The organism is Ruegeria sp. SATB045, assembly GCF_059613525.1.
Map to the genome: position 1 here is coordinate 1 of NZ_JBXWSR010000018.1, position 54,324 is coordinate 54,324.

Here is a 54,324-nt window from a genome sequence, read left to right on the forward strand (position 1 = left end):
TCCCTCGCCTCGGGAGAAGTGAATCAGCGGTGAAAGCCCAGTTCAAGCAGAGTTTTTCAACACAATCAGCCCGGAGCGGACATTGATACGTTGAAGCAACTAGCTGTCGCCGATAGAGTTTCATAGAGAGGTTTGCTGCTATGTACACCCTGATTGACACTGTGGTTGTGGGCGGAGGTCAAGCTGGTCTTTCCGTTAGCTGGCACTTAAAGCAGGCTGGTCATGATCACGTTGTTTTGGACCGCGGGCAGATTGGCGACACATGGCGTAACCGTTGGGACTCGTTCTGCCTGGTCTCTCCTAACAAACTCTGCCGACTTCCAGGTTTCCATTACGATGGGGATGATCCCGATGGTTTCATGCTCCGCGATGAGATCGTCAAGTACATCGAAGACTATGCGAGCAGTTTTGGTCCGCCCTATCGAGGGGGCGTCGAGGTGGCTAGAATCGAGGCAAGTGCAGGACCGGGTCGGTTCAAACTAACCACATCAGATGGCGAAATCAGAGCGCAGAACTTGATCGTCACCGTTGGCACGCATCAACACCCGAATATACCAAGTTGGCACTACGATCTGCCCGAAAGAGTTACTGGCATACATACGTGTGACTATCGCAATTCAGCGAGCCTACCGGATGGTGCGGTGTTCATTATTGGAAGTGGTCAGTCAGGGTGTCAGGTCGCCGAGGACCTGCACTTATCCGGGCGCGACGTACATCTCGCAGTGGGCAGTGCTGGCCGCATCCCACGTCGCTATAGGGGGCGCGACATTTTTGAATGGGACTTGGCGACTGGGTACATGAACATGGCGGTAAAAGACCATCCCAAAGGGACAGCTATCCGGTTCAAAGCCCATCCACATCTCTCTGGGCGAGAGGGTGGTCGTATTATTGATCTGCGCCAGATGGCGCTCGACGGGGTCAAGCTACACAGCAAGGTTGAGGGTGTACAAGACGGGTGTCTGATTTTGGCGGGCGGACTTGAAGAGACGCTCAAGACAGTGGACGATGTGTGTCGCGCGGAAATGGAGAGCATCGACACGTTCGTTGCAGAGAATGGGCTCGATGATCCCAAGGAAATTGTTGTCCCGATCAACTGGCAGCCCAAACCTGAACCGCCGTTCTTCGACTTGGCTGCAGCAAATGTTTCAACCGTCATATATGCAACTGGGTTTCACCGCGATTTTGGATGGATCGACTTGCCAGTCTTCGATGAGAGTGGCTATCCGCTATATGAGCGAGGTACTACGGAAATAGCAGGCCTGTACTTCTGTGGACTGCATTGGATGCATACACAAGGGTCTGGCCTGTTTTATGGCGTGGGCGAGGACGCGGAGTACGTAGTTGATCACTTGATTTCAACTTCGGACAAATAAGCTACGAGACAGCCTAGAGCCCAGCTTGGATCTAAGGTTTCCAACTGTAACTAGATCAGTTTACGGACGTGTGTGCCGATACGACTTGTGATTGTGCTTTAAGCCACTTGACGAACATCTTAGCCTCGGGACGCTGAAATTCTGCTTGAGTCTGGATGTAATAGACGCCGAAGAGTGGCTCAGAGAACAACTCAATCATCCGACCAGATGACAGATCGTCCTCGAAAAAAGCTCTGGCAGAATACGTGATACCGTCACCCCGGCGAACCGCAGTCATGATCAGGTTCCCAGGCATGTGATTTATGGTCAATGGCTCGGGAGGTACGACCCCATGATAGGTGAACCAGTCGGCCGCCTCGTTGGTGCCCAGTTCCTGTAACCAGGGCAGCTTCGTTAAAGAGGCCGGGTCACGCAGATCTTGGCCTTCCACCAGTGAAGGTGCTCCGATCACGACCATGTCGGAAACAAGGACAGTATCCTCTTCTTTTCTTGGCATGCGTTTATCGTGATACCGAATGGCGACATCGATACCACCCGGCTTTATCTGAACCAGTTCAGAAGTTGGGTTCAGCATCAAAGTGATCTCTGGATGTTGTTGTTGAAACTCTGCCATTCTCGGCAACAGCCACTCCACTGCGAATGCTGGTGACATGGTCACTTGAACGGGACGGTGCGCTGCATGTTCCGCCAGTCGTTCGACGCCCCTTCCGATAATTTCAAAGCCGATACCCAGTTCACGTGAAAGCATGATGCCTGGCTCGGTCAGCTCAATGCTGCGCCCACGTTTAGCAACGAGAGCTACACCCAAATGCCTTTCCAACGATTTCACCTGCTGGCTGACAGCCGCTTGGGTCACGTTCAAGCGTTCAGCCGCCACGGTGTAACTCCCGGCTTCCGCAACTGCTGAGAAAGCGCGCAAAGCGTTCATCGGGGGAAGGTGCAACCAATCCATACTGTAGATTTTCTAACGTTTGGTTAGACTATTTGAGTCGCATGATATCGGCATTCTTGACATTATTCACAGTGAAATCTGCGCTGTTACTATAAAAAATAGGTGCGGATGCTTTAGTACCGATGTCAACCTAGCCGCATGCCAGGAGATCTTGATACGATGGAAAAACTTCAAGGTGGATGTTACTGTGGTGCTGTTCGATACCAGATCGCGACACCACCTGTCTGGTCGGGACATTGCCATTGTCGTTCATGCCAAATGGCCCTTGGTGGCGCCTTTGCAACTTGGGCTAAGGTAGCCGCCGAAGACTTCGCCGTTATAAAAGGCGAAATCCAACACATGGAGAAAACTCCGGGTATTCGCCGCGGGTTTTGTCGGGACTGCGGAACGACGTTGACATATGCCGCCCTAAATGAAGTTGAGGGCCAAGACTGGAGCGCTGACGCTTGGTTTTCTGCTGTAACGTTGGACGACCCATCGATTGCGCAACCTAAGGCCCACGTTTTCGTTTCACATCAGCAGCCATGGATAAAACTCGACGACGGGCTGCCGACGTATCTTGAGTTCTAACCAACTTTCCGAGCGCACGGGGGAGAAAGCGATGTACACTGCATACTCATATGCCTGCAAGGATTGCGAAGGCATGGAGGCCTGCCCAGGTAAAGTAGTTGCTGCGACCAAGGACGAAGTCTGGAAGCTCATGGAACTGCACGCGGTAGTCGCCCATGGAGAGGACCCCAGTTCGTGGGACGCCGACACTCGGGCATACTTGGAAACACTGATTAAGCCAGCTTGATAAGATCAGTTGAGCTTCGACGCCCAACGAGATATCGGCCTTGAACTTCGGTTTGGATCGCTTGCTGACGAATGGCGACTTTTTTGAGAAGGACCGGCATGGGCTACCAACCAGCTAATCATGCAAGTTGTAGGGATAGGCATCTCTGAGCCATGAGGAGACATGGTTAACCTTCTGGTTGATTGGTGAAAAGCAGCCTTTCTGCTAAAATGCAGCCGTGGAAAATATGGGATGGGAGGAGAAATCATGTCTTGGAATGTTTCAGGGGAACTCGTCGAAACCTGCAATTGCAACATGCTTTGCCCATGCTGGTTCGGACAAGCTGACCTTATGCTCTTGGACCAAGGGTATTGCGCGACATCCCTGTTGATACGCATTAGCGAGGGCTCTCATGAAGGCGTGGACCTTACTAACCAAAATGCGATTGTCTCATTGCATTTCCCCGGGCCGACACTGTTCGATGCGAACGGCACCGGGCGAGTGTACATTGACGAAAACGCCAGCGATGCGCAGGCGGCGGCATTGGAGACTATCTTGCAGGGTGCGTCCGGCGGCGGCATGGAGGTGCCGGCAAGCCTGTTGTCGACCTGGCTTCCGACCAAACGCGCCGGGATCAGCGTGACCGAGGCCGATGGCGAAATAACTGCAAGCGTGGCCGGTGTGGGCGAGATGAAATCCCGCCGTCTGGTCAATGACCTAGGCAACAAGATGAAACTGCAGAACGCCGCGTTCAGCCTCGCCTTCGGGCATGAGGGGCATGAAGGTGATCTGGCCCCCAGTGAAGGAACCACTTGGAACGACGCGGATATGCCCGTGACCTGGACGGGCCGGTCGGGTGTGGTCGGACAAGTCGCTTGGGCCGGCTGAGGCCGGGCCGGATCTTTAGGCCATCATAATGAATGCTGTAGGGGTCGCACGACGAGATCGGGCGCTGGTGCTGGCAGCGCTAGTTGCGCTCACGGCGCTGGCGTGGGCCTATACAATTTACCTCGGGCTTGGTTCGTCCTCGATGACGATGTTTGGCGACATGGCCATGCCGATGATGATGCATTGGTCAGTCGCGGATTTTGTCTTCATGCTTATCATGTGGGCGGTGATGATGTTCGCGATGATGCTGCCTTCGGTTACACCCGCCGTAATGATCTACGAGCGGGTCCGCGCGAAGCGGGAGGAGGCAGGGCGACCCTTCGTGCCAACGGGCAGCTTCGTTGCGGGGTATCTGTTGGTTTGGCTGGGGTTCTCGCTGGCGGCGACTGTATTGAATTGGTGGCTGCACACTGGTGGCGCGCTTTCCTCAATGATGGGGAGGGTTGCGCCGACTGTGGGCGGCGTGATGTTGATACTCGCCGGGTTGTTTCAATGGACGCCGCTCAAGAACGCTTGCCTGGAGCATTGCCGCTCGCCCATGAGTTTTCTGACGGCTCATTGGCAGGAGGGGTCCCTGGGTGCCGCGAAGATGGGGCTTCACCACGGGGCCTACTGTCTTGGCTGCTGCTGGATGCTGATGGTGCTGTTGTTTGTATTGGGCGTTATGAACCTGCCGTGGGTTGCCGTACTTACAATCGTGGTGTTGGCGGAAAAGACGTTGCCATTCGGGCGGTTTCTGAGTCGTGGATTGGGCGTGGTTTTGATTGTCTGGGGCGGGTCGCTGATCATGCTCGCCTGAGGAAACGTTGGTGCATTCACAGGCTGGATAAATGCCGCCACAGAGCGATCTTCAACACGTCGCCGGACAAGCAATTTCTGCGGGAGATTAAGTTCCGCTCCGAACCCAAAACGGAAACAGGGGAATTGGTGTGCTAATCTGTTGCAGGACAATTCAGATTTGCTGGAGTTGGCAATGACTCACATCGATCACCTAAAATCGATATGCGAACTTAATGGGCTTCAAGTCGTCGATGTTGGTGCGGGTGACGGCGTCTATTCGCGAGACTTGTACGCAGCAGGGGCCAAAGTCACCGCAATAGAAATAGATCCGGACAAAGTTGCGAAGGCCAAAGAAGATCTTCCAAGAAATATAGACGTTAGGCTTGGGGCTGCCGAAGATCTGCCCCTCGACTCCGGCTCGCAGGACCTAGCGTGTTTGTTCTTCTCACTTCATCACGTTCCAGTGGAGGCTCAGAACACTGCGTTCACTGAAATTCGCCGCGTTCTTGGAAGCAGTGGGCGGTTGCACATAGTGGAGCCCTATCCTTATGGGACAATGTTTGACGTTGTACGATTGGTGGAAGACGAAACCCTCGTTCGAACGCATTCTCACGAAACACTTAACCACTTGGACGGAGTAGACGGATTTCGGTTGGAAAACAAAAAAGAGTACGTCCTTACTCGTGAATATCCGAGTTTCGAAGCGTTCCTGGAAAAGATTGTTTGGCCGGATCCAGATCGTTCTAGAGCTTATGAAAAGGTTTCTTCCGACGTGGAAGACGCATTCAACCGGTCGGTCGAAACCCTTGATGGGAAGATCGTTTTACACCAGCCCTGCGCCGCATACCACTTTATCGTTTCCTGTTAACGGCTGCCATACCGCGAGATCCAGCTCCGTATGGCAATTGTGCCCACATAGCGATCCTTGGAGATTATTCGATGAAATCATGGACGCGGCCTTGGGTTCGGCAAAGCAATTGGCCAGTAACCTCCGGCAAGCGGCTACAACTAGCCCAATGCAACTAGAACTCGTCCTAATCTTAGTTTTTTAAGAAGTTTCAGTCAGGTTGGCGCGAGTGTCGTTGATATAACGCGACAACAAACTTCCGAATGGCTCACTTGGTCAACCGATCTTCCGAGTATACATTCGGGTCGATGATCGCGACTATGTCGCTGCCGCTATCCTCCAAGCCAAGTCTTTCGCACAACCGTGCTGAGGCAGCGTTGCCAGGAGCGATGCCTGTCTTGAACCCTGTTGCGCCAAGCTTTTCATGAGAGTGTATCATAGCTTTGGCGCCCAAGACTTTTGCAATACCTTCACCCATGCGGTCAGGTTTGGTCGAAAGTTGCCCCCATTGAGCGCGACGATGCAACCGACTGCTGGGCGGATGGCACAGAACCGAACCCGCAGTTGCAACTGGAGCACCTAATCTATCAACGACGACCATAGCAAATCCGGGGCGAGATAATCCGCGCATAACTGGCCCTATTGGCGGCAGAACACCGTGGCTCATCGCGACTTCTGCGAAAGCTTGAAGCCATTCTGGCGGAGAGTCTCGATCAATCACACGTACGGTCAAATCCTCGGGCAGCGCCCGTGTTGCGATTACTTTCCGAGCGATGTCAACGCACTTCAGCCCGCCAAGATAACAAGCGATTGTGTCAGTTTTTAATCCCTGACTTTCAATGACTTCTCGCGTCCTCGTTACCTCCTGACGCGGTATGCTTTCTATCGCCGTGATGCCAAGTATTCGGGCCATTGAAACGGCATCATCCAAAGCCCCGCTGTACTCGTTGGCAATTTGAATACCGCGTCCATGGCTACAAAATCGAGGGTCATCGCCCAACAGCTGGATAAGGTGCTCACCCATGGTCGACATACGCCGCTGTGCATCACTTCCAAATACTTCCATGGGTTATCCTTTGGGCCGCTGCAAAATGGTTCGACGATGATCGTTTGATATAAGTTGCGTCGTCAAGCGCACGTCAGACGCGAGACCGCGACGAAAAGAGAGTTATTGGTCGAGGGTGAATGGCAACTATGTCCGCAAAGCGGTCGCTCAGACAGATCGCAGCGAACGACCGCACCGAGCCCGAAGCAGCCCGTTCAAAGTGTCGCGAGAAGCGCACTACGGACAAAGGGCCAAACAAGTAAATCAACACTCAGCGGAAAGCTTCCACAATCGTAGGGACTAGCACCTGATGGTCGGCGCGCGGGAAGCTGCTGACTTTGCGTCTATCGCGCAAATTGTGGTTTTCACCGCATTAGTTGGACTGCTTGTTCGGGGCCAAGCCAAGATGGTTGGGCGCAGGTCGTCGTCATGGATGCCCAGCCGCGATCCTGCGCTGAGGCCAAAATGCTGGTCATGACTTCAACAACATGGGTCGCCATCTCAAGGCTGCACCGGTGTGGACGGTTTTCCTGAATAGCCTGAGCCATTTCCGCGAGGCCTGCGCAACGATAGTTGGCACGATGCACCCCGGATCCATCCGAACCATTTGCTACAGATAATGGATGATTGTTGTCTGGTACTTGTGTGATTTCGCCCTGCGCCTTTGACATCAACACCTCGCCACCAAAAAAATTTGGGTCCGGAATGAACAAAGAGCCGCTGGTGCCGTATAACTCCATATTGTCGTGGCGATGCGCCCAGACGTCCCAACTTGCCCCAAATGTGATCAAAGCGCCGTTTTCGAACTCCAGGAGCGCGTGAACGTTTGTTGGGATCTCGACCGGAACCATTTCACCCAATCGTGGTCCATTGCCGATCTCGCGTTCAGCAAAGCTTGCCGAAGCCATGGCCGTCACGGCTTTAACCGGGCCAATCAACTGCACAAGATTAGAGATGTAGTAAGGGCCGAGGTCGAGGATTGGGCCGCCGCCTGGTTGAAAAAAGAAGTCCGGGTTCGGGTGCCAGGACTCCATTCCATGCGACATGACATGGCATGTGCCGCCGATGATCTCGCCCACCTCGCCGCTGTCGATTGCCGCACGGGCCGCCTGATGGGCACCGCCCAGGAAAGTGTCCGGCGCTGATCCGATCCGCAGATTTCGTTCTTGCGCCATTTTCCGCAGTGTTTCAGCTTCCTCAAGGGTCAATACAAACGGTTTTTCCGAATAGGCGTGCTTGCCATTTTCGAGGATCGACGTTGTGACACTGAAATGCGCGGCTGGAATCGTGAGATTGAGGATGATGTCGATATCGTCGGCTGCCAGCAGACCTTCGACCGTATCCGCGCGGACGCCGAACTCTTGAGCCCGGTCCTGCGCGGTTTCCATGTTCAGGTCCGCGACTGCCCGGATTTCAATATAGTTGAACAAAGGCGCAAGATTCAGATAGGCGGTCGAGATGTTGCCGCACCCGATTATTCCGACACCATATACCTGCATCGCGTTCTTCCTCAGAATGATTGAACAGTTGCGAGTGACCGTTGAGCCATCCGCTTGTGATCATTGGGATTATCGTGCTCGATCACGTAACGTCGCACGAGAGCAGCATCCATCGCCCGCTTGATCGCAGGCCAGTCCATCGTGCCATAGCCAACATCTGCCCAGCCGTCTTCGTCCGCGTTTTCTCCTACCGGAGCGATGTCCTTCACGTGCACTGCGACCAGCCGTCCTGAGTATTTTTCAATCCATTGGACTGGGTCCTCGCCGCTGAATTTTACCCAAGCGAGATCAAGTTCGATCTGGATATCCTCTGAGGCCGCGGCAATCAGATCTAGAGGTGTCTGACCGTCGACGGGCACCATTTCGAAGTCGTGGTTGTGCCAGGCAAAGCCAAGACCTGCGTTCAAGACAGGTTTGCTAGCAGAAACAAGACGCTCGCCAAATTCCTTCCACCCCTGCGCCGAGGATGGACGATTTTCGGGTGCCACAAACGGGATGACAATTGTTTGAATGCCGATTTTTTTTGCAACGTCGATCACACGATCAGGGTCGGTTTCGACCAAATCCAAGGCAAAATGTGCCGTCGGCATGGTCAGGCCATAGGCGTCGAGTAGGGATTTTGTCTTTTCAACATCATCAAAGTATGGACCGAAACCTTCGACCTCATTGATCCCCAGATCCGCGAGCATGGCAAAGGTTTCCTCCACGTCCCAGTTGCGCGAAGAATAAAGCTGATAGGAGATGGCAGGCATAACTCAATCCTTTGATTGTCTGACTGTTTCAATGATGGCGGACGCTTTTGGCTCACAGCCGCAGTTCGGATTTGGTGTCGAAGAGCGAGGCCTTTGATAGATCGAGCCCGAGCTGCAGTTTTTCGCCCACCGCGATCTTGGCCTGCCCATCCATACGGACGCGGAACGGGCTACCGGCAATTTCGCAGTCGACGAGTGTATCTGATCCTGTAGGCTCGATAAGGCTGACCGAAACATCTGTCTGGAAAGGGGCTTTGCCGACCAGTTCGCCGGTGATGATGTGTTCGGGACGGATCCCCAAAGTCGCAGGACCTGTCGCCGGGCCAGCGGAGAATTCGTACCCCGATAGTGGGATCGAAAGGTTGCCCGTTTCAAAAGCGCCGTCTTTGATGTGGCCTTCCAGAAAGTTCATTGACGGTGATCCAATGAAGTCAGCCACGTATTTGTTTACAGGGCGACCATAGATTTCTTCCGGTGATGCCAGTTGCATGATCTGACCGCCGCGCATAATCGCAATACGATCCGCAAGCGTCATGGCTTCGATTTGGTCGTGGGTTACGTAGATCATCGTATTTCCAAGGTTCTGGTGCAAACGCTTGATCTCGACACGCAGGTCCGCGCGCAATTTGGCATCCAGATTCGACAGCGGCTCATCGAACAAAAAAACGTCGACGTCCCGCACCAATGCGCGCCCTATGGCAACTCTTTGACGCTGGCCTCCCGACAGAGCGGCCGGTTTGCGTTTAAGCAAGGATTCGATTTGCAGGATCTCTGCGGCACGTTTGATGCGGGCTGCTATTTCGGCTTTAGGCAGCTTGGCGTTTTTCAGACCAAATGACAGGTTTCCCTCGACCGTCATTTGAGGATAGAGCGCATAGGATTGAAAAACCATGCCGATACCGCGCTCGGAAGGCTCCGCCCATGTCACGTTCTCGTCGTTGATAAAGAGCTGACCTGCGGTCACGTCAAGCAGGCCGGCGATACAGTTTAACAGCGTGGATTTTCCGCAACCGGACGAGCCGAGAAGCACTAGAAACTCGCCTTTGCCGATTTCCAGATTGAGGTTTTGCAGCACTTTGACCGAACCGAACGCCAGATCAAGATTTTTGATTTCAACTGAGTTGCTCATGAGGGTTTACCCTTTGACGGCGCCGGCCGCGATACCGCGGACGAAGAGTTTGCCGGAGACAAAATAGATGGTCAGCGGAACAAGACCTGTAATTATGGTCGCGGCCATATTGACGTTGTATTCCTTCACGCCTTGCGTGGAATTGACGATGTTATTGAGTTGTACCGTCATCGGGTAAGTATCCGGGCCGGTGTAGACTACGCCAAACAGGAAGTCATTCCAGATGCCTGTGACCTGCAGGATCACGGCGACGGTGAAAATGGGCACAGACATCGGCAGCATGATGCGGAAGTAGATGCGCCAGAACCCAGCACCATCGACGCGAGCGGCTTTGAACAACTCTTCCGGCAACGAGGTAAAGTAGTTGCGGAACAGCAGGGTCAGAATGGGCATGCCAAAGATCGTGTGGACAATGACCAACCCGGTGAGTGATCCATAAAGACCGACTTCTCGCAACATGATGACGATCGGATAGAGCATCACCTGATAGGGAATGAAGGCGCCAAATATCAGGATGGTGAAGAATGCGTTTGCACCTTTGAAACGCCAGTTCGCCAAGGCATACCCGTTCACCGATGCGACGACGATCGAAATTAGGACTGAAGGGATTGTTATTCTGACTGAATTCCAGAAACCGACCTTCAAGCCTTCACAGTTCAAGCCCGTACAGGCTTCGGACCAAGCCTTGACCCAGGGCTCGAATGTGACTTCGAGCGGCGGGGCAAAAATGTTCCCGACGCGTATTTCCGGCATTCCCTTCAGTGACGTGACGACCATGATGTAGAGGGGCAGCGCGTAGTAGAGTGCAGCGACGAGCAAGGTACCATAGAGAAAGATGTTTCTCCGCGAAAGCATCTTGGTGGGTTTGGGCCCCTGCGGCCCCTCGAGCGTCGTAGACATGACATCAACCATGTTTCTTCCCTCCTCCGAACTCGAGGATGGCCCAAGGGATGACGACAAGGGCCACTGTGAGCAGCATCATGGTCGAGGCAGCGAAGCCCTGACCAAGGTTGCTTGCGCCAAACATCATGTCGTAGACGTATTTGGCGGGAACTTCGGTGGCGATACCGGGGCCGCCGCTGGTTTGCGCGACGATCAAGTCATATAGCTTGACGATGCCGGTTACTGTCAGAACCAATGTCGTTATAAACACCGGGCGCATCATGGGAATGACGATGAACAGATAAGTTTTCCATGCGGGAATGCCGTCCACGCGTGCGGCTTTCCAGACATCCTGATCTATCCCGCGCAATCCGGCGAGCATGAGGACCATAACCAGCCCGCTGCCTTGCCAGAGCCCGGCAATCAGGACACCGAATATGGCGATTTCCGGGTTGTAAAGCGGGTCGAATTCGAAGCTTTGCCACCCCATTCCCCTGACGATGGCTTCGATGCCGAATTCAGGGTTCAGTATCCATTGCCAAACCAACCCTGTGACGACAAAACTCAGGGCATAGGGGTAAAGGATGACGGTGCGGATGGTGTTTTCAAAACGTATTTTCTGATCGATCAGCGCCGCGAGGATGAACCCGATCACGAACACCAGAGCGAGCATACAAAAGCCATAAATTGCAAGATTCTCGATCGCAACCAGCCACTTTTTCGTACCCCAGAGGCGGTCGTATTGATCAAGGCCAACCCAATTCAGCCGCGGCAGCAATCCCGAACTGGTGAAGCTGTAAACCACTGTCCAGGCTGTCCCACCAACGAACACAAACAGAGCGGTAACGATCATGGGGATCGAGGCTATTTTTGCGTTCAGGTTGCGGAACAGTTGGTTTGGGCGTTGCGAAGCCATCTGCTCCCCCTCCCTTCAACTGTTGGTGTCGGATTGCGGGCAAGTGAGCCCGCAATCCACTGTCAGTATTTATTCAGCCCGACCGATGATCTTGACGAATTCTTTCTGCGCATCTTCGGGTGTCATCGACGCATCCGCAAAGAACTCTGTGAACAGCGTTTTCAGCTGATCGTTGGTGTCTGGCGTGATCAACTGGTTCACGTCGGGCAGCAGCGCGCCCGCCTTGAGCAAATCGAGGCCTTTCGCCATGCAGTCATTGGCCGCGTCCAGGTTTACGTCACCGCGCACAGGGAGCGACCCCTTCTTGAGGTTGAAGGCCACTTGCGTTTCGGGATCGAGCATCAGTTTAGCCAGCTCGGTTTGCGCGGCGATCTGGGCTTCGTCCGAGAGAACAGGGAAGTAGAATGCATCTCCGCCTGTTGAAAGACGCGGATTCATGCCCAGCCCAGGAAGGCAACTGTAATCCTCGCCAGCGGTAACGTTTGCGACTGCCATTTCACCCTGCGCCCAGTCCCCCATGATCTGGCCACCGGCTTCGCCTTTGATGACCAGCGCAGTCGCGTCGTTCCAATTCTGAACCGTTGAGTTGGCGGCCATTGACCGCGCATCGGCAGCAGCTTTGAAGACGCTGGCGACTTCGGCACCACCAGCAACATCCGTATTCTTGTCACCGTATACGCTGTTATAAACTTCACTTGGCAAGAGGCTTGCGATCAGAACACTGAACGCACCGGCCTGCTGCCAGCCCTGCTGACCCATGGCCATGGGGATCTTGCCCGCGGCTTCGAGCGCGGAGGCCGAGCCTACGAATTCAGTCCAATTTGTCGGGATGGGAACACCTGCATCTTCGTATGCCTTGTGGCTGACCCAGAGCCACTGCCAGGAGTGAATGTTGACAGGCGCGCAGTAGATGCGGCCATCAACAGTGCAGGAAGCCAGTAGAGAAGGCGGGTTTACCAGATCGGTCCAGCCTTCTGCTTCGGCAATGTCGGTGATGTCACGGAGCAGGCCCGCTTCGATCAGCTCTTCAGCCTGCCTGCCATGATTGAACTGAAACGCGCCCATCGGATCTCCGCCAACAATACGGCTTATCATGACCGGCCTTGCGTTGTCGCCGCCCGCGATGGCTGCATCGACCCAGGTGTTGCCTGTTGCGTTGAACGCGTTCGCGATTTCCTTGACCGCCTCGGCCTCACCGCCCGACGTCCACCAATGCATCACTTCCAATTCAGTTGCCGACGCGCTTGTCGCCACAACAAGCGCTGTTGCCGAGAGCAGATATTTTATCCGCTTCATGTCATCCTCCCTTACTATAACGTTATAGTAAAAATCTATATCGTTACAGAAATACCTTGCAAGCATTTTTTTTGACTCGCTATAAATCCATCTGAGTACTGCCGAAGCCGATCGCGATGGAAGTACACATATTGCGCAAGTTGCCAACTATTGGTGAACGGAGAGGGTCGATGAAGAAAACGGTGGCCGAAGTCAGTCAATTAAGTACTGAAGAGTTGGTCTCTCAAGTTCTGCCGGGAGAGCGACCGACGCAGAAAACCATTTCGCGCATCAGTGGCTTAGCGGTGGCCACAGTTTCGCGCGCGTTGGGCGATGCACCGGACATAGGACAAGAGACAAAACAGCTTGTTCGCCACGTTGCGGATGCCATCGGCTACGTTCCGAACCGCGCTGGAGTGCGTCTAAGAACCGGACGTACAAATGTTATTTCACTTGTTGTTCCCGCCGAGGGCGACGTCATCAACAACACATCAAGATTGACCAGTTCGATTGCGCAGGAACTGCGTGGCACAAGGTTTCATCTCAACGTGCTGCCTTGGTTCCCCGACGAAGATTCGCTGCGGCCCATCGAGTATATCGTCAAGACACGCTCTGCTGATGCCGTCATCTTCAACATGACCGAACCCGAAGACCGGCGCGTCGAATACCTGCTTAAGCACAACTTCCCTTTTGCAACGCATGGACGGACAAAATGGTGCGAGCGGCACGCCTACTACGACTATGACAACAGCGCTTTCATGCGTGTGGCGATCAATCGTTTGGCTGCAAGAGGTCGGGAAAACATCCATGCGATCCTGCCACCGCTAAATCAGAACTATTCGCAAGATATGAAGCGCGGGCTGGAAGAAGCCTGCAGCAGGTTAGGCTTGAGTTACCGCATCGCTCAAAACGTTGACAGCGATCAGTCCTCGGACCAGCTCCGGCACTGGATAAAACACAGGCTACAGAACTCGTCGGAAGTTGATGCAATCGTCAGTTCGTCGTCTAAAACAGCGATTGCGGCAATCGTTGCGATTGAACAGATGGGGCGCAAGCTCGGCGAGGATATCGACGTGTATTCAAAAGAAGTAATCCCCGTCCTGAAAATGTTCCGTGAGAATATTGTCGTCGAGTTCGAGGATGTCAGTGACGCTGGCCGGTTTCTAGCCAAAGCCGTTTTGCAGTTGTTGCTGGAACCCGAGAAAAAGCCCATGCAGCACCTCGAAATTCCCGTTGACCGAATGCGACATTGAGTGAAACCCTCTGTTGCCGCGACGCAGAGCTCCAGAGAAGCACCGCAGTCGCCAAGTGACTGCTTTGTCCCGCATTGCGGATAATCATCGGAATGGATCGGGTGTCTGCGTGGACTTCAAAGCGGTCTTTCGTGCTAAGTGCACCAAATGGCCAAGCAGCTGATGTACGCTCCGCGTAACGAGTTTGTAGCCGCGCGGGGGTGGCCATGTCTCACCTGACCTGGCAGTCAAAAATCCAGATACCCCGCGCTTGCTGTGCTTGGGGTATAAACAAAATTGCGTCGCGTCCGGGTGAGGCCGGGGGGTGGGGTGCGACATTCCGACTCGGTTGGGCCTCGGGGATACGACGCTGGAAGCCTCGGCAAGCGGCGTGAATTTAGGGTTAGAATAGGGGCAGACGCGCAATGACGCGAAATAGTTCGATAAAATCAATGGATTTTGGTGGAGCCTAGGGGAGTCGAACCCCTGACCTCTTGCATGCCATGCAAGCGCTCTCCCAACTGAGCTAAGGCCCCATCTAGGGACTGCCGAAGCAGTGGACGGACGTTTATGAGACGGCGGCAGCGAGTGCAAGTCCAAAAATGGATTCTGGCAAAATCTTTCCGCTCATCGTCCGGGAAGGTTCGAGGCGGCGCTGGGCCGCCTCTGAACGGTATTAGTTTTCGTCTTCAGACGACATGTCTTTGATGTCGTCCAGAGAGACGTCATCATTGTTGTCGTCATCATCATCCAGCAGGTCATCGTCCAGATCGACGTCGACATTGTCGTCATCGTCCAGAACAATATCCTCGTTCGACGCATTCTCGCGCGCTTTGGCCGAGGCCGCATCTTCCGCGTCAGCCGCAATCATCCGGCTTTTGCCGGTGTCCAGCTCAACGATCTCGCCGGTATAGGGGCTGACGATCGGGTCCTTGTTCAGGTCGTAAAACCGCTTGCCGGTTGTTGGGCAAACGCGCTTAACGCCCCATTCTTCCTTGGGCATGTGAAATCCCCTTGATATCAGGTGAGTCGTAATAACGATTCAGGTCACGTGCCACATGCAGCGGGCACTGTCAAAGCCTTTGCACAGGAGAACATAACCAATGGGAGAGCACGCACTGCCCGGCACACCCCGTGTGCGGCTGACACTGCGCAAATCAGCGCGTGCCAGGCGGATCAGCCTGCGGATTTCCCAATTGGATGGACGTGTTACACTAACTTACCCCGATGGTGTGCCCGAGTCTGAGGCGTTGAATTTTGCGCATCTCAAGGCAGACTGGATACGCCAACATCTGCAAGATCGTCCGGATCCTGCGGTGGTGCAATTTGGTCAGATGTTACCAATCGAAGGAACCGAACGGCGAATCGTCCCAGCAGAAGGTCGGCGCGTGCTTCTCAGAGGCGACGAAATCGCGGTGCCCGAGGGTGCCGAGGCAAAGCGTTTGGCCCGGTTTCTGAAAGAGCTCGCTCGCGACCGGTTGACCGGTGCCTGCGATGACTACGCGGCAATGTTGGGGCGCAGTTACTCTGGCCTGACTATTCGCGATACGCGGTCGCGCTGGGGGTCATGCAGCTCGGCTGGTGGTTTGATGTTTTCATGGCGGCTGATCCTCGCGCCGTCTGAAATTCTGCACTATGTCGCTGCACATGAAGTGGCCCATCTGGTCGAGATGAACCATTCCCGAGCGTTCTGGGATCAGGTTGAGCGGATATTTGGTGACTACCGTGAACAGCGGCGTTGGTTGCGCGACAACGGGGCGCAGTTGCATCAGTACAGATTTGACGCTCCTGTGAGTTGACCCCAAATCAATTTGTGATCACATGGTCAAATGTTAAACACGCGTTCTTCCGACTCGCAGACAGCTACGCATGACAGGGTGTATCGGACCCTGCGTGCGCGGATCATGCATGGGGAAATCGCTCCGGGTCATGCGTTGACCCTGCGTGGGATCGGTAAAGAATTCGGGGTGTCCATGACGCCCGCACGCGAAGCTGTGCGGCGTCTTGCGGCCGAAGGTGCCTTGTTCCTGTCCTCATCCGGACGGGTGTCGACACCAGAGTTGACCAATGACCGTATCGAGGAACTTGCAGCTCTGCGCGCGCTGCTAGAGGTCGAGCTTGCCAGCCGGGCCCTGCCGCGCGCGCACATGGCCTTGATCGACCGATTGCAGAGCATCAACATGACCGTTGCCGAGATGGTTACCAAGCGCGATGCCGTTGGCTATATCCGCACAAATCTCGAATTCCACCGCACTTTGTACCTAAGGGCGCAGGCTCCAGCGATGCTGGCGATGGCCGAGACTGTGTGGCTGCAACTTGGGCCGACCATGCGGGCGCTTTATGGGCGGCTGCGGCGTACAGAACCCCCGCATTATCACAAACTGATCATCGCCGCGCTCAAGGCCGGGGATGAACCCGGTTTGCGTCTGGCGGTGCGTTCGGACGTGACGCAGGGTCTGCGGATGCTGGTAACTTAAGCGGCGATTTGCCGACATTGCCGCGTGCGTTTGTTTCGATACAGCAGTTCTGGCTTGGACGGGTGGTCTGGGTTACTCTGATCCCAAACCACAACAAGAGCAGATTTCAATCATGATCAATCGTCGGGTATTTTCTGTCGGTCTTGGATCGACCCTCTTGGCCGCCTGTTCAGGTGGCACGCAAACCACAGCTCCTGCATCGCGGATGCGGCCGGTTCCGAATGCCGGGTGGGACGCCTGGGTAGCCGGTTTCAAAACTCGCGCCGCATCGCAGGGGATTTCGCAAACAACCCTAAACCGTGCGTTCCAGGGGGCAGGCTATTTGCCCGGAGTTATCGAACGTGACCGCAATCAGGTCGAGTTCAAGCGTTCGCTCGAGGATTATCTGGCTATCGCAGCCTCGGATGAGCGGATCGAGACAGGCCAGCAGATGATGGTTCGGCACGCCGCAACTCTGTCGCAGATCGAGGCGCAATATGGTGTCGACAAAGAGGTTGTCGTCGCTGTCTGGGGGTTAGAGAGCCGATATGGCGCGCGGCGCGGGGATGTGCCGGTGGTTTCGGCAACGTCTACATTGGCCTATGACGGGCGACGCGGTGCGTTTTTCGAAAAACAGCTGATCGCGGCGCTTCAGATCATTCAGGCGGGGGATACGACGCCGGACAAGATGACCGGCAGTTGGGCCGGTGCAATGGGGCATACTCAATTCATCCCGACCTCTTATCTGGCCTTTGCCGTGGATCATACCGGCGACGGCAGGCGTGACATCTGGTCCGAGGACCCCTCAGATTCGCTCGCGTCGACAGCGGCCTATCTAGCTCGTTCGGGATGGAAGCGTGGGCAGCCCTGGGGGGGTGAGGTCGGCACGGTTTCCGGTACACCCGTCGCGGTGCTGCAGCCGCAGGTGCCGGGGCCGCGCATTGCCGTGTTCCGCAATTTTCAGGTGATCAAGCGGTACAACAACTCGGATAGCTACGCGATTGGAGTCGGACACCTGTCAGACCGGATCGCGGGGGGCGCGCCTTTTCAGGCCTCGTTCGGGCCGGATGCGACCGGGCTGACGCTGGAGGACCGCAAAGAGCTGCAGCGCCGTCTGACCGCTGCGGGTTACGACACGCAAGGCGCGGATGGGGTGATTGGTAACAACACCAAATCCGCCATCAGCGGCTATCAGCGCGCCAATGGCCTTCCGGTGACCGGAGAGCCCTCGGTCGCGCTGTTGCGCAGGTTGGGCGGCTAGGTGCTTTAGGCCGCCAGACCTTTCGAGCCGATATCCAGGAATTTCTGGCGGCGGTCGCGTATTAGGGCTGCAGGGTCTTTGCCGTCGAGCTCTTGCAGCATCGAGGCAATCGCCGCACGCACCGATTCAACAGTGGCCGAGGGATCGCGATGGGCCCCGCCCTTGGGCTCGGTGATGATCCGGTCGCAGACGCCCAGCTTATACAGGTCTTGGGCGGTCAGGCGCAGCGCCTCGGCGGCCTCGCGCATCTTTTCGGCATCTTTCCACAGGATCGAGGCGCAGCCTTCGGGCGAGATCACCGAATAGACCGAATGTTCCAGCATCGCGACGCGGTTCGCGGTGGCAAAGGCCACAGCCCCGCCCGAGCCGCCTTCGCCGATGATCACCGACACCAGCGGCACACCGATCTTCAGACACATCTCGGTCGAGCGCGCGATGGCCTCGGACTGGCCGCGTTCCTCGGCCCCTTTGCCGGGATAGGCACCAGCGGTGTCGATCAGGGTGATCACCGGCAGGCCAAAACGCCCCGCCATTTCCATCAGGCGAACGGCCTTGCGATAGCCTTCTGGGCGGGCCATGCCGAAATTGCGTTCGATCCGCGATTTGGTGTCTGATCCTTTTTCGTGGCCGATCACCATCACGGGCTGATCGTTGAACCGCGCCAACCCGCCGATCACCGCGAGATCGTCGGCAAAATTGCGGTCGCCGGCCAGAGGGGTGAATTCGGTAAACAGCTCTTTGACATAGTCCTGACAATGAGGGCGCATGGGGTGCCGCGCCACCTGGCATTTGCGCCACGGGGTCAGATCGCCATACAACTCATCCAGCAGCTTGGCGGCCTTGGCATCCAGCGCGGCGGCTTCTTCGGCCACGTCCATTTCTTCGTTGGCGCGGGCCAGCGCGCGCAGTTCCTCGGCCTTGCCTTCGATCTCGGCCAGCGGTTTTTCGAAATCCAGATACTGGGTCATGACGCCTCTCAACGCGGAAGTTCCCTGCTATATGACCTGACGTCGCCTGGGATGCAACTCAGCAAGATTTGTGGATCGGCAATATGTTTGTGTGAGGGGGCAAGGAAGAAGGACGAAACCGGATGGCAAACAGCTATGAAACCCGCATCCTGCGTGTGCTTGAATATATCCACGACAACCCCGCAGGGGATCTGTCATTGGATGCACTTGCGGATGTGGCGGCGATGTCGAGATTTCACTGGCACCGTGTGTTTCGGGCAATAACGGGCGAAACCTGTGCGCAGGCAGTGCGTCGGATCCGTTTGCACCGTGCCGCCAGCCGGTTGGTGCAGACCGACGTGCCGGTTGCGCAAGTGGCCAACGACGTGGGCTATCCGAACCTGAACTCCTTCGCGCGGGCGTTCTCTGACGCCTATGGCACCAGCCCTGCCGCCTTTCGCAAGGCCGGTCTGTTCCTGCCAGCACATCCACATTTCAAAACAGGAGACTACCCGATGCACCCCGTTGAAACCCGTACTGAACCTGCCCGCCGGATTGTCGCGTTGAAGCACCGCGGCAACTATGCCGAGATCGGCAGGAGTTTTGAAACTTTCGGCGCGTTGTGCGAATCCCGCAAGCTTTGGCCTCAATTAGGCCCGGTCATTGGTCTTTACCTTGACAGCCCCGACGAGGTGCCCGAGCAGGACCTGCGCAGCTACGCAGGCGCGGAATATCGTGGAGACGCGGCCCCGGACGGGATGGAAGACCTCAGTATCCCCGGCGGTAAGACCGCTGTCTTGCGCTACAAAGGTCCGTATTCCGGTATTCATGCCGCCTATCACAGCCTGTTCGGCAATTGGCTGCCGGACTCAGGCGAAGAGCCTGCGGATCAACCCTGCTATGAGATTTACCTCAACGACCCACGCGATACGCCGCCCGATGAACTGCTGACGGAAATCTGCCTGCCGCTCAAGTAAATCAAGCAGGCCAAAGGACCGGATAGAGCGACGCAACCAGCAGCGTGGCCATGGTCCAATTGAAAACCAACAAACGGCGCGGGTTCGTGAGGACTCGCGCCATTTGCTGCCCAAGTACCGTCCATGTGCTGACCGATGGCAGATTGACGGCGCCAAAGATCAGCGCCACGATCAAAATGGCCTCGGGCGTGCGGCCCGGTGAATAGGCCGTGGTCGCTGTCAGGGCCATGGCCCACGCTTTTGGATTGACCCATTGAAATGCGGCAGCTTGCAGAAACGTCATGGGCGTTCCAGCCTCGGCCGCTTGACCTGAAGGTGCGGCATTGGCGATTTTCCAGGCCAGGAATAGCAGATAGATTACGGATGCGATTTTCAGCACCGTGTAACTGGTTGGGTATTGGTCGAAGACAGCCGCCAGACCCAGTCCAACTAAAACAACCATGAAGGTGAAACCCAGCCCGATGCCAAGCATATGAGGGATTGACCGGCGGAACCCGAAATTTGCGCCCGAGGCCATCAGCATCAGGTTGTTCGGTCCCGGTGTAATTGAAGAGACAAAGGCAAAGGTGATCAGGGCCAGAAGCAAGTCATAGGTCATGGCGCGCAGCATTGCCCAGAAAACGGCAAATGAAATTGCAAAATTGTGCGTGCGTCTTTATTTTTAGCAACAAATGTCGAAGATAGATCAAATAAACCAACATATATTGCGTGAATTGACCCGAGATGGCCGTATCAGCAACCTGGAATTGGCCGACCGTGTGGGTCTGTCCCCCTCGGCTTGTTTGCGCCGGGTGCAGGAGCTGGAGCGCTCAGGCGTAATTTCAGGTTACCGCGCAGTATTGAACCCTGCGGCGTTAGGGGTGGGCTTTGTGGCCTATATCGGTGTGGGGCTGGGCGAGCATACAAAAGCGGCGCAGGAAGGGTTCGAACGCGCACTGCAAAACGCGCCCGAGGTGGTTGAATGCCACAACATCACCGGAACGATCGAGTACCTGTTGCGCGTAGAGTGCCAAGATCTGCCCACCTACAAAACATTCCACACCGACGTTTTGGGAACACTGCCGCATGTCACCTCGATCACGTCATACGTGGTGATGGGTTCTCCCAAAGATATGCGCGGATGACTGCGAAAATGTGATTGTTAACTCTCTTGCCGGGTAATTTCCGACGTCCTAGTGTTGAACAAATGTCCCACCGAAATGGGGAATAACCTCAAAGGGACCGTATCAGGGAGAAGACCATGAACCTCGTTCGAACCGGAGCACTTGCCGCTGCCTTGGCGATTTTCGCCGGGGGTGCGTTGGCTGCACCCTTGAAACTGCAACCGGCAAACCCGCAACCCAATCCCAAACCCGGATTGGATGTGAAATACGCATGGGAAGGGAACCCTCCTCGCAAAATTCAAAACTTGGCCAAAGTTGGTTTTCTTCTGAAGAAAGCCAAGTCAGGTAAACCACTGCGTGGCTTGGATTATCGTGATACGACCGAAGGCGATCCGGTTTTGACATTCAACGAGGCGTTCAACGTCGCAGCCGAAGTCACTGGGTATATCAAGTTCGACTCACCCGGTGTCTATGAGCTTGAGACTTGGTCGAATGACGGTATCGACGCTTGGGTCGGGGGGCAGCAGATCGGCTATGTCAATGGGCGGCAAGGCTGCGAAGCCAATCAGAGAACCGAGGTCGAAGTGCCACAAGCCGGGTGGTATCCGCTGAAGATCACATATTTTCAGAAATATGGCACATCCTGCCTGATGATGAAATCGGGCAAAAAGGGCGAGCGTTTTACATGGACGCCCAACGACGTCTTCGGTCGGTAAAGAAAAAGGCGCCCCGGGGGGCGCCTTGCTTCGTTAACCGTTGGCGGCGATCAGTTCGGCCTGTGCCACGATCACCTCGGCCTGTTTGATCGAGGCGATATCGACCAAACGCCCTTTGAAGACGGTTGCGCCTTCGCCATTGGCCTTGGCCTGTTCCATTGCCGCCAGGATCTCGCGCGCCTCGGACACCGCTTCGTCCGACGGGGTGAAGACCTGATTGGCCAGCGCGATCTGCTTGGGGTGAATCGCCCATTTGCCCACCATACCCAGCGTGGCCGAGCGCTTGGCCTGTGCGATATACCCCTCATCATCCGAGAAATCGCCGAACGGGCCGTCAACCGGCAGCACGCCATGGGTGCGGCAGGCGGCGACGATGGCGGCTTGCGCCCAATGCCACGGATCGGACCAGTGCTTTTCGCCCTCGCGCAGCATGTAATAGTTTTCCTGCGTGCCACCGATGCCGGTGGTTTGCATCCCCATCGAGGCCGCAAAGTCTGCTGCCCCAAGGCTCATGGCCTGCAGACGCGGGGAGGAGGCCGCGATGGCTTCGACATGGGCGATACCAGCGGCGGATTCGATGATGATTTCAAAGCTGATCGGCTTGGTGCGGCCCTTGGCGCGCTCGATCGCCGTGACCAGCGCGTCAACGGCATAGACGTCCTCCGCACAACCCACCTTGGGTATCATGATTTGGTCCAGACGGTCGCCGGCCTGTTCCAGCAGATCAACCAAGTCGCGATACCAGTAGGGCGTGTCGAGGCTGTTGATGCGGACGGACATGTATTTGCCGCCCCAGTCGATTGTGTTCAGCGCCTCGATCACATTGGCACGGGCCACGTCCTTGTCGGTGGGGGCGACGGAATCCTCAAGGTCCAGATTGATCACATCGGCCGCCGAGGCCGCCATTTTCGGGAACAGCTTGGTGTTCGATCCGGGGCCAAACAGCTGACAGCGGTTAGGGCGGGCAGGGGCGGCGGGTTGAAGGCGAAAGCTCATCTGGACCTCGTGCGAGTAAGGAAATTACGATTTTCTTGCCTCATTGGGTATTAAATTGCGCAAGCCTGCGCAAGCGCCTTTGTGCAGATGCGGCATTGCATTCGCAGCATTCACCAAAATACGCTGCGTCCCCGGTGGTTAAAGTTTAATCGGTTTGAGAACATGAAAGATTTTTGCGGAATTTTGGGTAGTTGTGCAAAAATTTCCCAACCGGCCTCATGTTGCCCAAGGAATTCGCGAAACTCTCGCCTGCCGGCTCCACTAGCCTGCGTCGGAATCAAAGGAGTGCACCGCAATGATCGAGACACCGTATCTGTTGTTTTTGGGCGATGCGCCCGACCAGTTGGCCGCAAAAGTCGCCATCGGCATCCGGGACTGGCGTCCCGAGAACGCCGTGGGCCAGTACCGGATGGAGGGTTGCAAGGCCGATCTGGGCATGACCGACCTGACTCTGGCCGAGGCCAAAGCTGCTGGGGCGAAAACGCTGGTCATTGGCGTTGCCAACCGGGGCGGCGTGATCAGTGCGGCGTGGAAGAAAGTGCTGATCGAGGCGCTCGAGATGGGGTTTGATCTGGCCTCTGGCCTACATAACCTGTTGCGCGATGAGGGCGATCTGGTGGCCGCGGCGCAAACCCATGGCTGCACGTTGCACGACGTGCGTGTGCCGACTGTTGGCTATCCGATTGCCAATGGTAAAAAGCGCAGCGGCAAGCGGTGTCTGGCCGTGGGGACCGATTGTTCGGCGGGTAAGATGTATACCGCCATGTCGATGGACGCCGAGATGCGCAAGCGGGGCATGAAATCCACTTTCCGCGCCACGGGGCAGACGGGCATTCTGATCACCGGGCAAGGGGTTCCGCTCGACGCGGTCGTGGCCGATTTCATGGCCGGGGCGGTCGAATACCTGACGCCCGAAAATGACGCCGATCACTGGGATCACATCGAAGGGCAGGGGTCACTGTATCATGTGTCCTATTCCGGTGTGACCATGGCGCTGATCCACGGCGGTCAGCCCGATGCGCTGATCCTGTGTCACGAACCCACACGGACGCATATGCGCGGCCTGCCCGAATATTCTCTGCCGTCGCTGCCGGATCTGCGTGACGCGGCGCTGCCGTTGGCGCGGATCGCCAATCCGGCCTGTCAGGTTGTCGGCGTCTCGATCAACACGCAGAACCTGAGCGAAGACGACGCGCGTGCCTATATCGCCGAGGTTGAGGCCGAGATGGGCTTGCCCGCAACCGACCCGTACCGCTTTGGTGCGGGTATGCTGGTTGACGCGCTGGCGGCGCTGTAACACGGTCGGACCAAGGTTTTTCGTCGAAAAATCTTGGTCACTCTGCAGGGGAAAGATTTTTGATGCGGATAGACGTTTCGCGGGATGTGTTTCGGTTGGCGCAGGTGTTCACCATATCGCGCGGGTCGCGGACCGAAGCCAATGTGCTGACCGTACGGATCTCGGACGGGGTGCATCAGGGCTGGGGCGAATGTGTGCCCTATGCGCGGTATGATGAAACGCTGGAGTCGGTCGAGGCCGAGATCGCGGAATTGCCTGGGGATTTCACCCGTCAGTCACTGATGGAGCTGCTGCCTGCTGGGGCGGCTCGAAACGCTGTGGACTGTGCGCTGTGGGATCTGGAATGCAAGCGTGCGGGCAAACGGGCGTGGGACTTGGCCGGTCTGCCGGTGCCGGGCCCCGAGATCACCGCCTATACTCTGTCGCTGGACACGCCCGAGGCGATGCAGGCGCAAGCTTCAGCCAATGCGCATCGTCCGCTTCTCAAGATCAAGCTGGGCACGCCGGATGACATGCCCCGGCTTGAAGCCGTTCGCGCGGGCGCGCCGAACGCGCGGATCATCGTCGACGCGAATGAGGGTTGGTCGGCCGCTGTTTATGCCGACCTTGCCCCGCATCTGGTGCGTTTGGGTGTGGCTCTGGTCGAGCAACCCTTGCCTGCCGGTGAAGATGACGCGCTGATCGGAATGGAGCGTCCGGTGCCCGTGTGCGCCGACGAGTCCTGTCATGATCGCAGCAGCTTGCCCTGCCTCAAGGGCAAATATGATGTGGTCAACATAAAGCTCGACAAAACCGGCGGTCTGACCGAGGCTCTAGCGCTGCGGCAGCAGGCGCTGGCCGAGGGCTATAAGGTCATGGTCGGTTGCATGGTTGGCAGCTCGCTTGCGATGGCCCCTGCGACCTTGTTGGCGCAGGGTGCGATGGTAACGGACCTTGACGGCCCGCTTCTTCTGGCCGAAGACCGCACCAACCCGCTTATTTTTGATGACGCCGGAGTGCATCCGCCAAAAGCGGCGCTCTGGGGCTGAGGAGAGTGACATGACCCGCACCGTTTACGTGAACGGAGAGTACCTGCCCGAGACCGAGGCCAAGGTCTCGATCTTTGACCGTGGTTTCCTGATGGCCGACGCCGTTTATGAGGTGACCAGCGTGCTGGACGGCAAGCTGATCGATTTCGAAGGCCACGCCGTGCGCCTGAAACGCTCTCTGGGCGAGCTGCAGATGGCCGAGCCATGCAGTAAGGATGAACTCCTGGCTATTCACCGCGAACTGGTCGAGCTGAACGGGATCGAAGAAGGTCTGATCTACCTGCAGGTCTCGCGTGGCAGCGACGGGGACCGGGATTTCGTGTTCCCTGCGGCCGATACCAAGCCGACGCTGGTTCTGTTCTCCCAGAACAAGCCGGGATTGGCCGACAGCCCGGCCGCGCAGAAGGGCGCTAAGATCATCTCGATTGATGACATTCGCTGGGGCCGCCGTGATATCAAGACAGTGCAGTTGCTGTACCCGTCGATGGGCAAGATGATGGCCAAGGCCGCCGGATGCGATGATGCGTGGATGATTGAGGATGGCTATGTCACCGAAGGCACCAGTAACAACGCCTATTTCGTAAAGGACGGCAAGATCGTGACCCGCCCGCTGTCCAACGACATCTTGCATGGGATCACCCGCAAGGCCGTGTTGCGTATGGCTGCCGAGGCGCAGATGGAAGTCGAAGAACGCCTGTTTACGATCGATGAGGCGAAAGAGGCGGATGAAGCGTTCACCACCTCGGCCAGCGCCTTTGTCATGCCGGTAGTCGAGATTGACGGCGTCGCACTAGGCGATGGCACGCCAGGGCCGATTGCCAAGCGTCTGCGTGAGATTTATCTGGATGAAAGCCGCAAGGCGGCGATCTAAGCAAAAGGCTCGCCAAACCGGCGGGCCTTTTTGATTTCAGCGTTCAACCTTTTTTGGTGACGTTTTCGTCAAAGGCGACCTCGAAGGCGGCCTGTTTTTCGGGGCTGGCTTCGGTCTGATAATTGGCTTTCCACTCATCCATGGTCATGCCGTAGAAAATTTGACGGGCTTCGTCCTTGCCCATCTCGATGCCCTTTTCATTCGCCGCTTCCTGATACCAGCGCGACAGGCAGTTGCGGCAGAACCCGGCCAGATTCATCATGTCGATGTTCTGCACGTCGGTGCGGTCTTCCATCAGGTGCTTTTGCAACCGGCGGAAGGCTGCGGCCTGAAGTTCGATTTCGGTTTGCTTGTCCATGCGCTGACTCCGGATGACAGTATCGTTGTCCTTGACCTAGCGGCCAGGAGGCGATGTTTCAACAAACAGGATGTCAGGCCAGTTTCAAGGCCAGCCAAGGTACGATACAAAAGATCAATGTAAGGATCTTGTAGTTGGCCAGATACCGGAAATACGCTCGTTTCACTTCCGACCGCTCCATCTGGAATAACTTGCTGTGAATGCCGGCAATCTGCTCCTGCAGCAGTAGGACCATTAATGTTGTGAACAACAGCACTGCGATGTTCAGCGCGGCCATCCAGCCAAACACAGAGGTTGCGAATTCCTGGGTCATGGCGATCCCCTTTCGACGAATATGTGGGGATCAGGTGGTATCCTCACAATGAGGTGTGGTCAAAGGTCGCTGGTATCCAGTGCGTCCTGCAGCACAACTGCCAAACGTTCCGCCCAAGCCCGTTGTCCAGCGTGATCGGCGATCAGATCATTGCGCAGCTCGATTAGGGCATTGGGGCGACCAAAGGCGGTGCAGTGCTTGTCGATGGCATCTCCGGGCAGGATACCGGTATAGGGTTCGTTTACGCCGACGCACAGGTGGTCTTCTGCCTGCAACCGGGTGATCAGCGGGCGCGCAAAACGCTCGTCTGGGGTGTGCAAAACGCCCACATGCCACGGGCGGGGGTCGCGCCCCCGCAGCTGTCGGGTAAAGGAGTGCATGGACACAATCACCGCATGGGGTAAGGCCGCCAGCTCGGCCAAAGCATTGTGATAGGGGCGATAACACATGTTCAGTCGCCGTTCCCGCTCGGCCGCGTCGGCGTGACGATTGCCGGGGATGATCGACCCATCATACAGCTTCATCAGCAGGGTCGGGTCATCCTCGCCCCGGTTCGGGTCGATCACCAGACGCGAGAAATTGGCCGCCACTACAGGCGCGTTCAGGATTTCCCCAAGATGTTTCGAGACCTCGTACGCCCCCACGTCATAGGCGATGTGACGCTCCATATCCTCGCGCGGCAGGCCGAGGTCTCCGCCGTTGATGTCGTGTGGGACGGTGTTGGTGGCGTGGTCACATGTGATCAGCCAACGCGAAGGGCGATCTGCGCCGTGGATAAAAAACGGAGAATACGTCATAAGCCTGTCATCTGGTTCGTCGCAGGTGTAGGGCAGTTGCTAATAAAAGGGAATTGCGCAATAAGCAGCTTGAAGCAATGTTTGCGGTAACATTTGCGCGACGCCCAGGGAATACGTAAGGAGAACACCAACAATGCGACGCCTGAGAAATGTGAAAATCGTGGCGACGCTGGGTCCGGCGTCGAATGACTATGACATGATCCGAGCCCTGCACGAGGCCGGGGCCGATGTGTTCCGCTTGAACATGAGCCACGGTAGTCATGATGAAATCCGCGAGCGGCACCGAATTATCCGTCAGGTTGAAAAGGATCTGGACAGCCCGATTGCCATTCTGGCCGATTTGCAGGGGCCGAAACTGCGTGTCGGCGTCTTTGCCAACGACTCTGAGGAATTGGAAGAGGAGGCGGCGTTCCGGCTGGACCTTGACCCGGAGGCCGGGGACATCAATCGCGTTTGCCTGCCGCATCCCGAGATTTTCGCCGCGTTGGAACCCGGCGCACGCCTGCTTGTCAATGACGGTAAAATCCGCCTGATCGTGCAGGAGTGCGGTCAGGATTTCGCCAATTGTACCGTTGAGGTGGGTGGCACGATCTCTAACCGCAAAGGCGTAAATGTGCCTGATGTGGTGCTGCCGTTGGCGGCCCTGTCGGCCAAGGACCGCGACGATCTGGAATTTGTTTGCCAATTGGGTGTCGACTGGCTGGCGCTGAGCTTTGTGCAGCGCGCCAAGGACGTTTTCGAGGCGCGCGCGCTGGCCGATGGTCGGGCGGCGATCCTGTCCAAGATCGAAAAGCCCGCCGCAGTCGAGGCGTTTGACGACATTCTGGATGCGTCTGACGGGATCATGGTGGCGCGTGGCGATCTGGGGGTTGAACTGCCGGTTTCGGCCGTGCCGCCGATCCAGAAACGTCTGGTGCGCAAATGCCGGGGTGCGGCCAAACCGGTCATTGTCGCGACGCAGATGCTGGAAAGCATGATTGAAAGTCCAATGCCCACTCGGGCCGAGGTCTCGGATGTGGCCACCGCGATCTATGAGGGCACCGATGCTATCATGCTCAGTGCCGAGTCAGCTGCGGGTTCCTACCCGGTCGAAGCCGTGCAGACAATGAACAAGGTCGCCATCGAGGTCGAGGCGGACCCGACATATGGTCAGATTATTGCCTCGTCTCGTACGGCCAAGGGGACAACGATCGCCGATGGGATCGTTGCCGCTGCGCGCGAGATTGCAGAAAAGACTGATATCAAGGCGATCTGCTGCTTCACCCAAAGCGGGACTACTGCTTTGCTGACTGCCCGAGAAAGGCCCGAAGTGCCGATTATCGCCATGACCCCGGCCACCGGCACTGCGCGGCGACTATGCCTGAGCTGGGGGTGCCATTGCGTGATGACGCCCGAGCTGGAGCGTTTCAAGGGCGCGGTTGTGAATGCAGCCCGTGCAGCTCGTGCTGGGGGCTTTGCCGCGGAAACTGATCAGATCGTGGTGACTGCTGGTGTGCCGTTTAATGTGCCGGGCACCACCAATATCCTACGTATCGCGCCCTGTGATGAGCGTTTGATTTACAACACAGATCCGGGTTGAGGTCCTGAATTGCTCAATAAATAGGCAAAATATACACTTTAAAAACATATATATAGGTGAAATTTGAGGGTAATCTGCAGTTTCCCCTCTGTTTTTCGCTGTTTTTCTCGGATACTGATTTTCACGGGTAGTCTATTGAATTCGTTCCAGACTCCGGCTGCCCGCCCGGGGGCACGGGCCCCGGTATAATCAACAATATTGGAGAAACGTCATGACAACCAAGATTGTCATCGGACTGGACGGGACAGAAACCGGAGAGCGCGCGATCGCCTTTGCCAAAGACCTGGCTGAACGGATCGGAACGTGTGAATTACTTGTGGTTTACGTCATCGAATGGTCCCCTTTTACTTTTCAGACACCTGAAGAAAACGCCCAGCGACACAAGCGGCGCGAAGAAGAAGTTGCATTGGCGACTTCGCGCATCGTTACGCCTGCGGTTGATGCTTTGACCTCGGGCGGGTTCACGGCCCAGGGCATCGTGCGCCACGGCGACGTGGCCGAAACGCTGAACGCGATCACGGTCGAAAATGGCGGCACCCAGATCATCGTCGGGCGAGCATCGGCAGATGGGTTCAAGAAACGGCTGTTCGGCAGTTCGACCCAGAATCTGGTCATGCATGCCGATGTACCGGTCACTGTCGTGAACTGAGGAGAGCGATGAAAATGAGTATCTATCAGAAAACAGCGCTGGCCGCCGCCGTGATGCTGGGCGCAAGCCCCGCAATGGCGCAAGAGGCCGCGGGTCTGGACGAAAGGATCAATCAGGCTTTTGCCGATTTTACCGGCCCGTTCGTCAGCTTTATCTTCGCGCCGTTTCCCGGCACTGGTTTCCCATGGATCGTGGGGTGGCTGGTTGTCGCCGCGACGGTCTTTTCAGTGTATTTCGCCTTTGTGCAGTTCCGTTTCTTTGGGCACGCGATCAGCCTAGTCAAAGGCGATTATTCTGACCCGAATGACGCCGGCGAAGTCAGCCACTTTCAGGCGCTGGCGACTGCGCTTTCAGGTACGGTCGGTCTGGGCAACATTGCCGGTGTGGCCGTGGCCATCGGGATCGGCGGGCCGGGCGCGACTTTCTGGATGATCATGGCGGGCCTTCTGGGCATGGCCTCGAAATTCACAGAATGTACGCTGGGCGTGAAATACCGAAATGAATACGACGACGGCACCGTGTCGGGTGGCCCGATGTATTACATGTCCAAGGGCTTTGCTGAACTAGGCCTGCCAGGTGGCAAGATCCTGGCGGTTCTGTTTTCGATCTTCTGTATCCTTGGCGCGCTGGGCGGGGGCAACATGTTCCAGGCCAACCAGGCGCACCAGCAGATCGCGGGCATCGTCGGAGATTATCCCGGCTGGATCACCGGTTTGGTCTTTGCGGGTATCGTATTCGCTGTGATCGTGGGTGGCCTGAAGTCCATTGCGCGTGTGACCGAAAAAGTCGTGCCGTTTATGGGTGTCATGTATGTTCTGGCCGCTCTGGTCATTATCATCATGCATGCGGATCAGATCGGGTGGGCCTTTGGTCAGATTTTCGCAGGCGCCTTCACCGGCCTCGGCGTTGCTGGCGGTATGGTCGGTGCGCTGATTCAGGGCTTCCGTCGTGCGGCATTCTCGAACGAAGCGGGCGTGGGCTCGGCTGCGATCGCGCACTCGGCGGTGAAAACCAGCGAGCCGATAACCGAAGGGTTCGTGTCCCTGTTGGAGCCGTTCATCGACACGGTTGTGATCTGTACCATGACAGCGCTGGTAATCATCATCACCCAACAGCTGATCGTTGATCCGGCAACTGGCCTGTACGTGCTGAACGAAGCGGGCAACGGTATCGCAACCGTTGACGGCAATTCGGGCGTCAGTCTGACCTCGGCGGCCTTTGGTAGCGCCTTTGGCTGGTTCCCGTTCGTGTTGGCCATCGCGGTGGTTCTGTTCGCCTTCTCGACCATGATCAGCTGGTCCTACTACGGCCTCAAGGCCTGGACCTACCTGTTTGGCGAGGGTCATACCAAAGAGCTGATCTTCAAGATCATCTTCTGTGTCTTCGTGGTGATCGGTGCGGCGGCCAACCTTGGTCCGGTCATCGATTTCTCGGACGCGGCGATCTTTGCCATGGCGGTTGTGAACGTCTTTGCGCTGTATTTCCTGATGAAGGTCGTGCGCGAAGAGCTGGCGAGCTATGCGGCCCGGCTGAAAAGCGGCGAAATCCGCAAATTTGGCCACTAAATCATTTCACCGGGGCGGTTTGCGTCGCCCCGGTGCCTGACCAGTTGCAGAATCCGCAGATTCTGGTCCAAACCCCCTTGCCAGTATGATCGAACTTGCGTAAACGGCGCATCTGTTGCGTGACCGGCCGAGATGGCATGCCGAGTCGCGTCTGAAACCGAACCCTGGAAGGAGACGGAAATGCCTAAGATGAAGACCAAGTCGAGCGCCAAGAAGCGCTTTAAGGTGACTGCGACCGGTAAGGTCCTTGCTGGCCAGGCCGGCAAACGGCACGGCATGATCAAGCGGACCAAAAAGTTCATCCGCGACGCCCGTGGCAACACCACCCTGTCCGCCCCCGACGCCAAGATCGTCAAGGGCTACATGCCCTACGACCGCTAAGAGGAGATACCAACATGTCCCGCGTTAAAGGTGGAACCGTAACTCACGCCCGTCACAAGAAGGTCATCAAGGCCGCCAAAGGTTACTATGGCCGCCGCAAGAGCACCTTCAAGGTTGCCCGTCAGGCCGTCGACAAGGCCAACCAGTACGCAACCCGCGACCGTAAGAACCGCAAGCGCAACTTCCGCGCGCTGTGGATCCAGCGTATCAACGCTGCTGTCCGTTCGCATGACGAGGCTCTGACCTATTCCCGCTTCATCAACGGCCTGAACCTGGCCGGTATCGAAGTGGACCGCAAAGTTCTGGCCGACCTGGCCGTGCACGAACCGGAAGCGTTCGGCGCGATCGTCGCCAAAGCTCAGGCCGCTCTGGCTGCCTGATCCTCTGATACAGAGACAGTGAATGAAAGGCCGTCCCATTCGGGGCGGCTTTTTTGTTCGGCGGTTGTCTGAAAGTTGGCTTTGCTCTGCCGGCAGACTTATTTGTCAGGAAATGTTAGATGTCGAACCACTGGTTAAACTAATTTCTTCGGGGTCGGCGACATGCTTGAGTTTGATGAGGAGACAACCCGTCTTTTGGATAGTGTCTATGAAGGCGCCGACGTAACGCGTCGACGTCGCGGTTCCTTTGATGCGCTAAAGCCTTCCCCCGGTGATACCATAGCGGACATAGGATGCGGCAACGGCCTATTAACGGCAGAGCTAGCTCGGGCAGTTGGTGGAACCGGCCATGTCATAGGAATTGATCCTAGTGACGCTATGCGGCATTCGGCCGAAAATAGATGTCAAACTTATGATTGGGTCAAGATCGTTGAAGGCGAAGCCGGACGCCTTCCCGTCAAAGACGCCTCGGTTGACAAGGCCGTATCAGTGCAGGTGTATGAGTACCTGGACGATATTCCGGCCGCGGTGGGCGAAGCCTATCGGTGCTTAAAACCAGGGGGGTTGCTCGTCATAGGCGATATCCATTTCGACAGTTTGATTTGGTTCAGTGAAGATCCTGCTCGGATGGCGCGGATGGTAAGGGCATGGGATGAGCATTTTGTTGAGAGAGGAGTGCCAGCTCTTTTGCCTCCAATCCTGACGGATGCTGGTTTTGAAGTGGAGGGAGTAGCTCCCGTTACCGTTTGCGATACTCAACTCCGGCCAGATGGGCTGGCCAATATGTTGATTGTCCTGATGGAAAGGTTCACTAAGTCCAAGCAGCTTTTACCTGATGAGGAAGCGGCCGCCTGGGCAGATGAACAGAGAGCCTTGGCTATGCAAGGAAAGTTTTTCTTTTCTCTAACTCATTTCGTCGTCAGCGGCCGTAAGCTATAGCAACGGAGCAGTAGAGCTATAGTTGGCTCGTTGTTTCTCGTTACGACCAAAAGACCGGCGCCATGGGCACCGGTTTCTGGGCTGTAATCAACTAGTAGTCTACCCAAACACACGCCCGAGCGCACCGTCCACCGCGTCGGTGATCTGGTCGATATCGTCCGGAGTGGCAACCAGCGCGGGTGAGAAGCACAGCGTGTTGTTCTTGCCTGGCACCGAACGGTTGGTCACACCGATGATCACCCCCTGCGCCATGCAGTCGGCCACAACTGCTTGTGCCATCTTTTCGTTCACCGGCTCGCGGGTGGAACGATCCGCAACCAGTTCTGCGCCAAGGAACAGGCCCTTGCCGCGCACGTCGCCGATGACTTTGTGCTTTTCCATCAGCTCTTGCAGGTTACCAATCATGCGCGCGCCCATGTCGGTGCAGTTTTGCAGCAGGTTTTCATCTTCGATGATCCGCATGTTCTCGATCGCCGCCGCCGGGCCTGCAGTGCAGCCGCCGAAGGTAGAGATGTCGCGGAAATAGTTCATCGGGTCGTCTGCATTGTCTTTGAACATGTCAAAGATTTCCTCGGTGGTGACCATGCAAGCGATGGCGGCGTAACCCGAGGCGACGCCCTTGGCCATGGTCACAAAGTCAGGCTTCACACCATATTGCTGATAGCCAAACCATGTGCCGGTACGACCAATGCCACAGACAACTTCGTCGATATGCAGCAGGATGTCATACTTGTCGCAAATCTCCTGCACGCGCTGCCAATAGCCTTCGGGGGCCTCAATCACACCACCGCCAGCGGTCACGGGTTCGAGGCACAGTGCGCCGACAGTATCGGGGCCTTCGCGGAGGATGACCTCTTCGATCTGATCAGCAGCCCATTCGCCGAAATTCTCTTCGGGGGCGCCGTCCAGCTCGTGCTTGCGGTATTCCATGCAGTGCGGCACGCGCACGAAATCCGGCGCGAAGGGGCCGTATTGAGCGTTACGCTCATCCTGACCACCCGCCGACATCGCCGCGAGGGTTGAGCCGTGGTAGTCGCGATCGCGGTAAAGAATCTTGGTCTTCTTGCCGCCGTATTTCTTGTGGGCGATCTGGCGGACCATCTTAAAGGCTTTCTCATTCGCCTCAGAGCCCGAGTTCATATAGTAAACGCGGCTCATCCCCGGCATCTTGCTGATCAGCTTTTCCGCAAAGATCGAGCCCGGAATCGACCCGGCCGAGTTGGCGAAGTAACACAGCTTCATCAGCTGGTCGTAGACCGCCTTGCAGATCGATTCGCGGCCATAGCCCACGTTGACCGTCCAGACCCCGCCGGATACGGCATCCAGATGTTCCTTGCCGTTCTGGTCCCAAACGCGCATGCCTTTGCCTTCGACAATGATGCGCGGATCATTGGTTTCAAAGGGTTTGTGCTGGATCAGGTGGTGCCAGATATGGGCGCGGTCGGCTTCGACCACGCGGGAAAGATCGTTTTCGTTGAACGTGCCGTCCATGACATGTCCTTTCACAAAGTATGGGTGCGCAAGGTGCGGGAACTGGGTCCCGGCCTGTGTGTTCTTGATGGCTCAGATCACCGCGAATGGCCATCCGTAGATAGGGCCAGATTGCATCATCGCGTATCGCCAGTCCATGACTGTGCGCGTATTTCTACGAATTTGTCTTGCCTGCGGGATTGTGATCAAGTCCCGTGCAATAAGGGAGGGGCAAACGATGACCGAAGCCAATATCTATGAGCGTCACCTGGATAGGAACCGGGCAAATTATACGCCCTTGTCGCCGCTAAGTTTCATAGAGCGGACCGCGCAGATTTATCCCGACTATCCGTCCGTTGTTTTCGGCGCGCGCCGGTACACATGGGCCGAGACATATACCCGGTCCCGCCAAATGGCTGGCGCTTTAGCCGCGCGCGGGATCGGCAAGGGCGACACCGTCTCGATCATCGCCGCCAACATCCCCGAAATGTACGAGGCGCATTTCGGTGTCCCAATGTCCGGGGCGGTGCTGAACGCCATCAACACGCGACTGGATGCACCGATCATCGCGTTTATCTTGAATCACGCAGAGTCCAAGGCCCTGCTGGTTGACCCAGAATTCTCGGGCGTCGTCAAAGAGGCGTTGAAACATGTCGATCACGACTTACTGCTGATCGACATAGAAGATGACAGCTTTGAGGGCGGTGAAAAGCTTGGGGCGCTGACCTATGACGCGCTGCTGGCTGAAGGCGACCCAGAGTTCGCGTGGTCTTTGCCAGATGACGAATGGAACGCAATCACCCTGAACTATACGTCGGGTACAACGGGCAATCCCAAGGGTGTTGTGTACCATCACAGGGGTGCGATGCTGAACGCGCAGTCTGATCTGTTGGATTGGGATATGCCCAAACACTCGGTCTATCTGTGGACCTTGCCAATGTTTCACTGCAACGGTTGGTGTTTCCCGTGGGCGATGGCGGCGAATGCGGGGGTTTCGGTCTGCTTGCGCGCTGTGCGGGACGAGCCGATCTATGCTGCTTTCCGCGATGAAAAGGTCACGCATTTCTGCGGCGCGCCGATCGTTCTGAACATGCTGGCGAACGCGCCGGATCACCTCAAGGATTTCGACCACCAGATCAAAGTGATGACCGCTGGTGCTCCGCCACCTGCGGCAGTTATCGCGAATATGGAAGGGATGGGGATCGAGGTCACCCATGTCTATGGGCTGACCGAGACATACGGCCCTTCGGTTGTCTGCGCTTGGAAAGACGAGTGGAACACTAAAGATGCAGACGAACGCGCTGCGTTGAAGGTACGGCAGGGTGTGCGGTACACGGCTTTGTCCGGGCTGATGGTAGCCGACCCTGAAACGCTGGCCCCTGTGCCTGCCGATGGCGAGACCATGGGCGAGATATTCATGCAGGGCAATGTCGTGATGAAGGGGTACCTCAAGAACCCAGATGCGACCGACAAGGCGTTCAACGGCGGATGGTTCGCCTCGGGCGATCTGGGGGTGATGCACCCCGATGGCTATATTGCGCTCAAAGACCGGTCCAAAGACATCATCATCTCGGGGGGCGAGAACATTTCGTCGGTCGAAGTGGAAGATATCCTGTATAAACACCCCGCCGTGATGGAGGCTGCCGTGGTCGCCCGGCCCGATGATAAATGGGGCGAGACGCCCTGTGCATTTGTCGAACTCAAGCCCGGCGCGCAGACGAGTGACGCAGACATCATTGCATTCTGTCGCGATCACATGGCCCATTTCAAAGCGCCCAAGACGGTGGTGTTCGGGCCGCTACCCAAGACGTCGACCGGCAAGGTCCAAAAGTTCAAGCTGCGGGATCAGGCTAAAGCGCTGGGCTAAGCACCCATTCGGTCAAAGATCGACAGGTCCAGCTTCAGCATCTCGCCCATCCAGATGGCGCGATCCCGGTGGTCCTCAAGATGTTGGCCAGTTTCGGGATGCGTAAAGATGGTCAATCCTTGCCGGTTCAGCATCAGCCATGGAATGACCTGATCGAAGGCGTCCGGGGCAAATGCCAATTGGCAACTCCACCGCGGATGCGGGCCGACATTTTTGGCGTGCATCCGACCTATCTCAACAGGGAACAGGCGACCTGCTTCTTGGCAAAGCTGTTGCGCGATTGTTTGAGTATCAGCATCGAAATAGACATGGGCGTGATAGCCGGTGATCTCGGGCATAGGGGCCTCCATCCTTGCTGAGAAGACTTTATGCCGCGGCGGTTCTATTTCCTACTAACGTGCGCACACAGACCCTGTGCAGTCAGTCAGGCTCGTGCCGGTCCGGGTGCGCCTGTGCAAAGGCGGGCAGGTCTGCGCAGGCAGCGTCGACACTCAGGATACGGGGTAGTCCGGTCAGATCGACCTGCCAGCGACGTGCGTTGTATAGCTGAGGTATCAGACACAGATCGGCCAAACCGGGCTGTGCGCCTGTGCAGTAGGGGGATTGTTCAAAATCGCCCAAAAGGGTTTCGAACGCCAAAAGGCCGGGGCGGATGAAATGGCGCATCCAGTCGCCGGGCATATCGCCTGCATCGCGGGTCAGCGTGGTGGCGTGGCGCGCGACCGAAAGGTTGCAGACCGGGTGCAGATCCACCGCGATGGATTGTGCCAAGGCCAATGACTGTGCGCGGGCTGCGGGTTCAGCGGGCAACAGACCCAGCCCCCGCGTGTTGTCCAGATAATCTATGATCGCCAGCGATTGAGTCAGCCGCAGGCCGTCAATCTCAAGCACGGGAACCAACCCTTGCGGATTACGTGCCAGATGCGTGTCAGACTTTTGGTCACCACTGGCCAGATCGATAGAAACTGCGCGATAGGCGACCCCAGCCAAATTCAGCGCGATGCGCACGCGGTAACTGGCTGAAGAGCGCCAGAAGTCATACAGTATGACGCTCATCCTTACCTCCTGTCAGTTTTGGTCGTCAGGTAATTCTGCCGTTTTCAAAGCCTGAGACAAGACGTCGGCGTCACCGATATGGTTGGCCAGCACCAAAACCAGCCGTGCGTTGAGCGCGTCGCTGTCTGTCTTATCCAGCCCGTCATGCAGGGCCAGCAGGTTGGCATAAAAGTCGTCCGCATTGTCGAAATTCGGTGTGAGTATCAAGTCAGCCATCCCACTTACTCCTTTCCGGTTGCACGGCGCATCGCCTGCCGAAACGCGTTTTCTTCGAAAGTGTCCCGCCGGGCGGCCACGTGCTGGTCGGGGCGGATCAAATAGACGGCGCTGTCCGCATCCCCCAGATAGCGACGCTTTAACTCTAGCGTCAGGTCATCCTTCACGGACAATGCCAAGCGCGTGGCTTGGATGCCGCCTTCTTCAAGGCGCTCAGGCGCTTCGGCGTCTATCGTCAGCAGCGTAAATTTTCCGGCCAGTTTAGGCAGCAGGAATTCGTCGCCCAAAGGCGCGTCCGGACAGGCCGAGCCCGGGCATGTGATATCCGGGCCATTCAATGCGTCCGCCGAACTGAGCGATGATCCCTTGTACGTGCAGGGCGCGCTAAGACGTCCGGAATTTACCAGAGGGCGTGCGAATTCGTATTTCTCGCTCAGGTCCAGTACCGCGTCGCGCAGTAAACGGGACATTTCGGATTTGGGCGTGATAAAATCGGTCGAGCGGGTCGACATGGTGATGTTCTCATCTGCTGCCTGAACGCGCTCGCGGCTATAACTATCCAGTAGCAGTTCAGGTGCTTTCCCGTCGATCACCAGTTTCAGCTTCCAGCACAGGTTGTCGGTGTCCTGAATGCCCGAATTTGCCCCGCGCGCGCCGAACGGGCTGACCTGATGGGCGCTGTCCCCGGCAAAGAGGACACGTCCATGGCGGAACTTCTCCATCCGGCGGCACTGGAATGTGTAGATCGAGACCCATTCGAGTTCGAACTCCACATCCTCGCCCAGCATCGCCTTAAGGCGAGGGATGACGTTTTCGGGGCGTTTCTCGCGCTCTTTGTCGATGTCCCATCCCAGTTGCAGGTCAATGCGCCAGACACTGTCAGGCTGTTTGTGCAATAGGGCGGACTGGCCCCTGTTGAAGGGCGGGTCGAACCAGAACCAGCGCTCGGAAGGGAAATCGGCCTCCATCACCACATCGGCGATCAAGAAGTTGTCTTCGAATACCCGCCCGTCAAAATCCAACCCCAGCATCCGGCGGGTCGGAGAATGCGCGCCATCGCACGCAATCAGCCAGTCGGCTTCGACGTTATAGGGGCCTTCTGGCGTCTCGACCTCAAGCTTGACGTGGTCGTCATGGGTGCCGATCGCCTCGACCTTGTTGCGGCCGCGAATTTCGATCGGTGCACCTTCGGCCTGCAAAGCGCGGGCACGGTCGACCAGAATTTTCTCAAGATGATATTGTTGCAGGTTTACGAAGGCGGGGTTGGCAAAGCCTTTTTCGGGCAGCAAGTCGAACTCAAAGACTTTGCGGTCGTCGAAAAAGACCTTGCCCGCCTCCCATTGCACCCCGGTTTCGGCCATCCGATTGCCGCACCCCAACCGGTCGGCGATATCCAATGTGCGTTGCGAAAAACAGATCGCGCGGCTGCCAAAGCTGACCTTGTCGTTGTCGTCCAGAACAACGACCCCAACACCTTGCTGGGCCAGGTCGATGGCTGCGGTCAGGCCGACCGGGCCGGCGCCAACAACGATGACCTTGTGGCGCATAGGTGTCGCAGTGTCCTGATCCGGGCTGCGCTCGTAAGCGTAGAGCGGTGTTTCGAAGATCTTGTTCATGGTTTCTCTCCCCGATGCATAGACGCAACTGCTTGCCTCTGGCGAGGCCAAGCCAGAGCCCTGTGGGAATGGTTCCATCGAATACGCCGACGAAAAACGATCTGGATCAAATGCGACGGTTTGTCCTTAACCTTGCAGGGCCTCCCACATGTCCAGATCGCGTTGGGCGGTCCAGATGCGTGGCGTGTCAATACCGCGCGCCTCGTCATAGGCGCGGGCTACGTTGAAGGGCAGGCAGTGTTCATAGATCGCGTAATCCGCGAATTTCGGGTCACATTCAGCGCGCACGGCGTCCCATGCTTCTTTCAAAGAACCACCACGTGCCGCGATCTTTGCTGCAGGGCGATATGTGCTGTCGACGAAATCACGGGTGCTTTCAATAGCTGCATTCACCATCTCTTTCCCGATCAGGGCGTCTCCGCGTCCCGGAGCGATGGCGTCGACGTCGAACAGGCTGATTGCATCCAAGGTATCACCCCAGTCGCCGAAATGCCCATCGCCGCAATAGCAAGCCGAGTGGTATTCGACGATGTCGCCGGTGAACATGACGTTCTGATCGGGTACATGAATGACGATATCACCCGCCGTATGAGCGCGGCCCAGATGCATTAGGTCAACCCGGCGATTGCCCAGATAGACCGTCATTGTGTCGCTGAAGGTGGTGGTGGGCCATGTGAGGCCGGGAATGCTCTCGTGCCCTTCAAACAGGCGAGGGAAGCGTTGGAATTCGCTATCCCAATCCTCCTGCCCGCGTTCCACGACCATCGCACGGGCCATGTCCGACATCAGGATCTGCTGTGCTCCATACGCGCTGGCGCCCAGCACACGCACGGCGTGATAGTGGGTTAGCGCCACGTGGGTGATTGGCTTGTCAGTGACCGAGCGGACGCAGTCGATGACTTTTTGTGCCAAACGTGGTGTCGCTTGGGCCTCGACAATCATGACGCTGTCATCGCCAATAATCACGCCGGAATTCGGGTCGCCTTCGGCGGTGAACGCATAGAGCCCGTCACCGATTTCGGTAAATGAGGTCTTCTTCTCGGACATGTCCCCCTGGGACGCGAATGCTTTGGCCATGTTGGGTTCCTTATCGTGCGAATGGGTTTTCTAGTGCGGGCAATACTGTTCCCACGCAATCGCCAAAGCCGATCGAATAACCGTCGCCTTTTGCCGCGCCGGTCAGGGTCATGGTGTCGCCGTCTTCGATAAAGCGGCGGGTCTCGCCCGTGTCCAGCGTCAGCGGTTCCTTCCCGCCCCAGCTGAGTTCCAATAGCGAGCCGCGTTCAGGTTTTGTTGGCCCCGAGATGGTGCCTGAGCCCAGCAGGTCGCCCGTGTTCATTGGGCAGCCCGATGTCGTGTGGTGCGCCAGTTGCTGCGCGGCAGAGTAATACATCTCACGGTAGTTGGTGCGGGCGATGGTGCTTGCTGGTTTTCCGGACGGAGCCATCGTGATGGAAAGGTCGACGTCGTACAACATTGGGCCGCAATCCTTGAGGTGATCCAACAGCTCATGCTCGCGCGCGGGTGTGTCACAGCGGAAGGGCTCAAGCGCTGCCTTGGTCACGATCCACGGGCTGATTGACGTGGCTGTAGCTTTGGCCTGAAACGGTCCGAGCGGCTGGTATTCCCACGCCTGGATATCGCGCGCGGACCAATCGTTTAGCAGAACATAACCAAAGATGTTGTCGTCCGCCTCTTGGACCGAGATCGGACCGTCCGATGGTGTGCCTACGATGGCGCCCATCTCAAGCTCAATGTCAAAACGGCGGCTGGGCAGAAAGGCGGGACGGTCATGATCGGGCGATTTCAGCTGGCCCCAGGGACGGCGAATATCTGTCCCCGACACAACGACAGAAGAGGCGCGGCCATTATAGCCGATCGGAATGTGCAGCCAATTGGGGGGCAGGGCATTCTCTGACCCGCGGAACATGGTGCCGACATTTTGCGCGTGGTGACGACCTGCATAGAAGTCTGTGTACTCACTGACCGCGAAGGGCATATGCAATACGGCGTCGCTCTGCGCCACAAGCAGAGGCTCAACCCTGTCTTGCTCTTCTGATCCCTCGGCCAAAAGGCTGGTCAGGCGCGCGCGAAGGGCGGCCCAGACGGCGGGGCCTTGCTCCATCAACGGGTTCCAGAAGGGCAGGTCGAACAGGGGTTCGTCAATCAGGTTAATCAGACCTTCGGCCTCGGCGCTGGTGATGTCGAAAATCAAGTCCCCGATTGCAACGCCACAGCGCGGCTCGGCACCTTCTGTCGCGAAAATACCATAAGGTAAGTTGTTCAGCGGAAAGGGATGGGTCGCGTTATTGGCCGAGGCGATCCAGGATTTCAAAAGGGTCATTGGCGTTCCTTGTCGTCTTTTTCGGCGCGACTCGATAAGGGGCGCGCCGTTTGTGCCTGTTTCTGTTGATCAGTCGTTCAAGTCGGTTCCGCCGGATGAGCCGTCCTGCCGGTGGCCGGGCATTGGATTGTGGTTGCATTGGTCCCGCTTGCCGTTCCAGCGCGCACGCCGACTCCAAAGAAACAAGCATGCAAAGCCTAGGAAAACAGCAATTACTATGTAACCAGCATCCATCACTTTTTCCCTGCCGTTCCGTCGAACTTTTTCTCAAGAGAGGTCCAACAGTCAATGTAGTCGTCCTGCAGGGGCGCTTCGTTTGCGGCAAACGGGGTCAGGTGCTGCGGAAAGCGGGTTTCGAACATGAAGGACATGGTATTGTCCAACTTGTCCGGCCCGAGGTTTGCATTCGACGCTTTGTCAAAGGCTTCGCGGTCCGGCCCGTGTGGCAGCATCATGTTGTGCAGGCTCATCCCGCCGGGAACAAAGCCCTGCGGTTTGGCGTCATATTGGCCGTAGATATTGCCCATTAGCTCGGACATGATGTTCTTGTGATACCAGGGCGGGCGGAAGGTGTCCTCGGCCACCATCCAGCGTTCCCGGAACAGGACAAAGTCGATATTGGCCGTCCCCGGCTGACCTGATGGGGCCGTCAGAACGGTAAAGATCGACGGGTCGGGATGATCAAACAGGATCGCGCCGACCGGGCAATAGGTGCGCAGGTCGTATTTGTAGGGCGCGTAATTGCCATGCCATGCGACCACGTCCAACGGGCTTTGGTCGATTTGCGTTTTATGGAACTGCCCGCACCATTTGACGGTGACGGTCGAGGGCACTTCTCGGTCTTCAAACGCCGCGACCGGGGCCTTGAAGTCACGCGGGTTGGCCATGCAGTTGGCGCCGATCGGGCCACGTCCCGGAAGTTCGAATTTCTGCCCGTAGTTTTCACATACAAAGCCGCGCGCAGGACCGTCCAGAACTTCTACGCGATACACAAGTCCGCGCGGTAGAATAGCGATCTCTTTGGGTTCCAAATCAATGATCCCTAGCTCAGTTGCGAAACGCAGGCGGCCTTCCTGTGGCACCACCAGCAGCTCGGAATCGGCCGAGAAGAAATATTCGTCCACCATGGAATCTGTGACCAGATAGATGTGGCTGGCCATGCCCACTTGCGTGTTTACGTCGCCCGCCGTGGTCATGGTGCGCATACCTGACAGCCATGTCAGACCCTCGTCGGAATGCGGTACTGCATCCCAGCGATACTGCCCCAGGCTGATCACATCGGGATCAACGCAAGGGGCAGATTTCCACAGTGGCAGATCGACTTTCTCATACCTGTGTGAATGCTTGACCGAGGGCCGGATGCGATAGCACCACGTCCGTTCGGGCGGGTTTGCAGTAAAGGCCGTTCCGCTCAGCTGTTCGCCATAGAGGCCGTAGTTGCAGCGTTGTGGGCTGTTCATGCCTTGTGGCAACGCGCCGGGCAGGGCCTCGGTTTCAAAGTCGTTCCCGAAGCCGGGCATATAGCCTGCATGTGTGCCAACGGTGCTGCTGGCTTGGGTCATCTGGTGTGGATCAGTCGGACGGTTCATCCTGTACTCCTCCTCTTTGTTGCTTGTGAAATAATAGTTGATTTTGTAACTAACAAGCATGACAGACACTGACCCCGAAAAAAATGATGCCTTTGATCTGCAGGATTTCCTTCCTTATCTGCTGAATAGAGCGGCCGAGGAGTGCTCGTTGGAGTTTCAACGGGTCTACAAAGAACGGTACGGGATGCTTCGCACCGAATGGCGGGTGTTGTTTCATTTGGGTAATTACGGCGAGATGACGGCCAAAGAAATTGGTGAGCGGGCTCGCATTCACAAAACCAAGATCAGTCGCGCCGTCAGCAAGCTTGAGCAACGGCGATACTTAACGCGTACACCCAGCCAGAATGACCGCCGGGTCGAGCATCTGACGCTGACCTCGGCGGGGCAGTCGGTTTACCGGGACCTGCGCGAGGTCGCCAAGCGATACGACGCCAGATTGGCCAACATGATTGGGCTGGATGACGCCTCTCAGCTCCGCGGGATGTTGAGAAAGCTGGCGGATATGGGGTGACCTCTGGTAATTGTCGTCCATTGCCCCCAGATGACGTGCAGAGCGGACATAGGATAACAATAAATGACAGCCCCGGACCCCAACGCGGCGAAATCAACCGATTTGATCAACTGGATAGTGACACGCGGCCTCGAGGGCGCGGACAAGGAAGAATTGCTGGATGGGTATTGTACCCGTCTGGTCGAACTTGGCGTGCCATTGATGCGGTTTCATGCGGCCCAATCGGCCCTGCACCCTGTCTATGGCGGTACTGGCTATAGCTGGTATCAGGGACGAGGCGGAGATTATCAAAAATTCAAGTATTCCGAAGATGTCAGCGAGGATTGGCAGAACAGTCCTTTGTTCGCGATCCTCAATGACGACATCGACTATGTGCATGAACGCATCGTCGATCAGAACGAACCCAGCAAATACCCTCTGATCAATGAGCTTCGAGAGGTTGGCGCAACTGATTACTATGCCACCAGCGTGGCTTTTGACGTGCCAACGCACAACATGCCGCCCGATGCCAAAAAGACGGTGGACGGGGTGCTTTTGTCCTGGACGTCGAACGCGCCGGAAGGATTTCGAGACAGCGATCTGGAACTGATCCACACCGCGTTGCCTCATCTTGGGTTGGCGCTGAAATCGGCTTCGAATGCGCGAGTCTCCAAAGATCTTATGCGCGTGTATCTGGGCCGCGATGCCGGTCGCCGCGTGCTGTCCGGCGAGATTCGACGCGGGTCATTGCAGCAAATCGATGCTGTGATTTGGAATTTCGACCTTGAAGGGTTCACCAGCCTGTCCGAAGAGCTGCCGGGAAACGAGATCATCGACATGCTTAATGATTACCTCGCGGTTGCGGTGGGCGTGGTGCATGACAACGACGGAAATATCCTGAAGTTCATGGGCGACGGGTTGATGGCCATGTTTGATGTTGGCGATATTGACGCGGACGCGCGGGCTGCGCTGAAGGCTGTGCCGATGCTGCAATCCCGGATCGAAGAGTTGAATGCCGCGCGCGAAGCAGATGGTTTGCCGGTGGCCAATTACACGCTGGCCCTGCATTCCGGCGAAATTCTCTATGGCAATATCGGGTCGGAAAGCCGGTTGGATTTCACTGTCATTGGCCCGGCGGTGAACCAGACTGCGCGTATTGCCGGGATGCACCGGTCTTTGGGTCAGCGCATTTTGATCTCGGATGACGTGGCTCGGGCTGCTCAGCCTTGCGGCAAGGAATTGATCTCGGTCGGGCGCTACATGCTGCGTGGCGTGCCCGAACCGAAAGAGCTGTTTACGGTCTACCGGCCAGGAGATTAGGCGTCGGCTGCGAGCGCACCGCAGCCGGTTCCGCTTAACATCAGAAAACTGCTACTGACGAAAGGTTGCCAATGAAGGCGTCGATCCAGTCGATCTGCCGGCATGATAGTGAACGCCCCTTATATGATTAGCGGCGTATTCGATTATTAAAAACGGCCATCATCGAATTTCTCAATCGAGACACGTCTTCGTCTACTGAAGCGGATGGGTCGCATTCGAATGGCGGCAGAACCTCGATCCGGATCGTTCCACTTTTTGGGAGGTGTTTGCCGCGTGGCAACAAGCGATCAGAATCGTGGATGACGATGGGTCGGATTGTCCGGCCCGTATTGCGCGCGGCTAATACAGCTCCCGCCTTGAACGTGCCAAGACTTTCGGACCGGGTGCGTGTGCCCTCAGGGAAGAGCACGACAGAGCAGCGTGCGGGCATTGCTTGGATAGCAGCGGTAAGTGTTTCAAGCGCTACACTGCCGCTCTTGCGGTCAACCTCAACAAGCCCGGCGCCATTGAACCCACGGCGTAAAAGGGCCGCGTCGCAGAGTTCTTTCTTGGCGGCAAAGGTGATCCACTTGGCCTCTGGCAGAGCATCCATCAGGGCGAAGCCATCCAGATGGCTGCGGTGGTTGATCACAATGATGCTGCCGGTGTCGGCGGATAACATTGCCACTTCTGCCTGTGTCATCTCGGTCCGGATGCTCAGCAACCATAAAAGCCGCGAACAAGCACGTTTGACCAGTCGCCAGTACCAGCCGCGAAAGCCCCGCCGTTTACTGCAGAGTAAGGGCACAAACGCAACGAAAAGGAAATATACCGGGCCCAGCAGGAACAGCGTCATGCGCTTGATGATGCGCACGCCGGTTGAGTCTATTGCCGCAGGTGCGGCTCGTTCTTCCGGACGTTGCAGTGACATGGATTCCGTTGCAAGTGTTGCTGTCCTGGGGATGGCCACAAGGGTCCTTCGTCTGGCTTTCGCTGCCTGCCCTCTGGGCGCGTGGCCTGACAAACACCCAGCGCACTGCCTCTATGGGGCAATGGCGAAGACACATCAACAAAAAGTCGCGCACAGACTAGACTTCAATAATTGGTTCGGACTTCACAAGCGGATACTTCGCCGGGCGCGAATGTCCAGAAACACAGTTTGTGACAGTTCGATCCGAGGGCTTGGGCGGCAGAAAACTCCGCAAATTTGACTCGCGAGAGGTACCTAAAAGTCGATTTCGACGCCCGGCAGGTTCAGCTCTTTCATCATGTCTCGCAGTTCCTGACGGGCCGCGATGTTCGAGATGTTGAGCTGTTTGACCCCGATATCCTTGAGGTCCAGCAAAGTCAGGCCGCGTGGGAAAAGCTCGCGAAAGACGACCCGCTCGGAAAAGCCCGAGGCGACGCGGAAGCCGATGCGTTGCGACAGCATCTCGATCGCGCGCTGCATTTTTTCCTTGTTGACCATGCGCTGGGTTCCGACACGGTTTCTTACGACGACCCAGTCAATGGGCTTCAATCCGGCCTGTGCCCGCAACTGGCGCGCGTTCCATACCATCTCGGAATAGACCGAAGGACCAAGGATTTTCTCGCCTTTCGAGTCAATGCGGGCCAGCAAGTCAAAGTCGATGAAACTGTCGTTCAGCGGTGTGATCAGCGTATCAGCCAGCGAATGTGCAACCTGGCTGAGACGGGTGTGCGAGCCTGGGCAGTCGATCAGGATGAAGTCACTGTCGCTTTCCAGTTCTGCCACGGCGGCTGAAAGGCGGTGGTCATAAATGTTCTCGCCCGGTTTCAGCTTGGTCGCGTCAATCTCGGGCAGGTCATGATGGCGGGGGCTGGGAAGAGACAGGTCCGAGTTTTTCAGGAAATTAGCACGGTTTTCGAAGTACCGGCCAAGGCTGCGTTGGCGCAAATCCAGATCCAGAGTGCTGACCTTGTGACCCAGCCGCGCCAGCGCAGTGGCCACATGCATCGAGACGGTCGATTTGCCCGCGCCGCCCTTCTCGTTCCCCACTACGATAATGTGTGCCATGCCTGTATTCCCAAGTCCCGCCGTGTTTGACCACACGTTGTTGAACACCACTATATGTTGTGGAAACGTGGAAGGGAAGAACCCGAAACGCCATTCTGAAAGCCTGTTGCGAATTCATAGACCCAAGAATGGACGTGCTGCTTGCCAGTTTGGCACCCTTGTCTCACTGTGGGTCTGTGGCAGCAGCGGGAAGGGCTTGAGATGGAACAGATATTCCTGAATGTGCTCAATGTGGTGCTGCCTGTACTTATCTGCGCGGGGATCGGTTACGTTTTGGCCATCACTCGGGCGCCTTTCGACAACACAGTTGTTGGCGGGATCGTTTCTCGGGTCGGGTATCCGACGCTGATTATCTCGCATCTGTCGACAACGGATATTGCCGTTGGCACATTTGTCGACGTCATGGCTGCCGCGGCTCTGGCGATTGCGGGCTTCGGCATTTTGGGATTGGTCGCGCTTAGGGCAATTCAGTTGCCGGTGCGGGCATTTCTGACTCCGTTGATGCATGGGAATGTCGGGAATATCGGTCTGCCGATTACTCTGCTGGCGCTGGGCGATGCCGGGATGGCCTACACGATGGCGTTCGTGGTCGTCGCGTTGATCAGTATCTTTACCGTAGGCATGTGGATACCGGCCGGAGCGTTCTCGGCCAAAAAGCTGGTAACCTCGCCTATTATCTATGCTGTCGCCATTTCGCTGGGCCTGATGGCGACTGGGTACAGCTTGCCTGCACCCGTGGCCAAATCGTTCGACATCCTGGGCGGCCTTTCGATCCCACTTATGCTTTTGACGCTGGGCCACACACTGGCTGGCCTACGCGTTCAAAGCTTGGGCCGGTCAGTGGTGCTGACCATGTTGCACCTTGGGATGGCCGTACTGATTGCCTCAGTGTTGGTTTGGACCTTCGGGTTCACAGGGGCTGAACGTGGGGCGGTCATCCTGTGTTGTCTGATGCCGTCATCGGTCGCAACTTATCTATTCATTGATCAGCACATGCCCGAATACGGACCGGACGTTGCGGGGTTCATTCTGGTTTCGACATTGGTAACCATTCTCGTTTTACCGTTGGCGTTGTCTTACTGGATCTGACCTTATGTCGAAGGATGAACTCTGCTAAGATTCTGATGTGGCGAGTAAATACCCAGCGGATACGAGGGCTTGGCGATGTCGGATGCGAAATCACCTCAGCACAAAGCGCGTGTTGTTTTGGCAATGACGGCGATTTGTATGATGGTGGTTGGTTTCAATACGACGGCTGTTGCCACGATCCTGCCCAACCTCAAGGCCGAGTTTGACCTTACTCCCGCAGAGCTTCAATGGGTGATGGCGACCTATACCGTCGCTAGTGCTTCGCTTGTTACAATTGTTAGCCGACTGGGCGATATAACGGGCAAAATGGGCGTGTTCTTCTTTGGAATGATAGTGTTTGCCCTTGGTTCAGCGACTGTACTGTTTGCGCATGACGGAGCGATGCTACTGAGTGGACGCGCCGCGCAAGGTGCAGGGGCAGCGGCTTTGTTCGGAACGTCTCTGTCCTTGCTGACGGCTGCAACGCCCGAAGATCAGAGGGCAAGCGTCACCGGGGCCTGGGGCGCAATTGTAGGGTTGGCGATTGGCGTGGGCCCTATCTTGGGTGGGGCATTTGCTCATTACATCAGCTGGAGAGCCGTTTTTGCCACCGACCTGATCTTGCTGGCCGGCGCTTTTGCCATAGGTCTAACGGTCAGCAGGCGGGGCTATGTACCCGACACGCGGCTTGCGGGCGCAAGATTTGACTACGTTGGCGCAAGCGCTGTTCTATTGTTTCTTGGGCCGTTGTCTTTTGCACTCAGCAATGGCGAAAGCGCTGGATGGGATACGCCTTCGACATTGGTGCCGCTGGCGGTCTCCGCATCCGCAATGGTTTGTATTGTCATCGCTTCGCGCCGCAGCCAAGACCCTCTGATCGAACTGCGATACTTTCGCCACCCGCGTTACTTCATGGCTGCGGCTGGCATGTTTTTGACCGGGTTTACCCTGTTCGGATTTTTTGTCTATTTCAACACGTTCGTACAGTCACCCGACGCCTTCGGATATACGTCGGTCGAGGCCGGGTTGGCGATCATGCCGCTTAGTCTAAGCATGTTTGTCATCTCGGTCACCGCGCCGCGTTTCCTCGCGCCCTACAGTTTCCAATGGCCTGTTGCGATAGGGTTGGGGTTGATGGCGGTTGGGTTCCTTTCGCTGACCGCAACTACGAACACAACACAATACGCCGAGATTTGGTGGAAACTTATGATTGTCGGCATTGGTCTAGGTATCTGTTTTTCATTGCTGCCACGCCTTGGGTTGCGCCTGCTACCCGAAAGGCACGTGGGGCAAGGTTCCGGTGTGATCAATGCGTGTTTGTATTTCGGCGCTACGCTTGGTGCCGTCGTTTGTGGCCTGGCCGAGGCCCTCACAACCCGTAAGGGACTGTCAGAAGTAATCAACGCCTTGCCTGTCGGATCGGCCCCGCGCGAGGATCTGGCGCATGCGCTCACCCATGGTTCACCCAGTCAGATTCAGCAGATTCTGGCGGATCTGAAGCCAAATGCCGGAAGCGCGCTGGCCAAGGCCCTTCGGGATCTTCAGGACAATACCTTTGACAGCGCCATGGTCTTTACAGCGATGGCAGCCTTGTTGGGGATGGCGTTGGCGCTGCTATTGCTGCGTGGACCAATTCCACCACTGCACAGCGCTGCCGATCTGACAGCCAATTAGACTAGAGCCACTAGCGTCGAGGAGCACCCAAGTGGGATGGTCACTTGGGAAATAGGGATCAATTTAGGATGTGAGCATTGGCTATTGAAGGCATTTCCCCTGCTGTTAGCTTTCCCGAAATTGGGACTGTAGAAAGCCCCGCTGTTTTCTATGACGGGCGAACTGTATTTTTGTCTTACGAAATTGCACCGGTGTCGGGCGGCGGGGTCGCGATACTGAAATTTGATGATGTTATCGAATTTCGGATAGATCCAATGAATGTCGAAGGTTTGCGGGCCGCCGAGTTCCCTGTCAAACCATGGGACTTTCAAGAGGTCACGGGATCAGAAAAAACCGAACGCTGGAAGGCTTTGAAACCCCGCTTTTGGACGATCTCCTTCAACGATGAAACGATTGAAGTCGTCTTCAAGCAAGTTGAACTGATTGACCGAACACATGAAGCCACAGCTCCTGATGCGGCTTTGATGGAGCTGCTCGCATCGAACCAGGCGGATCGATTCCAACCGTAGCCAGCGCCACATGCCGCTGAGAAGATAAACAAAAAGGCCGCCCCTTGGGACGGCCTTTCGCATCTGAAATGGATCTGGCTTAGAAGCCCAGACCTTCGTATTTCTTCTTGAATTTCGACACGCGGCCGCCGGCGTCCATCAGGCGGGCGCCGCCACCGGTCCATGCGGGGTGCACGGAGGGGTCGATTTCCAGGGCCAGCTGGTCGCCTTCGGCACCCCAGGTGGATTTCATCTTGATCACTGTGCCATCGGTCAGTTTGACGTCGATGAAGTGGTAGTCGGGATGGATGTCTTTTTTCATCTTTCCGCTCCTTACGCCTCGGCGCCTGCCTTGGGCTTGTAGTTGGTGACTTCGGCGATACGCGCGGATTTACCACGGCGCGAGCGCAGATAGTACAGTTTGGCGCGACGGACGCGGCCACGGCGGACAACGGTGATGCTGTCGATGTTGGTCGAATGCAGCGGGAACACACGCTCCACGCCTTCGCCGAACGAGATTTTGCGGACGGTGAACGAACCGGCGATGCCGCTGCCACCTTTGCGCGCGATGCAGACACCTTCGTAGTTCTGCACACGGGTACGCGACCCTTCGGTCACTTTAAAGCCGACACGGATGGTGTCACCGGCTTTGAAATCGGGGATGTCTTTCCCCAGGGCGGCAATCTGTTCCGCCTCAAGCTGTGCGATCAGGTCCATCGCATTCACTCCTATCTGCTCGTGGTTGGTCCACGAAGTTTGGGCACGGGCTGAGAGCTCTTGGTCTTCACCGGGTCCTGCATGCAGCCCGCCAGAGGTCAGATCGAATGTTCCTTAGTCCAGTTTGTTCCGCCGCGCCGTGGCCGAAGAAAGCCGGGCGTCACGACATGGACCAAACCAAAATACCGGAGTCGCATGACGCGGCACCGGATTGCGGTCGTTTAAGGGCATTATGTGCAGGGATCAAGCCCAAAATGCTGTGAAACGGTGGGATTCCGCCGCCTCAAAACAGCATCGTTGCTTTGATCCGTCGATCAGGCATTCTGAGGGCAATTACAAGAGCAGTCATTTCAAACAGGAACTGATCATGCGCACTGCATTGATGCTTGCTGTCGCGGCTTTTGCCATCCTGTCCTGCGGTTGCAGCAGTCCGCCGCCGCAACAGGTCGAGGCCAACGCGTTTCTGGACACGACCTCACCTGCGGTGATTTTCCCGGCTTTCGGCGATGCTGATCCGCACCCGTGGGAGGGGCGCCATCCAGGCCACTATCCCGTGCACGGGCTGGACGTGTCGCGCTGGCAAGGGCCGATTGACTGGCAAAAGGCCAAGGCATCGGGTGTTAGCTTTGTGTTCATCAAGGCGACTGAGGGTGGTGATGTAGCTGATCCGATGTTTGCAAGTCACAGCAGCGGAGCAAAGGCCGCCGGAGTGCCTTGGGGGGCCTATCACTATTACTATTTCTGCCGCCCAGCGCGCGAGCAGGCGCGGTGGTTCATCCAGAATGTTCCCAAAGGATCGGACCTTCCGCATGTTCTGGATATGGAGTGGACGCCCCATTCCAAGACCTGCACTCTGCGCCCAGACGGTGCGACCGTTCGCGCCGAAGCTCAACGGTTTCTCGATATTCTCGAACGTCATTATGGGCGGCGTCCGATTGTCTACACGACTGTGGACTTTTATGCTGACACAGACATCGGGCGCCTGCCCAAGACAGAGTTCTGGCTGAGGTCCGTCGCCGGGCATCCAAGGAACGTTTATCCCAATGCGATTTGGCGGTTCTGGCAATACACGGGCACGGGGCTTGTGCCCGGTGTGCAGGGACCAGTGGACATCAACACCTTCAACGGCCCGCCCGAGATCTGGGCGCGGTGGAAGAACGGCTAGTCTTCGGACTTGGCTTTGGAGTAGGCGTCCCACAGGTCGGGGCGGCGTTCCTGTGTGATCCGCTCGGACATCTCATGCCGCCAATTGGCAATACGCCCGTGATGGCCCGACATCAGAATGTCCGGGATCAGGCGGCCCTTCCATTCGGCGGGGCGTGTGTATTGCGGGTGTTCCAGCAGGCCCGAGGAAAAGCTCTCCTCCTCAGCCGAAACCTGATTGCCCAAAACGCCGGGGATCAGCCTTACGGTGGCGTCGATCAAAGCCTGCGCGGCAATCTCACCGCCGGTCATGACGAAATCGCCTAAGGAGACCTCTTGCACGCCGTAATGCTCCAGAACGCGCTCATCGACGCCTTCGAACCGGCCACACAGCAGGGTCATGCCGTCACAGCGCGCCAGATTCTGCATCATGCGCTGATCCATCCGGCGGCCACGCGGGCTGAGGTAGATCAGCGGCCAGTTACCCCGCGCCCCCGCCATCGTGTGTTCAATCGCCTCGCCCAGTACATCGGCGCGCAACACCATGCCCGCGCCGCCGCCGGCGGGCGTGTCATCCACATTGCGGTGCTTACCGACGCCGAACTGGCGCAGATCGACGGTTTCCAACTGCCACAGACCCTCTTGCAGCGCCTTGCCGGTCAGGCTTTCGCCCAACACACCGGGAAAAGCTGAAGGGAACAGAGTGATGATCTTAGCCTTCCACACCCCGTGCAGGTCGGGCGTGGGGGTCAGCAGCTCACGCGGTTTCAGGGTCGGGCGGATCGCCTTGCGCCCATGAGATTTCGATGGTTTTTCGGTCATGTCGCACCCATCAACGCCTGCTGCGCCCGTTCAACTACGGCGGCTTTTTGCGCGACCAAGGCGGCTTCGTCCAGACGTGATCTGTTCAGGTCCAGCAATTCGGCCAAAACGTCCTCGGGCAGTCGAGTGTTCGATTTGGAGGGCGGAACCAGCTGTTGCGCCTTGTCATGGGACAAGTCCAGATACTCGGCAAAAGGCGCACCCGGCCCGAATTGACGCAATTGCAGCTCCTCCAGCCAGTCCGTGTTCACGGTGACGGTGGGCAGCTTGTCACGAATCTGGTTTACGGTTTCTTGCAACGAGGGCAAATGGTCGATGCTGTCGCGGAATGTATCGAAATCCTGCACTTGTCGCATTCGCTGCAAATCATGGGCCCAAAGGCTGCGCAACCAACTGCCCCGCTGACGCAAAGACAGGTAAAGCGTGATCTCGATCTCTTGCCCGGAAAACCTCTGGTGGATCGAATCCACAAGACAGGCGGCCAGATCGGGGGCTGCCGCGTAGCCCTGTTCCAGATTGCGACTAGGGCGGAGGCCCGCGAAGTTTTCCTCGCTTAGGATCAAACCGCGCTTTTCCCCGAAATCCAGCGAGTCGAGGAAGTCGCGCATCTGGCTGCCGAACTCGGACAAGGTGCCGACGGTGCCATAAACGGAATGGTTGGTCGCTGCCCGCGACAGGCCCGAATTACGCGTTCGATAGGGCAGGACCAACGCGAAATGCGGCCAGATCAACTCGCGATTTTCATAAAGGAAAGACTGTGCCGCAGTGGTGCCGGTCTTGTGCAGGCCCAGATGCAGCAGGACGCGGCGCATCAGATCAGCCCTTCGGGCGGGTCGGCGATGATGCGGCCTTGATCCAGATCGACCGTGGGGACGGCCTCAAGCGTGAAGGGCAGCAGAACGGTCGCCTTCAGCCCCGGCCCGTGCAGTTCCAGCAGGTCGGCAGCGCCGTGGTTTTGCACCGATTTTACCCGGCCCAGCAGGGTGCCGCCGGTGTCATAGACCTCCAGCCCGATCAGGTCGGTGTGATAGAATTCATCATCGGGCAACGAGGGCAGTTGATCACGCCGCGCAAACAGGCGCAAACCTTTCAGCGCGTCGGCCTGTTCTTTGGTTTCAACTCCGCCCAGACGCGCCGCAAAGCCATTCTTGATCGACCGAGTCAGGACCAGCGGATAGCGTTCGCCACCGGCCTCGTCCGTCAGGGGGGAATAGGCCTCGATATCCTCGGGGATGGCGCAATAGCTCTTGAGCCGCACTTCACCGCGTACGCCATACGATCCCGCAATGCTGCCGACGCAGATCAGATCACTCATTTGCCCCATCCGTAACACAAAACCCATCATCCCATTGTCCGATCCCTTCGCACGCCTCGCGTTGGTTCGAGCGTTCGAAGAATACGCCGACAATAAAGGCGATCATCAGCAGGATGGGAAGGCGAAATAACCCGAACATGCGCCTATCGCACCTCAA

61 protein-coding genes and 1 tRNA gene (1 of these 62 only partly in view) are annotated in these 54,324 nt (G+C 56.8%); 29 read left to right on the top strand and 33 right to left on the bottom strand.

All coding sequences use genetic code 11. The features are described from left to right. Positions 1-140 precede the first annotated feature (140 nt). On the top strand, positions 141-1,373 hold the full coding sequence (locus tag AC2FNR_RS04715; RefSeq protein WP_480714496.1) for a flavin-containing monooxygenase: 1,233 nt from the start codon (positions 141-143) through the stop codon (positions 1,371-1,373). Positions 1,374-1,428: 55 nt separating this feature from the next. Here the strand turns inward: AC2FNR_RS04715 and AC2FNR_RS04720 are convergent, their stop codons facing one another. Then, positions 1,429-2,325, bottom strand: coding sequence for a LysR family transcriptional regulator (locus AC2FNR_RS04720; protein ID WP_480908502.1), 897 nt, complete (start codon positions 2,323-2,325; stop codon positions 1,429-1,431). A 159-nt stretch (positions 2,326-2,484) separates the two neighbouring features. On the opposite strand from AC2FNR_RS04720, the gene AC2FNR_RS04725 reads away from it, so the two are divergent. The 5 genes from AC2FNR_RS04725 to AC2FNR_RS04745 all read left to right on the top strand — a co-directional run bounded on the left by AC2FNR_RS04725 (position 2,485) and on the right by AC2FNR_RS04745 (position 5,636). Then, a complete protein-coding gene (locus AC2FNR_RS04725) occupies positions 2,485-2,895 on the top strand; it encodes a GFA family protein (protein ID WP_496748830.1) in 411 nt (136 codons plus the stop codon). A gap of 31 nt (positions 2,896-2,926) precedes the next feature. After that, complete coding sequence (locus AC2FNR_RS04730) at positions 2,927-3,121, top strand: DUF1059 domain-containing protein (RefSeq protein ID WP_170519304.1); 195 nt, start codon at positions 2,927-2,929, stop codon at positions 3,119-3,121. 246 nt (positions 3,122-3,367) lie between these two features. Next, positions 3,368-3,988 (top strand): DUF1326 domain-containing protein, encoded by a 621-nt coding sequence (locus tag AC2FNR_RS04735; protein WP_496848257.1) that lies wholly within the window; start codon positions 3,368-3,370, stop codon positions 3,986-3,988. A gap of 28 nt (positions 3,989-4,016) precedes the next feature. After that, positions 4,017-4,787, top strand: coding sequence for a DUF2182 domain-containing protein (locus tag AC2FNR_RS04740; protein WP_496848258.1), 771 nt, complete (start codon positions 4,017-4,019; stop codon positions 4,785-4,787). A 174-nt stretch (positions 4,788-4,961) separates the two neighbouring features. Then, the gene (locus tag AC2FNR_RS04745) at positions 4,962-5,636 is read left to right on the top strand and encodes a class I SAM-dependent methyltransferase (protein WP_496748827.1); all 675 of its coding nucleotides are present in this window, start codon (positions 4,962-4,964) and stop codon (positions 5,634-5,636) included. A gap of 247 nt (positions 5,637-5,883) precedes the next feature. Here AC2FNR_RS04745 and AC2FNR_RS04750 read toward each other — a convergent pair whose 3' ends face one another. The 7 genes from AC2FNR_RS04750 to AC2FNR_RS04780 form a co-directional block, all read right to left on the bottom strand. Further along, entirely contained in the window at positions 5,884-6,681 is a 798-nt protein-coding gene (locus AC2FNR_RS04750) for a GNAT family N-acetyltransferase (RefSeq protein ID WP_496748826.1), read from the bottom strand. A gap of 344 nt (positions 6,682-7,025) precedes the next feature. Beyond that, positions 7,026-8,159: a Gfo/Idh/MocA family protein gene (locus AC2FNR_RS04755; protein ID WP_480624636.1), complete on the bottom strand. Its 1,134-nt coding sequence runs from the start codon at positions 8,157-8,159 to the stop codon at positions 7,026-7,028. Between the two features lie 11 nt (positions 8,160-8,170). Then, on the bottom strand, positions 8,171-8,911 hold the full coding sequence (locus AC2FNR_RS04760) for a sugar phosphate isomerase/epimerase family protein (RefSeq protein ID WP_170387240.1): 741 nt from the start codon (positions 8,909-8,911) through the stop codon (positions 8,171-8,173). Positions 8,912-8,963: 52 nt separating this feature from the next. Beyond that, positions 8,964-10,040: an ABC transporter ATP-binding protein gene (locus tag AC2FNR_RS04765; protein ID WP_480624637.1), complete on the bottom strand. Its 1,077-nt coding sequence runs from the start codon at positions 10,038-10,040 to the stop codon at positions 8,964-8,966. A 6-nt stretch (positions 10,041-10,046) separates the two neighbouring features. Beyond that, on the bottom strand, positions 10,047-10,952 hold the full coding sequence (locus AC2FNR_RS04770; protein ID WP_170387236.1) for a carbohydrate ABC transporter permease: 906 nt from the start codon (positions 10,950-10,952) through the stop codon (positions 10,047-10,049). Continuing rightward, a complete protein-coding gene (locus AC2FNR_RS04775; protein ID WP_170387234.1) occupies positions 10,945-11,838 on the bottom strand; it encodes a carbohydrate ABC transporter permease in 894 nt (297 codons plus the stop codon). Before AC2FNR_RS04775 ends, AC2FNR_RS04770 begins: the two co-directional genes overlap by 8 nt. Before the next feature lie 69 nt (positions 11,839-11,907). Beyond that, positions 11,908-13,134: an ABC transporter substrate-binding protein gene (locus AC2FNR_RS04780; RefSeq protein ID WP_170387233.1), complete on the bottom strand. Its 1,227-nt coding sequence runs from the start codon at positions 13,132-13,134 to the stop codon at positions 11,908-11,910. A gap of 170 nt (positions 13,135-13,304) precedes the next feature. Between AC2FNR_RS04780 and AC2FNR_RS04785 the strand changes: the two genes are divergently transcribed. Next, the gene (locus AC2FNR_RS04785) at positions 13,305-14,366 is read left to right on the top strand and encodes a LacI family transcriptional regulator (protein WP_480624639.1); all 1,062 of its coding nucleotides are present in this window, start codon (positions 13,305-13,307) and stop codon (positions 14,364-14,366) included. A 439-nt stretch (positions 14,367-14,805) separates the two neighbouring features. On the opposite strand, the gene AC2FNR_RS04790 is transcribed toward AC2FNR_RS04785, so the two are convergent. After that, positions 14,806-14,881, bottom strand: a tRNA-Ala gene (locus tag AC2FNR_RS04790). Positions 14,882-15,021: 140 nt separating this feature from the next. Then, positions 15,022-15,348 (bottom strand): TIGR02300 family protein, encoded by a 327-nt coding sequence (locus AC2FNR_RS04795; protein WP_170754928.1) that lies wholly within the window; start codon positions 15,346-15,348, stop codon positions 15,022-15,024. Positions 15,349-15,448: 100 nt separating this feature from the next. On the opposite strand from AC2FNR_RS04795, the gene AC2FNR_RS04800 reads away from it, so the two are divergent. From AC2FNR_RS04800 to AC2FNR_RS04810, 3 genes are all read left to right on the top strand, one after another. Next, positions 15,449-16,144, top strand: coding sequence for a M48 family metallopeptidase (locus AC2FNR_RS04800; protein ID WP_496848259.1), 696 nt, complete (start codon positions 15,449-15,451; stop codon positions 16,142-16,144). A gap of 30 nt (positions 16,145-16,174) precedes the next feature. Next, positions 16,175-16,822 (top strand): GntR family transcriptional regulator, encoded by a 648-nt coding sequence (locus tag AC2FNR_RS04805; protein WP_170356067.1) that lies wholly within the window; start codon positions 16,175-16,177, stop codon positions 16,820-16,822. 112 nt (positions 16,823-16,934) lie between these two features. Then, the gene (locus AC2FNR_RS04810; protein ID WP_170356068.1) at positions 16,935-18,062 is read left to right on the top strand and encodes a lytic murein transglycosylase; all 1,128 of its coding nucleotides are present in this window, start codon (positions 16,935-16,937) and stop codon (positions 18,060-18,062) included. A gap of 5 nt (positions 18,063-18,067) precedes the next feature. Here AC2FNR_RS04810 and AC2FNR_RS04815 read toward each other — a convergent pair whose 3' ends face one another. Further along, entirely contained in the window at positions 18,068-19,030 is a 963-nt protein-coding gene (locus AC2FNR_RS04815; protein ID WP_170356069.1) for an acetyl-CoA carboxylase carboxyltransferase subunit alpha, read from the bottom strand. 122 nt (positions 19,031-19,152) lie between these two features. Here AC2FNR_RS04815 and AC2FNR_RS04820 point away from each other — a divergent pair, with 122 nt between their 5' ends. After that, the gene (locus AC2FNR_RS04820; RefSeq protein WP_170356070.1) at positions 19,153-19,986 is read left to right on the top strand and encodes an AraC family transcriptional regulator; all 834 of its coding nucleotides are present in this window, start codon (positions 19,153-19,155) and stop codon (positions 19,984-19,986) included. Position 19,987: 1 nt separating this feature from the next. Here AC2FNR_RS04820 and AC2FNR_RS04825 read toward each other — a convergent pair whose 3' ends face one another. Then, positions 19,988-20,584, bottom strand: a complete 597-nt coding sequence (locus AC2FNR_RS04825; protein WP_496848260.1) for a LysE family translocator — start codon at positions 20,582-20,584, stop codon at positions 19,988-19,990. 73 nt (positions 20,585-20,657) lie between these two features. Between AC2FNR_RS04825 and AC2FNR_RS04830 the strand changes: the two genes are divergently transcribed. Beyond that, on the top strand, positions 20,658-21,110 hold the full coding sequence (locus AC2FNR_RS04830) for an Lrp/AsnC family transcriptional regulator (RefSeq protein ID WP_496848261.1): 453 nt from the start codon (positions 20,658-20,660) through the stop codon (positions 21,108-21,110). A 116-nt stretch (positions 21,111-21,226) separates the two neighbouring features. Beyond that, positions 21,227-21,805: a PA14 domain-containing protein gene (locus tag AC2FNR_RS04835; protein ID WP_170754939.1), complete on the top strand. Its 579-nt coding sequence runs from the start codon at positions 21,227-21,229 to the stop codon at positions 21,803-21,805. A 33-nt stretch (positions 21,806-21,838) separates the two neighbouring features. Here AC2FNR_RS04835 and AC2FNR_RS04840 read toward each other — a convergent pair whose 3' ends face one another. Further along, positions 21,839-22,801, bottom strand: a complete 963-nt coding sequence (locus tag AC2FNR_RS04840) for an L-malyl-CoA/beta-methylmalyl-CoA lyase (RefSeq protein ID WP_496848262.1) — start codon at positions 22,799-22,801, stop codon at positions 21,839-21,841. Between the two features lie 295 nt (positions 22,802-23,096). Here AC2FNR_RS04840 and dgcN point away from each other — a divergent pair, with 295 nt between their 5' ends. The 3 genes from dgcN to AC2FNR_RS04855 all read left to right on the top strand — a co-directional run bounded on the left by dgcN (position 23,097) and on the right by AC2FNR_RS04855 (position 25,997). Beyond that, on the top strand, positions 23,097-24,098 hold the full coding sequence (gene dgcN, locus AC2FNR_RS04845) for an N-acetyltransferase DgcN (protein WP_496848263.1): 1,002 nt from the start codon (positions 23,097-23,099) through the stop codon (positions 24,096-24,098). A gap of 62 nt (positions 24,099-24,160) precedes the next feature. Then, a complete protein-coding gene (gene dgcA / locus AC2FNR_RS04850; RefSeq protein WP_496848264.1) occupies positions 24,161-25,126 on the top strand; it encodes an N-acetyl-D-Glu racemase DgcA in 966 nt (321 codons plus the stop codon). Positions 25,127-25,136: 10 nt separating this feature from the next. Further along, positions 25,137-25,997, top strand: coding sequence for a D-amino-acid transaminase (locus AC2FNR_RS04855; RefSeq protein WP_496848265.1), 861 nt, complete (start codon positions 25,137-25,139; stop codon positions 25,995-25,997). Between the two features lie 43 nt (positions 25,998-26,040). On the opposite strand, the gene AC2FNR_RS04860 is transcribed toward AC2FNR_RS04855, so the two are convergent. The 3 genes from AC2FNR_RS04860 to AC2FNR_RS04870 form a co-directional block, all read right to left on the bottom strand. Further along, a complete protein-coding gene (locus AC2FNR_RS04860) occupies positions 26,041-26,355 on the bottom strand; it encodes a DUF1244 domain-containing protein (protein ID WP_170754950.1) in 315 nt (104 codons plus the stop codon). 73 nt (positions 26,356-26,428) lie between these two features. Further along, on the bottom strand, positions 26,429-26,668 hold the full coding sequence (locus AC2FNR_RS04865) for a DUF6868 family protein (protein ID WP_496848266.1): 240 nt from the start codon (positions 26,666-26,668) through the stop codon (positions 26,429-26,431). A gap of 59 nt (positions 26,669-26,727) precedes the next feature. Then, positions 26,728-27,465, bottom strand: a complete 738-nt coding sequence (locus AC2FNR_RS04870; protein ID WP_496848267.1) for an N-formylglutamate amidohydrolase — start codon at positions 27,463-27,465, stop codon at positions 26,728-26,730. 133 nt (positions 27,466-27,598) lie between these two features. Here AC2FNR_RS04870 and pyk point away from each other — a divergent pair, with 133 nt between their 5' ends. The 6 genes from pyk to AC2FNR_RS04900 all read left to right on the top strand — a co-directional run bounded on the left by pyk (position 27,599) and on the right by AC2FNR_RS04900 (position 32,958). Then, the gene (gene pyk / locus AC2FNR_RS04875; RefSeq protein ID WP_496848268.1) at positions 27,599-29,044 is read left to right on the top strand and encodes a pyruvate kinase; all 1,446 of its coding nucleotides are present in this window, start codon (positions 27,599-27,601) and stop codon (positions 29,042-29,044) included. A 211-nt stretch (positions 29,045-29,255) separates the two neighbouring features. Beyond that, the gene (locus tag AC2FNR_RS04880; protein WP_170356081.1) at positions 29,256-29,693 is read left to right on the top strand and encodes a universal stress protein; all 438 of its coding nucleotides are present in this window, start codon (positions 29,256-29,258) and stop codon (positions 29,691-29,693) included. A gap of 14 nt (positions 29,694-29,707) precedes the next feature. Then, entirely contained in the window at positions 29,708-31,258 is a 1,551-nt protein-coding gene (locus tag AC2FNR_RS04885; RefSeq protein ID WP_496848269.1) for an alanine/glycine:cation symporter family protein, read from the top strand. Positions 31,259-31,438: 180 nt separating this feature from the next. Continuing rightward, positions 31,439-31,639: a 50S ribosomal protein L35 gene (gene rpmI / locus AC2FNR_RS04890; RefSeq protein WP_010443552.1), complete on the top strand. Its 201-nt coding sequence runs from the start codon at positions 31,439-31,441 to the stop codon at positions 31,637-31,639. A 14-nt stretch (positions 31,640-31,653) separates the two neighbouring features. Continuing rightward, complete coding sequence (gene rplT / locus AC2FNR_RS04895) at positions 31,654-32,019, top strand: 50S ribosomal protein L20 (protein WP_008756009.1); 366 nt, start codon at positions 31,654-31,656, stop codon at positions 32,017-32,019. A 162-nt stretch (positions 32,020-32,181) separates the two neighbouring features. After that, positions 32,182-32,958, top strand: a complete 777-nt coding sequence (locus tag AC2FNR_RS04900; RefSeq protein ID WP_353391586.1) for a methyltransferase domain-containing protein — start codon at positions 32,182-32,184, stop codon at positions 32,956-32,958. A 99-nt stretch (positions 32,959-33,057) separates the two neighbouring features. Here the strand turns inward: AC2FNR_RS04900 and AC2FNR_RS04905 are convergent, their stop codons facing one another. Then, on the bottom strand, positions 33,058-34,449 hold the full coding sequence (locus tag AC2FNR_RS04905) for an aminotransferase family protein (RefSeq protein ID WP_496848270.1): 1,392 nt from the start codon (positions 34,447-34,449) through the stop codon (positions 33,058-33,060). Between the two features lie 217 nt (positions 34,450-34,666). On the opposite strand from AC2FNR_RS04905, the gene AC2FNR_RS04910 reads away from it, so the two are divergent. Next, positions 34,667-36,295, top strand: coding sequence for an acyl-CoA synthetase (locus AC2FNR_RS04910; RefSeq protein WP_496848271.1), 1,629 nt, complete (start codon positions 34,667-34,669; stop codon positions 36,293-36,295). Here AC2FNR_RS04910 and AC2FNR_RS04915 read toward each other — a convergent pair. From AC2FNR_RS04915 to hmgA, 7 genes are all read right to left on the bottom strand, one after another. Next, positions 36,292-36,633 (bottom strand): DOPA 4,5-dioxygenase family protein, encoded by a 342-nt coding sequence (locus AC2FNR_RS04915; protein ID WP_480868108.1) that lies wholly within the window; start codon positions 36,631-36,633, stop codon positions 36,292-36,294. The two genes, AC2FNR_RS04910 and AC2FNR_RS04915, sit on opposite strands and share 4 nt — an antisense overlap. 82 nt (positions 36,634-36,715) lie before the next feature. Then, entirely contained in the window at positions 36,716-37,351 is a 636-nt protein-coding gene (gene maiA / locus AC2FNR_RS04920; protein ID WP_496848272.1) for a maleylacetoacetate isomerase, read from the bottom strand. Between the two features lie 12 nt (positions 37,352-37,363). Further along, entirely contained in the window at positions 37,364-37,567 is a 204-nt protein-coding gene (locus AC2FNR_RS04925) for a DUF2783 domain-containing protein (protein ID WP_353391594.1), read from the bottom strand. A 5-nt stretch (positions 37,568-37,572) separates the two neighbouring features. Further along, the gene (locus AC2FNR_RS04930) at positions 37,573-39,183 is read right to left on the bottom strand and encodes an FAD-dependent oxidoreductase (protein WP_496848273.1); all 1,611 of its coding nucleotides are present in this window, start codon (positions 39,181-39,183) and stop codon (positions 37,573-37,575) included. 126 nt (positions 39,184-39,309) lie between these two features. Next, positions 39,310-40,260: an MBL fold metallo-hydrolase gene (locus AC2FNR_RS04935; RefSeq protein WP_170356090.1), complete on the bottom strand. Its 951-nt coding sequence runs from the start codon at positions 40,258-40,260 to the stop codon at positions 39,310-39,312. 10 nt (positions 40,261-40,270) lie between these two features. Continuing rightward, entirely contained in the window at positions 40,271-41,527 is a 1,257-nt protein-coding gene (fahA, locus tag AC2FNR_RS04940; protein ID WP_496848274.1) for a fumarylacetoacetase, read from the bottom strand. A gap of 233 nt (positions 41,528-41,760) precedes the next feature. Then, positions 41,761-43,116 (bottom strand): homogentisate 1,2-dioxygenase, encoded by a 1,356-nt coding sequence (gene hmgA / locus AC2FNR_RS04945; RefSeq protein WP_496848275.1) that lies wholly within the window; start codon positions 43,114-43,116, stop codon positions 41,761-41,763. A 58-nt stretch (positions 43,117-43,174) separates the two neighbouring features. Between hmgA and AC2FNR_RS04950 the strand changes: the two genes are divergently transcribed. Both AC2FNR_RS04950 and AC2FNR_RS04955 read left to right on the top strand, forming a co-directional pair. Further along, positions 43,175-43,627: a MarR family winged helix-turn-helix transcriptional regulator gene (locus AC2FNR_RS04950; RefSeq protein ID WP_480868096.1), complete on the top strand. Its 453-nt coding sequence runs from the start codon at positions 43,175-43,177 to the stop codon at positions 43,625-43,627. A gap of 63 nt (positions 43,628-43,690) precedes the next feature. Next, positions 43,691-44,926, top strand: a complete 1,236-nt coding sequence (locus AC2FNR_RS04955; protein ID WP_170754974.1) for an adenylate/guanylate cyclase domain-containing protein — start codon at positions 43,691-43,693, stop codon at positions 44,924-44,926. Positions 44,927-45,053: 127 nt separating this feature from the next. Here the strand turns inward: AC2FNR_RS04955 and AC2FNR_RS04960 are convergent, their stop codons facing one another. Both AC2FNR_RS04960 and AC2FNR_RS04965 read right to left on the bottom strand, forming a co-directional pair. Continuing rightward, positions 45,054-45,836, bottom strand: a complete 783-nt coding sequence (locus tag AC2FNR_RS04960; protein WP_496848276.1) for a lysophospholipid acyltransferase family protein — start codon at positions 45,834-45,836, stop codon at positions 45,054-45,056. A gap of 294 nt (positions 45,837-46,130) precedes the next feature. Further along, positions 46,131-46,940: a division plane positioning ATPase MipZ gene (locus AC2FNR_RS04965; protein ID WP_170356096.1), complete on the bottom strand. Its 810-nt coding sequence runs from the start codon at positions 46,938-46,940 to the stop codon at positions 46,131-46,133. Positions 46,941-47,141: 201 nt separating this feature from the next. Between AC2FNR_RS04965 and AC2FNR_RS04970 the strand changes: the two genes are divergently transcribed. The 3 genes from AC2FNR_RS04970 to AC2FNR_RS04980 all read left to right on the top strand — a co-directional run bounded on the left by AC2FNR_RS04970 (position 47,142) and on the right by AC2FNR_RS04980 (position 50,191). Then, positions 47,142-48,029 carry an AEC family transporter gene (locus AC2FNR_RS04970; protein ID WP_496848277.1) on the top strand — a complete coding sequence of 296 codons (888 nt, stop codon included), beginning with the start codon at positions 47,142-47,144 and terminating at the stop codon, positions 48,027-48,029. Positions 48,030-48,104: 75 nt separating this feature from the next. After that, a complete protein-coding gene (locus AC2FNR_RS04975; RefSeq protein ID WP_496848278.1) occupies positions 48,105-49,682 on the top strand; it encodes an MFS transporter in 1,578 nt (525 codons plus the stop codon). A 77-nt stretch (positions 49,683-49,759) separates the two neighbouring features. Then, positions 49,760-50,191: a hypothetical protein gene (locus AC2FNR_RS04980; protein ID WP_496848279.1), complete on the top strand. Its 432-nt coding sequence runs from the start codon at positions 49,760-49,762 to the stop codon at positions 50,189-50,191. Between the two features lie 79 nt (positions 50,192-50,270). Here the strand turns inward: AC2FNR_RS04980 and rpmE are convergent, their stop codons facing one another. Together rpmE and rplS are read right to left on the bottom strand one after the other, a co-directional pair. Beyond that, positions 50,271-50,492 carry a 50S ribosomal protein L31 gene (gene rpmE, locus AC2FNR_RS04985; protein ID WP_170356099.1) on the bottom strand — a complete coding sequence of 74 codons (222 nt, stop codon included), beginning with the start codon at positions 50,490-50,492 and terminating at the stop codon, positions 50,271-50,273. A gap of 11 nt (positions 50,493-50,503) precedes the next feature. After that, entirely contained in the window at positions 50,504-50,887 is a 384-nt protein-coding gene (gene rplS / locus AC2FNR_RS04990) for a 50S ribosomal protein L19 (RefSeq protein ID WP_170328369.1), read from the bottom strand. Positions 50,888-51,254: 367 nt separating this feature from the next. Between rplS and AC2FNR_RS04995 the strand changes: the two genes are divergently transcribed. After that, complete coding sequence (locus AC2FNR_RS04995; RefSeq protein WP_496848280.1) at positions 51,255-52,052, top strand: glycoside hydrolase family 25 protein; 798 nt, start codon at positions 51,255-51,257, stop codon at positions 52,050-52,052. Here AC2FNR_RS04995 and trmD read toward each other — a convergent pair. The 5 genes in view from trmD to bluB are tightly spaced (at most 4 nt apart) and all read right to left on the bottom strand, a layout consistent with a single transcriptional unit that may run on beyond the window. Beyond that, entirely contained in the window at positions 52,049-52,852 is an 804-nt protein-coding gene (trmD, locus tag AC2FNR_RS05000) for a tRNA (guanosine(37)-N1)-methyltransferase TrmD (protein ID WP_496848281.1), read from the bottom strand. The genes AC2FNR_RS04995 and trmD overlap by 4 nt on opposite strands. Further along, a complete protein-coding gene (locus AC2FNR_RS05005) occupies positions 52,849-53,664 on the bottom strand; it encodes a hypothetical protein (protein ID WP_496848282.1) in 816 nt (271 codons plus the stop codon). Before AC2FNR_RS05005 ends, trmD begins: the two co-directional genes overlap by 4 nt. Continuing rightward, complete coding sequence (gene rimM, locus AC2FNR_RS05010; RefSeq protein ID WP_170754989.1) at positions 53,664-54,167, bottom strand: ribosome maturation factor RimM; 504 nt, start codon at positions 54,165-54,167, stop codon at positions 53,664-53,666. The genes AC2FNR_RS05005 and rimM overlap by 1 nt, the downstream gene beginning before the upstream one ends. Continuing rightward, positions 54,160-54,306 carry a hypothetical protein gene (locus tag AC2FNR_RS05015; protein WP_170754991.1) on the bottom strand — a complete coding sequence of 49 codons (147 nt, stop codon included), beginning with the start codon at positions 54,304-54,306 and terminating at the stop codon, positions 54,160-54,162. The genes rimM and AC2FNR_RS05015 overlap by 8 nt, the downstream gene beginning before the upstream one ends. A gap of 4 nt (positions 54,307-54,310) precedes the next feature. Beyond that, a protein-coding gene (gene bluB, locus AC2FNR_RS05020) for a 5,6-dimethylbenzimidazole synthase (RefSeq protein ID WP_496848283.1) crosses the window boundary here: on the bottom strand, positions 54,311-54,324 show its end. 622 nt of this gene lie beyond the right edge of the window; the window shows 14 of its 636 coding nt (coding positions 623-636); its start codon lies off the right edge, out of view; it ends in the stop codon at positions 54,311-54,313.

Bases quoted from the DNA above. Each gene is read 5' to 3' on its own strand.
- AC2FNR_RS04805 (WP_170356067.1), top strand. From the start codon at position 16,175: ATGTTAAACACGCGTTCTTCCGACTCGCAGACAGCTACGCATGACAGG.
- rpmI (WP_010443552.1), top strand. From the start codon at position 31,439: ATGCCTAAGATGAAGACCAAGTCGAGCGCCAAGAAGCGCTTTAAGGTG.
- AC2FNR_RS04960 (WP_496848276.1), bottom strand. From the start codon at position 45,836: ATGTCACTGCAACGTCCGGAAGAACGAGCCGCACCTGCGGCAATAGAC.
- AC2FNR_RS04925 (WP_353391594.1), bottom strand. From the start codon at position 37,567: ATGGCTGACTTGATACTCACACCGAATTTCGACAATGCGGACGACTTT.
- dgcA (WP_496848264.1), top strand. From the start codon at position 24,161: ATGCGGATAGACGTTTCGCGGGATGTGTTTCGGTTGGCGCAGGTGTTC.
- dgcN (WP_496848263.1), top strand. From the start codon at position 23,097: ATGATCGAGACACCGTATCTGTTGTTTTTGGGCGATGCGCCCGACCAG.
- AC2FNR_RS04995 (WP_496848280.1), top strand. From the start codon at position 51,255: ATGCGCACTGCATTGATGCTTGCTGTCGCGGCTTTTGCCATCCTGTCC.
- AC2FNR_RS04825 (WP_496848260.1), bottom strand. From the start codon at position 20,584: ATGACCTATGACTTGCTTCTGGCCCTGATCACCTTTGCCTTTGTCTCT.
- rplS (WP_170328369.1), bottom strand. From the start codon at position 50,887: ATGGACCTGATCGCACAGCTTGAGGCGGAACAGATTGCCGCCCTGGGG.
- AC2FNR_RS04865 (WP_496848266.1), bottom strand. From the start codon at position 26,668: ATGACCCAGGAATTCGCAACCTCTGTGTTTGGCTGGATGGCCGCGCTG.
- AC2FNR_RS04740 (WP_496848258.1), top strand. From the start codon at position 4,017: ATGAATGCTGTAGGGGTCGCACGACGAGATCGGGCGCTGGTGCTGGCA.
- AC2FNR_RS04785 (WP_480624639.1), top strand. From the start codon at position 13,305: ATGAAGAAAACGGTGGCCGAAGTCAGTCAATTAAGTACTGAAGAGTTG.
- AC2FNR_RS04750 (WP_496748826.1), bottom strand. From the start codon at position 6,681: ATGGAAGTATTTGGAAGTGATGCACAGCGGCGTATGTCGACCATGGGT.
- AC2FNR_RS04830 (WP_496848261.1), top strand. From the start codon at position 20,658: ATGTCGAAGATAGATCAAATAAACCAACATATATTGCGTGAATTGACC.
- AC2FNR_RS04725 (WP_496748830.1), top strand. From the start codon at position 2,485: ATGGAAAAACTTCAAGGTGGATGTTACTGTGGTGCTGTTCGATACCAG.
- AC2FNR_RS04955 (WP_170754974.1), top strand. From the start codon at position 43,691: ATGACAGCCCCGGACCCCAACGCGGCGAAATCAACCGATTTGATCAAC.
- AC2FNR_RS04970 (WP_496848277.1), top strand. From the start codon at position 47,142: ATGGAACAGATATTCCTGAATGTGCTCAATGTGGTGCTGCCTGTACTT.
- AC2FNR_RS04975 (WP_496848278.1), top strand. From the start codon at position 48,105: ATGTCGGATGCGAAATCACCTCAGCACAAAGCGCGTGTTGTTTTGGCA.
- fahA (WP_496848274.1), bottom strand. From the start codon at position 41,527: ATGACCCTTTTGAAATCCTGGATCGCCTCGGCCAATAACGCGACCCAT.
- AC2FNR_RS04835 (WP_170754939.1), top strand. From the start codon at position 21,227: ATGAACCTCGTTCGAACCGGAGCACTTGCCGCTGCCTTGGCGATTTTC.
- AC2FNR_RS04765 (WP_480624637.1), bottom strand. From the start codon at position 10,040: ATGAGCAACTCAGTTGAAATCAAAAATCTTGATCTGGCGTTCGGTTCG.
- rplT (WP_008756009.1), top strand. From the start codon at position 31,654: ATGTCCCGCGTTAAAGGTGGAACCGTAACTCACGCCCGTCACAAGAAG.
- AC2FNR_RS04810 (WP_170356068.1), top strand. From the start codon at position 16,935: ATGATCAATCGTCGGGTATTTTCTGTCGGTCTTGGATCGACCCTCTTG.
- pyk (WP_496848268.1), top strand. From the start codon at position 27,599: ATGCGACGCCTGAGAAATGTGAAAATCGTGGCGACGCTGGGTCCGGCG.
- AC2FNR_RS05005 (WP_496848282.1), bottom strand. From the start codon at position 53,664: ATGCGCCGCGTCCTGCTGCATCTGGGCCTGCACAAGACCGGCACCACT.
- rimM (WP_170754989.1), bottom strand. From the start codon at position 54,167: ATGAGTGATCTGATCTGCGTCGGCAGCATTGCGGGATCGTATGGCGTA.
- AC2FNR_RS04820 (WP_170356070.1), top strand. From the start codon at position 19,153: ATGGCAAACAGCTATGAAACCCGCATCCTGCGTGTGCTTGAATATATC.
- AC2FNR_RS04770 (WP_170387236.1), bottom strand. From the start codon at position 10,952: ATGGTTGATGTCATGTCTACGACGCTCGAGGGGCCGCAGGGGCCCAAA.
- maiA (WP_496848272.1), bottom strand. From the start codon at position 37,351: ATGAGCGTCATACTGTATGACTTCTGGCGCTCTTCAGCCAGTTACCGC.
- AC2FNR_RS04930 (WP_496848273.1), bottom strand. From the start codon at position 39,183: ATGAACAAGATCTTCGAAACACCGCTCTACGCTTACGAGCGCAGCCCG.
- AC2FNR_RS04870 (WP_496848267.1), bottom strand. From the start codon at position 27,465: ATGACGTATTCTCCGTTTTTTATCCACGGCGCAGATCGCCCTTCGCGT.
- AC2FNR_RS04800 (WP_496848259.1), top strand. From the start codon at position 15,449: ATGGGAGAGCACGCACTGCCCGGCACACCCCGTGTGCGGCTGACACTG.
- AC2FNR_RS04950 (WP_480868096.1), top strand. From the start codon at position 43,175: ATGACAGACACTGACCCCGAAAAAAATGATGCCTTTGATCTGCAGGAT.
- AC2FNR_RS04760 (WP_170387240.1), bottom strand. From the start codon at position 8,911: ATGCCTGCCATCTCCTATCAGCTTTATTCTTCGCGCAACTGGGACGTG.
- AC2FNR_RS04795 (WP_170754928.1), bottom strand. From the start codon at position 15,348: ATGCCCAAGGAAGAATGGGGCGTTAAGCGCGTTTGCCCAACAACCGGC.
- AC2FNR_RS04905 (WP_496848270.1), bottom strand. From the start codon at position 34,449: ATGGACGGCACGTTCAACGAAAACGATCTTTCCCGCGTGGTCGAAGCC.
- trmD (WP_496848281.1), bottom strand. From the start codon at position 52,852: ATGACCGAAAAACCATCGAAATCTCATGGGCGCAAGGCGATCCGCCCG.
- AC2FNR_RS04860 (WP_170754950.1), bottom strand. From the start codon at position 26,355: ATGGACAAGCAAACCGAAATCGAACTTCAGGCCGCAGCCTTCCGCCGG.
- AC2FNR_RS04735 (WP_496848257.1), top strand. From the start codon at position 3,368: ATGTCTTGGAATGTTTCAGGGGAACTCGTCGAAACCTGCAATTGCAAC.
- AC2FNR_RS04715 (WP_480714496.1), top strand. From the start codon at position 141: ATGTACACCCTGATTGACACTGTGGTTGTGGGCGGAGGTCAAGCTGGT.
- AC2FNR_RS04855 (WP_496848265.1), top strand. From the start codon at position 25,137: ATGACCCGCACCGTTTACGTGAACGGAGAGTACCTGCCCGAGACCGAG.
- AC2FNR_RS04730 (WP_170519304.1), top strand. From the start codon at position 2,927: ATGTACACTGCATACTCATATGCCTGCAAGGATTGCGAAGGCATGGAG.
- AC2FNR_RS04815 (WP_170356069.1), bottom strand. From the start codon at position 19,030: ATGACCCAGTATCTGGATTTCGAAAAACCGCTGGCCGAGATCGAAGGC.
- AC2FNR_RS04775 (WP_170387234.1), bottom strand. From the start codon at position 11,838: ATGGCTTCGCAACGCCCAAACCAACTGTTCCGCAACCTGAACGCAAAA.
- AC2FNR_RS05015 (WP_170754991.1), bottom strand. From the start codon at position 54,306: ATGTTCGGGTTATTTCGCCTTCCCATCCTGCTGATGATCGCCTTTATT.
- AC2FNR_RS04720 (WP_480908502.1), bottom strand. From the start codon at position 2,325: ATGGATTGGTTGCACCTTCCCCCGATGAACGCTTTGCGCGCTTTCTCA.
- AC2FNR_RS04965 (WP_170356096.1), bottom strand. From the start codon at position 46,940: ATGGCACACATTATCGTAGTGGGGAACGAGAAGGGCGGCGCGGGCAAA.
- AC2FNR_RS04910 (WP_496848271.1), top strand. From the start codon at position 34,667: ATGACCGAAGCCAATATCTATGAGCGTCACCTGGATAGGAACCGGGCA.
- AC2FNR_RS04745 (WP_496748827.1), top strand. From the start codon at position 4,962: ATGACTCACATCGATCACCTAAAATCGATATGCGAACTTAATGGGCTT.
- AC2FNR_RS04840 (WP_496848262.1), bottom strand. From the start codon at position 22,801: ATGAGCTTTCGCCTTCAACCCGCCGCCCCTGCCCGCCCTAACCGCTGT.
- AC2FNR_RS04885 (WP_496848269.1), top strand. From the start codon at position 29,708: ATGAGTATCTATCAGAAAACAGCGCTGGCCGCCGCCGTGATGCTGGGC.
- AC2FNR_RS04755 (WP_480624636.1), bottom strand. From the start codon at position 8,159: ATGCAGGTATATGGTGTCGGAATAATCGGGTGCGGCAACATCTCGACC.
- AC2FNR_RS04935 (WP_170356090.1), bottom strand. From the start codon at position 40,260: ATGGCCAAAGCATTCGCGTCCCAGGGGGACATGTCCGAGAAGAAGACC.
- AC2FNR_RS04780 (WP_170387233.1), bottom strand. From the start codon at position 13,134: ATGAAGCGGATAAAATATCTGCTCTCGGCAACAGCGCTTGTTGTGGCG.
- AC2FNR_RS04880 (WP_170356081.1), top strand. From the start codon at position 29,256: ATGACAACCAAGATTGTCATCGGACTGGACGGGACAGAAACCGGAGAG.
- AC2FNR_RS04900 (WP_353391586.1), top strand. From the start codon at position 32,182: ATGCTTGAGTTTGATGAGGAGACAACCCGTCTTTTGGATAGTGTCTAT.
- rpmE (WP_170356099.1), bottom strand. From the start codon at position 50,492: ATGAAAAAAGACATCCATCCCGACTACCACTTCATCGACGTCAAACTG.
- AC2FNR_RS04915 (WP_480868108.1), bottom strand. From the start codon at position 36,633: ATGCCCGAGATCACCGGCTATCACGCCCATGTCTATTTCGATGCTGAT.
- hmgA (WP_496848275.1), bottom strand. From the start codon at position 43,116: ATGAACCGTCCGACTGATCCACACCAGATGACCCAAGCCAGCAGCACC.